The organism is Stutzerimonas frequens (assembly GCF_024448335.1).
Classification (GTDB): domain Bacteria; phylum Pseudomonadota; class Gammaproteobacteria; order Pseudomonadales; family Pseudomonadaceae; genus Stutzerimonas; species Stutzerimonas frequens.
In genome coordinates this window covers 56830-114500 of the sequence record NZ_JAMOHM010000008.1, presented here as the reverse complement: position 1 = coordinate 114500, position 57671 = coordinate 56830, and the positions used below count along the sequence as shown (strand labels likewise).

The following is a 57671-nucleotide window of genomic DNA, read 5'->3' as shown; positions in this document are numbered from 1 at the left end:
ACGTTATTGGCGCGACCTGACTGGTAGGAGGTCAACTCGTTATCTACGCCGGTTTGACTAATTCAATGTTCGCCCAGCCACCGATAGCCGCAACGTCGGCCATGTTGCCAGTGCCATCCTGGCTGAGGATCACGTTGCCGCCTGGATAACGGCCGCCAACTTCCTGATAGACCTTGGCGTCGTTGAATTCACCCGACTGGTCAATTGCTGTGTAAGCGCCGTTTATCAGAGCTGACTGATTCAGCTCGATTGTATTTGCGTAACCGGACTGGCTGGTGACGCCCGTTCCTCCGCCGGACTGGTTTACGAGCACGGTGTTTTCAGATCCAATTTGAGTGGCACGTAGGCTGTTAAACCGTGCGGTCTGCTCGACGTCGAGCTTGTTCAGATTTCCCGTCTGGAGGATATGGGCGCCGTTGTATTCACCGTCGACTTGAACAACGTACGCATCGTTGCCGTTACCAACCTGAGTGACTTCGGCCAACAGGCTTCCTTCAACAGACTGCTGCAGCACATTTTGGCGGTTACCTACGCCGTCCTGCGACATCGTTGCGGTAGATCTGAATCCCTCCTGAATGGCGAAGGACACGTTCGAGCTGCCTACCTGGGTGCTCTCAAGCGTATACTCCGAGCCTTCTTGGTAGGCCACAGCGAAGTTGTTATCACCGTCCTGCTCGATGGCTGCAGCCTTTAAATCACCGCCTGCCGCTTGAGTGACGGTAGCCTCGTTGTTGTTGCCAAGCTGTTCTACATCAGCCGTGCTGTTAGCCGCTTGCGCGCTGGAAAGCATGACAAGGGAGATAGCGGCGGCAAGAGGGACGCCCAAAGCGGCAGGCCTTACTGATTGTACTAGCGTCCACTGCGACCTGTGACCGTGCTGGCTAAGTCGCTGCCCGTAGGCCGCGAGCCGCTAGTCGAATTCATGTTCGGTGAGAAGGCGGCAGGACGAGCTAGGGGCTGGCTAGGTGTCAAAAGCGCTAGGCCCCATTTCGTTTTTTGTGCCCGAGATAACCACCCTTAGATACCGCTAAGAGCTATAAAATGCAGGCAGCGAGATAAGGCTAAAGCCTGTCAGGACGGCACTTAGAAGCATTTTCGAGCGTCTGCTGTCATTCAACATTCCTGTACCGCATTGCCCTCCGAAGGAGGGGTCGTGGGTTCGAATCCCGCCGGATGCGCCATACAGATAGTCGTTTCGAGTCCCACTCGAAGCACTCCGACAAAGCCCGCCCGCTGCGGGCTTTTGCGTTTCTGCAGGTCCGTCAGCGATCAGCAGATCGCCTGCCAGCATTGCTGGACCGATGCAAGCCAAACCCGCCGCGCGGCGACGCCGAACCGCCCCAATCTGACCTCACGCTCGTTTTAGACGCATCCGCCGGGTGTTCTGTGAACCTGTTCACCGAGCCTGCGGGACAACTGAACTTCAATGCCCCGCTCAGGTCGCGCCATGCGCACCTTGCCCCCACACACGACTTCAAGGAGGAAATCGCGTGCCCGTGCGCTATTACGCCCTCGTTTCGCTCATCGCCGCCGCGCTGCTCGCTGGTTGCACCGGCAACTACAAATTCGACGATGACCACTATCGCCCGCTGGGTGATCCGCAAGCCTTGAATCGCGGCCAGTAACCGCAAGGAGCGACACGACCATGGAACTGGTCTTCGATATGGTGGGCGCCCAGCAATTCGTGCCGGGTCTGTTGACCACCAAAACCTTCAAGCAGGCCGGCGGTGTGATCGGCCGCGCAGAGGGCTGCGATTGGGTGATCCCCGACCGCAAGCGCGTCCTCTCCGGCCGTCACGCAGTGATCAGCTACCGCGACGGCGCCTTCTTTCTCACCGATACCAGCAGCAACGGCATCCAGCTCAAGGACAGCGGGGCCAGCCTTGTCAAGGGCCAGCCGCAGCGCATCGAGCATGGCAGCGTCTACTGCCTGGGCGATTTCGAGATCCGCGCCCGGCTGATCCAGGACCCGGCGCTGTTCGAAGGTGACATCGGTCGTCCGCAGCCGGCTGGCAGCATCATCCCCGACGACGCCTTCCTCGACCTCGATCCGCTGGTCGCGATGGAACAGCAAGAGCGCGTCTATGCCGAGGTCGACGACCTCGACCTCGCTCTGGTAGCGCCACAGCGCCAGGCGCAGCAGCAGCGCGACTACGCGCGCATCGACATGGAAAGCCTGCCGTTGCCGGAACTGGTCATGCCGCAGGCAGCACCGCAAGCCAAGCGCGAAGCCGAGCCCGAACGACTGCCGCAGGGATTCTGGGCGCGTTTCGGCGAGGCGCTGGGCATCGATCTCGACGATCTCGACGAGGACCAGCGCCAGGCCTTGGCGCTGAATGCCGCCCGCCTGCTCAAGCAGAGCGTTGGCGGCCTGCAGCAGAGCCTGCGCACCCGCAGCGAACTGAAGAACGAGCTGCGCCTGGCGCTGACCACCGTGCAGAGCGCCGGCAACAACCCGCTCAAGCACAGCGCTGATACGGGTGAGGCCCTGAGCGCCCTGCTGCGCGGTGGCAAGCCAGGCCAACTCTCGGCCGAACAGGCCATCGGCCGCGCCTTCCGCGACCTCCAGGCGCATCAGGTGGCACTGCTGGCGGCCAGTCGCGCGGCCGTTCACGCGATGTTCGAGCAGCTGGCACCAGAGCAGCTGGCGCTGCGTTTCGAACGCGAAGGCCGCAAACCGCTGATCGCTACTGCCGGCAGCCGCTGGCGCGCCTATCGGCGGCTGCATCACAGCCTCGGCCAGGATGCCGACTGGAGCGAGCGACTGTTCGCCCGCGACTTCGCCAAGACCTATGAGGAGCAGGTGCGCCTGATCGCCACGCTCGATTCAACCCATCAAGGATGATCCCATGCCTCGTCGCATCACCCTGGCCATGCTGGCCTCGCTGCTCGTGCTGGGCGGCTGCTCAGCGCTGTCGCCGTACTCCAAGCTGACCAAACTCGACCTCGAACTGCACGGCAGCGACCGCCTCAACCCCGATCTCAACGGCCGGCCGTCGCCGATCGTGCTGCGCCTGCTGGAGCTCAAGCATCCGGTGGCGTTCGAGAATGGCGACTTCTTCGCCCTCTACCAGCGGCCCAAGGAAGCCCTGGCGCCAGACCTGGTGACCTCCGAGGAACTGGAACTGCGTCCCGGCGAAAGCCGCGAGCTGAAGCTCTCGGTGCAGGACGGCAGCCGCTACGTCGGCGTGCTGGCCGCCTACCGCGACCTGCCGGAAGCCAGCTGGCGCTACGTCATCGCCGTTCCGCCGCAAGAGCGCACCCGCATCGCCCTGAACCTGGATGAGCGTGGCATCGCGCTGTTCGACCCGCTCGCCGAAGAAGGAAAATAAGCATGAGCCTGCATAAGGTTGTCTGGCAGGAAGGCATGCTGCTGCGTCCGCAGCACTTCCAGCAGAGCGATCGATACTACGATCACCAACTCAAGGCCCGCACCCAGAAGCTGAGCAGCTATGCCTGGGGATTCTTCAATCTGGAGATCGACCGCCAGTTCCTCAACATGGGCAAGCTGGTGCTCAGCCAGGCCAGCGGCATCCTCCCCGACGGCACGCTGTTCGAGCTGGGCAGCGAGCGCGAGCCACTGGCGCTGGACATTCCGCCGAACACCGGCAGCACACCGGTCTACCTTGCGCTGCCGCTGGTCACCGGCAACCACATCGAAACCCGCCGGCCCGAGCAGAAGGACGTGCTGGCGCGCTATACCGCCCACGAACTGGACGTCGCCGACTCCAATGCCGGCGACAGCAGCACCAGCCAGGTCAGCACCGGCCTGCCGGATTTCCGCCTGCTGCTGGGCGAGCAGCAGAGCGACCAGGCCTACGTGAAGCTGCAGCTGTGCGAGGTGCTGGACACCACACCGGACGGGGTCATCAGCCTCGACGCGGAATTCATTCCCACCTACGTCAACTTCCAAGCTTCCGGCTATCTGCTGTCCTGCCTGAAGGAAGTGATCAGCATGCTCGCCCACCGCGGCGATACCCTTGCCGAGCGAATCAGCGCCACCGGCAAGGTGGGTGGCGCCGAGGTCGGCGACTTCATGATGCTGCAGCTGATCAACCGTCACGAACCGGTGCTACGCCACTACCTGGGCGTGGAGCAGGTGCATCCGGAGCAGATCTACCGCGATCTGCTTGGCCTGCTCGGCGAGCTGGCGACCTTCTCCAGCGAGAGCAAGCGCCCGCGCCTGGATGGCCGTTACCAGCACGGTGATCAGGGCGCGAGCTTCCGCAAGCTGATGGACGCGATCCGCCAGGTGCTGTCGATGGTGCTCGAGCAGCACGCCATCGAGCTGCTGCTGCAGCAGCGTCAGTACGGCATCCAGGTATCGCCGCTGCATGACCACAAGCTGCTCGGCACGGCGTCCTTCGTGCTCGCCGCCAGCGCCCAGTGCGATTCGGAAACCCTGCGCACGCGGCTGCCGGCGCACCTGAAGATCGGCCCGGTGGAGCGCATCCGCCAGCTGGTCAACCTGCATCTGCCGGGCATCCGCCTCAAGCCGCTGCCGGTGGCGCCGCGGCAGATCCCCTTCCACGCCGGCAAGACCTATTTCGCGCTGGAGCTCAACGCCGAGGACCAGGCGCAACTGGAGCGTTCCGGCGGCTTTGCCTTCCATGTGTCCGGTGACTTCGCCGGGCTCGAACTGAAATTCTGGGCGGTCAGGGACTGAGCGACATGATCAAGGAAATGGATTACGGACAGGACGACCGCACGGTCATCGTCAATCGAGCGGGAGAGGCCCCGGCGCAGAGCCCGCTGACCGACTTCGACACCCCGCCACGCTTCGAGCAGCTGGAGGAGCGAATGATCTACGCCGCGCGCCTGCGCCCGGCGGAAACCTTCAACATCAGCCTCAACCCGCTGGTGGCCGCCGCCTCGCCGCTGCTGTCGGAAGTGGTGCGCTTCAAGCACAGCCTGGAAAGCGAAGACCTGCAGGCCCTGCACGGCCAGTTGAGCAGCGCGATCAAGCTGTTCGAGCATCGCGCGCTGCATGACGGCGCCGAAAGCAGCCAGGTGATGGCGGCGCGCTACGTGCTCTGCACCGTGCTCGACGAGGCCGTGGTGACCACGCCCTGGGGCAACGAGAGCGAATGGTCGCAGATGAGCCTGCTGTCCTCCTTCCACAACGAGACCTTCGGCGGCGAGAAGTTCTTCCAGCTGCTCGAGCGGCTGTCGCGCAACCCGGTCAAGCACCTGCCGATGCTTGAACTGATGTACCTCTGCCTGTCCCTCGGCTTCGAGGGCAAGTACCGCGTGCTGCCGCGCGGCATGCTCGAGCTGGAAGCGGTACGCGACAGCCTTTACCGGCAGATCCGGCAGATGCGCGGCGACATCCCGCGCGAGCTGTCGCCGCATTGGGAGGGCCTCAAGGACACCCGCCGGCGCTTGGTGCGCATCGTGCCCTGGTGGATGGTCGCGCTGTTCACCCTGGTCTGCCTCGGGGTGATCTACGGCGGCTTCGCCTGGGTGCTCGGCGAACAGCGCGAGGCCGTGCTGCAACCCTATCGAGTGCTGGACATGGATGCCGGCGGTTCCACCTTTTCAGGGATGAAATGAGATGAAGACGTTCTTTGGCAAGCTCGGCGCCGTGCTGCGCCGGACCTGGGTCTGGAGCCTACTGCTGGTCTTGCTGCTGGCGGTTGTGGTGTGGTTCGTCGGGCCGCTGCTGGCGGTCGACGACTACCGCTTCTGGGAATCCTCGACCGCCCGCCTGTTGAGCATCAGCGTGCTGTTTCTCGGCTGGGGCCTGGCCATGGTCTTCGCCAGCTGGCGCGCTAGCGCGCGCAAGAAGCGCGACGCCGAGGATCAGGACGTTCAGGAACAACTGCGCCGCGACGGCCTGATCGGCGAAGAGCAACAGGAGTTGCGCCATCGCTTCAAGCAGGCGCTGCGTACCCTGAAGACCTCCAGCCTCTATCGCGGGCGCAGCGAGAAATGGCGCAGTGAGCTGCCCTGGTACCTGCTGATCGGCCCGCAGGGTAGCGGCAAGACCAGCCTGCTGGACTTCTCCGGGCTGGATTTCCCGCTCAACCGCAGCGAACAGCAGCGCCTGACCAAGGACGTCTCGGGCACCCGCTATGCCGACTGGTACTTCGCCGATCATGCCGTGCTGATCGACACCGCCGGCCGCTACCTGACCCAGCCCGATGCAGCGGTCGACGGCAGCGCCTGGGAAACCCTGCTCGGTCTGCTGCGCAGGCGCCGCGCCCGCCCGCTCAACGGCGTACTGGTCAACCTGCCGGTGGATCAGCTGCAAGGCGGCAGTGAACTGGAGCTGGAGAACCTTGCCCGCCAGACCCGTCAGCGCCTGCACGAGATCCATCAACGTCTGAGCGTGGACGTGCCGATCTACCTGGTGCTGAGCAAGGCCGATCGGATTCTCGGTTTCGACGAGTTCTTCGAGCAGCTGTCGCGGGAGGAAAGCGATCAGGTGCTCGGCGCGAGTTTCCGCAAGGAACAGAATGGCAGCGACGCGCAGGTCGTGCGCCAGGAGTTCGAGGAACTGCTGCGCCGGCTGAACAGCCAGGTGATCCTGCGCATGCATCAGGAGCGCGATACCCAGCGCCGTGGCCGCATCCTCGACTTCCCCCATCAGCTGGGGCAGATCGGCGAGCATCTGAGCCTCTTCATCGAACTGGCCTTCGCCGGCAACCGTTACCAGCGCGCCAGCCAGCTGCGCGGCTTCTACCTGACCAGCGCGCCGCAACTGCGCGAAGGTCTCGACCCGCTCACCGCCGGCATCGGTCGTCAGCTCGGCCTGGCCAGCAGTGCACTGCCAACCTTCCGCAGCGGCCGCGCGCGCTTCATCAATCAGCTACTCAGCCGGGTGATCTTTCCGGAAGCCGAACTGGCGGGCCTCGACCAACGCGAGGTGCGCCGCATCGACTGGGGCCAGCGTGCCCTCTATGCCGGCGCCTTCGGCTGCCTGCTGCTGATCGGCGGCGCCTGGGCGCTGAACTTCTCGGGCAACCACGAGCGCCTGGAACAACTGCGCGGCATCGCCCAGCAACTCGGCAGCGAGCGCAAGTCCATCGAGGCGGGAGACGAGGCTCTGCGCACGCTCAAGGCTCTGGACGCGAGCTATGCGGCGACCGAGGTGTTCCCGCCGAAAGATGAGGTGTCCTGGCTGCGCCGGGGCGGCCTGTATCAGGGCGAGGCGGTCGACCCGACGCTGCACGAGGCCTATCGCCGCGATCTGGAGAAGCTGCTGCTGCCACGTGTCGGCCGGCAGCTGGAAGCGCAGATTCGCGCCAACCTGAACGACCGCGAGCAACTGCTCGGCAGCCTGCGCGCCTATCTCATGCTCAACCTGGCCGAACGCCGTGATGCTGCGTTTCTCAAGGACTGGCTGGCGGCCGACTGGTCGCTGCGCCATCCGGGCAATGCCGTGGCGCAGCAGGGGCTCAACACGCACTTTGCGCGCCTGCTGGAGGAATCCTTCGCGCCGTATCAGCTGAACGAAAAACTGGTGGCCAAGGCCCGCGCCCAGTTGCGCAGCGAATCGCTGGCGGCAGTGGTGTACCGCATGCTGCGCGACCAGGCGCGCAACCTTCCCGACTATCGTCTGAACACACAGCTCGGTCCGCAGGCATCGCTGTTCGTCGGCGGTGACTATTCGATTCCCGGCTTCTATACCCAGCGCGGCTATCACAAGCTGTTCGTCGCTCAGGGCGCCGATCTGGTCAGTGAGATCCTGCGCGACAACTGGGTGCTGGGCGAAGGCGACAGCCTCAGCGCCAAGGACCTCGGCCGCCTGCTGACGGAAATGGAGCAGCTGTATTTCCGCGACTACGCCGTGCACTGGAGCGAAGCGATCGCCCAGCTGAACATCCTGCCGGCCGCCAGTGCGGCGCAGGGTGCCGCACAGCTCGCCGGGCTCACCGCCGCCAACTCGCCGCTGCTGCAACTGCTGCTGGAAATACGCGAGAACACCCGGTTCGCCGGCGTGACCGAAGCGACCGCCGAGGCCGGCGAGCTGGCCGAAGCGGCGCAAGGCGCCGGTGGCAAGCTCGGCAAGGCGGCCAAACTGGCCACTGCCGCGGCGGAGCAGGCCCAGGCTGCGCTCCTGAAGAACATACCCGACACTGCACGCAAGGCCCTGGAGCGCCGCTTCGCGCCGTTGCACCAACTGCTGGACGAAAACGGCGCAGCCGGCCCCGAGCTGAGCGCCAGTCTGCAGGCCCTCGACGCCCTGCAATCGCAGCTGGCCTCGCTGGCCCATGCCAGCGCACCGGAACAGGCCGCCTTCGAGATGGCCAAGGCACGCATGGGCGGTCAGCGCGACGCCATCAACCAGCTGCGCAACAGCGCTGCACGGCTGCCGCAGCCGCTGGGCAAATGGCTGGGCCTGCTGGCCGAGGACAGCTGGTCGCTGGTGCTCAGCGATGCCTACCACTACCTCAACCAGCGCTATCGCAACGAGCTCTATGCCAGCTATCGCGGTGCCCTGCGCGAGCGCTATCCGTTCAGCGCCCATAGCGCCAGCGACGTCGCCCTCGCCGACTTCCGCGAGTTCTTCAAGGCCCAGGGCCTGGCGGACAGCTTCTTCGAGCGCTACCTCAGGCCTTTCGTCAGCGGCAGCGCCAGCCACTACCAGCTGCGCCGAGTCGATGGCCGCGGCCTGCCGCTGTCCGAGCAGTTCCTTGCACAGATGAGCCGGGCGCAGACCATTCGCCGCAGCTTCTTCGCCGAGAACCCCAACGAGCCGCTGATCCTGTTCAAGCTCGAGCCGTACTCCCTGGATTCGAGCCTCGGCCGGGCCGACTTCCGCTTCGGCAATCAGCAGATGGAATATCGCCACGGGCCCATCGTGCAGACCGCGTTCCGCTGGCCGGCCGAAGCCGACGACGGACGCACCAGCCTGGTAGTGGAGGAACTCGGCGGCCGTCGCGTGGGTATCGAGAAGAACACCGGGCCCTGGTCGCTGTTCCGCCTGATCGACCTGATGCAGGTCGATTACCACAGCGGGCGCGACGTGCTGATGCTCAAGGCCGATCTCGGCGGTCTGCGCGCCAACTATCTGCTGCATGCGCAGCGCTCGCCGAATCCGTTCGACCTCGCGCTGCTGCGCGGCTTCAAGCTGCCGGCGACGCTGTGATGAACGCAACCGCGTGCAGCTGGCGCAGCGTCGCGCGCACCGACACCGGCAAGGTGCGGGCGCGCAACGAGGACGCCTTTCTCGACCTGCCACAGGCCGGGCTGTGGGCCGTGGCCGACGGCATGGGCGGGCACCAGAACGGCGCCCTGGCCAGCCGCCTGATCATCGAGCAGTTGGCCGAGCTTTCCGGCGGCGGCGATCTGCCGGAGCGGCTGCGGGCGTTGCGGCGCTGTCTGCATGAGCTGAATCGCCGGCTCAGCCAGGAACTGACGGTCACCGCCGAACGTCCCGATCCGGTGATCGGCAGTACCGTGGTCGCCCTGCTCATCGAAGGTGACCGCGCCGCCTGCATATGGGCCGGCGATAGCCGCTGCTACTTGTGGCGCGGCGGCCGGCTGTATCAGCTTTCCCGCGACCACTCGCTGTTGCAGCAACTGATCGACGAGCAGCAGCTCAGTCCCGAGCTCGCCGCCAAACACCCGGCCGCTAATGCGCTGACCCGCGCCATCGGCGCCAGCGAAAAGCTGGAACTGGATATCCTCGAGTTCGCCGTGTTCCCGGGCGACACGCTGCTGCTGTGCAGCGATGGGCTCTACCAGAGCATGTCGGCCGACGCGCTCGGTGCAGCCCTCAGCCTGCCGTCCACGCAGTTGGCGTTAGAGCGGCTGTTTCGCCAGGCGCTCAAGGGCCCGGCGCGGGACAACCTCAGCGCCGTGGTGATCCGCCGATGAACGCACCACAACTGCAGGCCAGCGACCTCACCTACTTTGCCCTGGCGTCCACCGCGTCCACGCCAATGCCAGTGGAACCGAGGACGCCTGTCGGCGAGCTGCCGGACGTGCTCGGCGGCCGCTACCGGATCGAGCGCCTGCTCGGCGTCGGCGGCATGGGTGCGGTCTATCGCGCGCGTGACCTGCTGCGCGAACAGTTCGGCGATCCGGATCCTTACGTGGCGCTGAAGACCCTCAGTGAAGACTTCGCCGAATACCCCGACGCCAGCGCGCTGCTCTACAGCGAATACGCATTGACCACGCGCCTCAGCCACCGCCATGTGGTGCGCCTGTACAACTTCGATATCGACCCGGCGAGCCAGCGCGCCTTCATCACCCTGGAGCTGCTGAAGGGACCGACCCTCGACCAGCTGCTGTGCGAGCGCCCGCAGGGCATGCCCTGGAGCGAACTGCAGGGCATCGCGTTGCCGCTGCTGGAGGCGCTGAGCTACTCCCACAGCCTGGGCGTGCTGCATGGCGACCTGAAACCAAGCAACGTGATGCTCGCCGATGACGGCCTGCGCCTGTTCGACTATGGCCTCGGCCAGCCGCTGGAAGGCCTGCTACCCGGTCTGCCGCGCCTGTGCCGCACGCGCTTCGCCGCCTGGACGCCGCGCTATGCGGCACTCGAGCTGCTCGACGGGGGCGAGCTGACCGCCAGCGCCGATATCTATGCGCTGGCCTGCGTGCTCTACGAACTGGCCAGCGGCAGCCATCCGTTTCGCCGGCTCAGCGCTCGCCAGGCCAAGGCGATGGAGCTGGATAGCACCCTGCAGCGCCCGCCGCAGCTTCCCGCGCATTGCTGGCCAGCCCTACGCACAGCACTGGCGTTCGACGCAGCGCAGCGCTCGATCAATGCAGCAGGCTTGCTGCAGGCCTTCAGCCGCCCCGCACCGAGCCGTCTGCGGCGCTGGTTCGGCCACTCCCATGGATGACATCAGGACAAGGAAAGCCCCATGTTCAACGCGGCCAATGAAACCCTCTTCAGCCTGACGCTCGAAGGCGTGGAGCACGATCTGCAGGTCCTCGCCTTCAGTGGTCGGGAAGCCATCAGCCAACCGTATCGCTTCGACCTCGAGCTGGTCAGCGAGCTGCCTGATCTGGATCTGCAGGCGCTGCTGCATAAACCCGCCTTTCTCGCTTTCGACCCCGCCGGCATGGGCATCCACGGCCTGGTCCACTGCATCGCCCAGGGTGAATCGGGCAAACGCTTGACCCGCTATCGCCTTACGCTCGTTCCGCAACTGGCCTACCTCGCGCACCAGACCAACCAGCGCATCTTCCAGCACCTCAGCGTGCCGCAGATCATCGCCCAGGTGCTCGAGGAGCATGGCATCCAGGCCAACGCCTACCGCTTCCAGCTCGGCCCGGTGATCTACCCGCCGCGCGAATATTGTGTGCAGTACGACGAAACCGACCTGCACTTCATCCAGCGCCTGTGTGAGGAAGAAGGTATCCATTACCACTTCGAGCACAGCACCAGAGGTCATGCGCTGGTTTTCGGCGATGACCAGACCAGCTTCGCCAGACTCGGCCAGCCGACCGCCTATCTGCAGGACAACGGCATGACGGCCGACGAGCCGGTGATCAAGCGCTTCGCCGTGCGTGTCGCGACACGCACCAGCCGCGTCAGCCGTCGTGACTATGATTTCGAGCAGCCCAGATTACTGATGGAAGCGGCCTATCGCGCCGAGCCAGCACAAGCTGCCAACTCGCAACCAGACCTCGAAGACTACGACTATCCGGGTCGCTTCACCGAGCGCGCCCGTGGCAAGCACTTGTCGCAACGCGCGCTGGAGCGCCATCGCAGAGATTGCCGCCTCGCCGAGGGCAGCAGCGATCAGCCCAGCCTGGTCAGCGGTCATCTGCTGGAGATATCCGACCATCCACGCCGGGAATGGAACGACCTCTGGCTGCTCACCGAGGTGCTGCATGAAGGCAAGCAGCCGCAGGTGTTGGAAGAGTCGATCACCAATAACGTCGATACCGGTGACGGCTTTGCCCATGGCTACCGCAACCGTTTCAGCGCCACGCCCTGGGACATTCCTTTCCGTCCGCCATTGAACCATCCGAAGCCGAAGGTGCTCGGCAGCCAGACCGCCGTGGTCACCGGGCCGGCGGGCGAAGAAATCCACTGCGATGAATACGGCCGCGTGCGCGTCCAGTTCCACTGGGACCGCCACGGCCAGGCCGACGACAAGACCAGCTGCTGGCTGCGCGTGTCGTCCAGCTGGGCCGGCGACCGCTACGGCGGCATCGCGATCCCGCGGGTCGGGATGGAAGTGCTGGTCACCTTCCTCGAAGGCGATCCCGATCAACCGCTGGTGACCGGCTGCCTGTACCACAAGGAGCATCAGGTCCCCTACGACCTGCCGGCGAACAAGACCCGCACGGTGTTCAAGACCCTGAGCTCGCCGGGTGGTGGCGGCTACAACGAACTGCGCATCGAAGACCGCAAGGGCGCCGAACAGATCTACATCCACGCCCAGCGCGACTGGGACGAGAACATCGAGCACGACCAGAAGATCCGCGTCGGCCACGAACGCCACGACACCGTCGAAGCCAACAGCTACAGCGAATTCCGCGCCGAAGAACACCTGACTGTTGCCGGCGACCGCAAGGTGGAAGTCAAACCCGACGACCACCTCACCGTCGGCCAGACCCAGCACATCAAGCTCGGCACCGCCCAGCTGACCAAGGCCGGCCGCGAGATCCACCTCAAGGCCGGGCAGAAGATGGTCATCGAAGCCGGTGTCGAACTGACCCTCAAGGCCGGCGGTAGCTTCATCAAGCTCGACCCGGGCGGCATCACCGTCTCCGGCCCGCTGGCGCGAATCAACGCCGGCGGCGCGCCGGGCAAGGGCTCTGGGATCAAGATCAAGCCACCGGTACTGCCAGGGGTCGCGGATAGCGACAAGGCCGGGAGCTTGTTGGAGCAGGCACTGCCGGGCGAAGCGGGCAGCCTGCTCCGCAAACGCAAGCGCTCGCTCAATTTCTCGGGCTAAGAACAATGCCGGCTGCGCAGCCGGATCGAACGCAAGGAAGCATCGAACATGGCCGAACACAAGCCGATCAATTGGACTTACCCGTTTCCCAGCAAGGACACCAGCCACAATCCGCTGCAACTGCTTACACATATGGCCCAGGCCAAAGGCGGGTTCTACCCCACCGGCGAAAACGGCTTATGGCATGGCGGCGTGCATTTCGATGAAGGCACGGCCGCTGCATTCGACCAGTCGAGCGTGCGCTGTATCGCCGACGGAGAGGTGATTGCCTACCGTATCGATGAATGCTACCCGGTCAGCGAATTCACCGACGAGATTCCCATGGTCAAACGAGCGCCCTTTTCCACGGGGTTCGTTCTGGTCAAGCACAGCCTGCAGCCGCCGCCTCTGAAGAACGCTGACGGCAGCATCGTCGAAGGGCAAACCCCTCCAAGCCTCACTCTCTACAGCCTGTACATGCACCTGCTGGATTGGGCGGGCTACCAGGCACAAGCGGACCTTCCGCGCCCCGCCTTCTGGGAAACCAAACGCTATACCGTGAATACGCAGCACGATGGCCTGAGCGTTCGCGCAGGCCCGAGCAAGCACACCACTAAGCTGTCGGAGCTGTCCAAGGGTGCCGAGATCACCATCGGCGAGACGGAAGGCGAGTTCAGCAAGCTGGTCAGCCTGATCAGCGGGACGGCACAACCCGCTCTATCAGCCGACGACGAGGGGCAACTGCCCGGCTATGTATCCACCAGCTTGCTCAAACCGCACAGCGAGCCAGCGAAATACGACAAGGTCGTCGTTCTCGACAGCGGGTTGCCGATCAAGGCGGGTGACCTTATTGGCCATCCCGGTCTGTACCAGAACCACGACAGCGCCGCTCAGCGCATGGTCCATGTCGAACTGTTCAGCTGCGACGATGTGCCCGCATTCATCGCCCGGAGCCGCGCCTGGGCCAGCCGCTTGCCGGACGACAAGAAAACCCTGCTCAAGGTCTACAAAGGTGCGAGCAAACTGATCACCCATCGGGACGATATCAATGCCGAGGACCCGCCCAAGCTGGATGACGATGGCACGCAGATCGGCGTCGACCTGATCATTCCGCAGTCCTTGCTGGATGGGCTCCCCACTTCGAGAAAAATCCAGGCCAAGGATGGCGCGGACAACACTATGCACTGGTGGCGGCTGGACGGCCTGTTCGCCGACGCTGACGGCAACCCCATCGACGGCTGGCTCGCCGAGCAGGAGCTGATCACTACTCGTCACAGTCCGTGGGAGTGGGAAGGCTTCCAGTGCATCGAGGAAACCGGAACGCCCGTCGAAAGGCTCGCCTACGCCTTCAATGCCAGAGGCCTGCTGAGCGCAGACGAACAGCACAACTACCGGGCGCAGATCAGCAAGACCGATGGTGGCCCAATCGTAACGCTCGCTCGTCTCTACGACATCGCCGATACCGATAAGGATGGCGTACTGACCAGCGCTGAAATCCGAGCAGCGCTGGCCAGGCCTTGGCACGCTCAAGTGCTTGGCCAACTCGTCGCCAAATATGAAAGCGAGTGGTTCTGGAACAAGGACAAGTGGGATGAGCTCGATCCATTGTTGGCGGAAGAGCCCGGAAAGCCGAACCTCGTTTGGGAAGTGGAAAAGCAGCGAATCGAGAAGTTAAGTTGGTGGGGTGACTTGGCAGGAAGGCATAAGGTCAGCGAGGATGGGATCGCCTGGCACATATCGCCGATGCTAATTGCCTGCAGCTTCATTGCAGACCGATCGTTCAGGTTCACGCTCGATATAATGAAACGAATTTATCCGTCCTTGTCACCCAACAGGGAAAGTGACCTAGCGGAAATAGCAAACGAGCTAAACAGCCACCTCTCCCTCTACAAATTAGACACCACATTGAGAAGGACCCATTTCTTTGCTCAAATCCTGCAAGAAACAGGACCCCAACTAAAAATCGAGGAAGGATTTAAATATAAGGCAGAGTCTCTAATAAAAATATTTAAGTATTTCAGAAATAATCCGAATCTGGCCAAGGCCCATGGCTATGATACTCATCGAGGGATAAAGGCTGACGGCAGCAGAATGTCTCAGGAAGATTTTGAGGCGATTGCTAACGGAGCTTATGGTGGCCGAGCTGATCTAGGCAACGGTGACTATTCGTCCGGGGACGGTTGGAAATACCGAGGACGGGGCTTGAAGCAGTTAACGGGGAGGCACAATTACGAAGCGCTCACCTCTTGGCACAATCGGCTCGCCGAACATTGGCCAACCGACAAGGATCTGGACTTTACAGAGCAGCCCGATCTCTTGTTAACCATGAAATATGCCACTCGATCTGCTGCAAATTTCTGGATATCGAATAGGCTGTACGAACTTGCGGATAAAGGTGACTGCCCGGAGACGGTGGACGCAATAACAAGGTTAGTGAATCTAAACACGGATAGCTATCAAGCAAGACGGGCGAATTTTGAGAAACTCTGGAGCGCCCAAATATTAAAGTAGCCAGAGACAAAATATTTCTTTAACAACCATGAAGCGATCCTTAGAATGAAAATCTCGCATCTTGCACTAGCCCTGACTTTAGCTTTCTCGTCTCTCCTATCGGCAAATACTATGGAAGAGGCAAAACCCCTCTTCAGCTGCAAAACAAAATCCAATAAAATCCTCGAATTACACAAGCAAGACAATACGATTATTTATAAATTTGGGAAAATCAACTCTCCACCAGAGCTAGAATTAAAAAAAACATCAGATGAGGTGCAGATTGTAATAGGCAGCGCGTCTGGCAGCGAGCTGACCAACTCCATCAGCTTCGTTAATGGCGAATATACGTACACAGTAATATCCAGCGTCAATAAGGTTGCGGACGTCCAAGAGCCCAAGCACGGCATATTAGTTAAGAAAAATTCTAACTACTTAACTTATATCTCATGCATTTCAGCCTCCGTGGAGGGAAGTTTGCTTGACATTGAATAACTGTCCGGGCACGCATTCACCCTTATCTGTCACCGCAAAAGCGGCGACATCTTATTGCCATCACCCCACAACCCTGCCATAAACGCGCATTCGCCATGACGCTACAAGGATGTACCGATGCGATTGCTGCGCCGAGCCCTGGGGGCTGTCTTGTTGTTGGCTGTGCTGGCCGTGGGGGTCGGGCTGTATTTCGTGGCCTACCCGAACCTTCCGGAGTACGAAGCGCCCGAAGCGCTGCATTATCTGGAGCAGTGGGACGCCACGCAGCGACAGACCTACTACTACACGCCGCAGGGCACTCAGGTTAAGGGGCTGGAGTACGACTGGTTCCGTGCGCTGGAACTTCCCTTCAGCCGGGAAAAGTTCGCCACGCCCGACTACCTCGCCCGCTTCGGCTTTCTGGTCGATCCCGCGCAACAAGCCACCGCGCTGAACCCCGGCAACCTGCCGGTCGGCTTTGCCCGCCACGAGGATGATGAGACCGGTCGCGCCTATCTGGATGTGACCTGCGCGGCCTGCCACACCGGTGAGTTGCGCTACGGGGGGCAGGCCATTCGTATCGACGGTGGCGCGGCGATGCATTCGCTGGCCTCCACCGTGCCGACCCTGCGCGGTGGCGCCTTTGGCCAGGCGCTGGGCATGAGCATGGCCTTCACCTATTACAACCCGCTCAAGTTCCGTCGCTTCGCCGAGCAGGTGCTGGGCGAGCGTTACGAGCAGGACCGCGCGCAGTTGCGCCACGACTTCAAGCGGGTGCTCGACCGTCTGCTCGGCACCGCCTACAACGACTGGCACCGCGGGCTCTACCCCACCGAAGAAGGCTTCGGCCGTACCGATGCGTTCGGTCGCATCGCCAACAGCGTGTTCGGCGATGCCATCGATCCGGCGAACTACCGCGTGGCCAACGCGCCGGTGAGCTACCCGCATCTGTGGGATATCTGGAAGTTCGACTGGGTGCAGTGGAACGGCTCGGCCATGCAGCCGATGGCGCGCAATATCGGTGAGGCGCTGGGTGTTGGCGCCACGCTGCAGCTGCTGCATGAGAACGGCCAGCCCGTCGCCGAGGCCGAGCGCTACGCATCGGGCGTTCGCGTACGCGACCTGCACAGGCTGGAAACCACCCTCATGCAGCTGGCCCCGCCCCGCTGGCCCGAAGACGTGCTGGGCGCGATCGATCTAGAGCAGGCCAGCCTCGGTCGCGCGCTGTACAAGGAAAACTGTGCGCATTGCCACGACGCCAGGCCCAAGCCGGTCGACAAGCGCTTCGCTGCCGAACGCGACCCCGAGTGGCGCATGAAGGTGATCCCCACCTCCTTCGTCGGTACCGATCCGACCACAGCCGACAATATTGCCGACCACCGCTTCGACCTGACCCGCCTGGGCTGGACCCAGGATGAGCTGGATCGCCTGGATGTGCAGCTGTATGGCGCGCCATCCGGCCCGCTCGATCTCGCCAGCCTGTCCAGCGCCAAAGGGCTGGCCTATATCACCGCCTACGTCGAGGAGCGCGCCTACCGTGACGCCGGCATCGGCGAGGCCGAGCGCGCGGCGTTCGACGGCTTCGGCCTGCCGATCGGCGTGCAGGAACTGCGCGGATACAAGGCACGCCCGCTGGACGGCATCTGGGCGACGCCGCCCTTCCTGCACAACGGCTCGGTGCCGACACTGTTCCAGCTGCTGTCACCGGTGGCCGAACGGCAGAAGCGATTCTGGGTCGGCAGCCGCGAATACGATCCGCAGCACCTGGGCATTCGCACCGAGCGCTTCGACGGCGGCTTTCTGCTGAATACCGCAATCACCGGCAACAGCAACCGCGGCCATGAATTCCGCGCAGGCTGTCGCGGCAATGGCGTGATCGGCCGGGCATTGGCGCCGCACGAGCGCTGGGCGCTGGTCGAGTACCTCAAGGTGCTCGGCGACCCCCGCTTCGAACCACGCCTCGAGGAACTGCCGGCGCGCGCCCATAACCCCGGCCCACGCTGCCCCTGACCCGTACAAGGATCTGCCACATGCTGACAAGACTCTGGCTCTGGATCGGTCGCCTGCTGGGCCGGCTGCTGCTTGCCGTCACTGCTATCGGCCTGGCTGGCTGGGCGATTGCCGCCGTGCACTTTCACTTCACCTATCGTGGCCCCGTCTCCAGCGAAGAGGTCATCGCGCCGAGCGAAGCGGCCGACACCCAGGCGATCATCGCCGACGCCATCGCCGTGGTGGAACAGCACAGCGAGAACACCCGCGTGCTGCGCGACGCCCATGCCAAGGCCCACGGCTGCGTGCGCGCCGAAGTCAGTGTGCGCGCCGACCTGGAGCCCGCACTGCGCCAGGGCGTTTTCAGCGAGCCGGGCAAGACCTGGCAGGCCTGGGTGCGGCTGTCCAACGGCAACGCCTACCCGCAGTTCGATCGCATTCGGGACGCCCGCGGCATGGCGATCAAGCTACTCGACGTGCCGGGGAAAAAGCTCACGCGTGGCCCGCGCCATGCCGGCGAGCAGGACTTCGTGATGTTCAACCACCCGGTGTTCTTCGTCCGCGACGTTGCCGAATATCGCAGCAACTTCGCCGCCCAGGCGCAGGGCAAGAAGGCGCTGGCGTTCTTCCCGAGCATCGATCCGCGCAGCTGGGAGCTGCGCCACCTGTTCATCGCACTGCAGACCCTGGCGCCGGCACCGGAAAGCCCGGTCGCAACAACCTACAGTTCGGTGGCGCCATACAAGCTCGGCCCGCACAACATCAAGTACCGGGTCGTCCCGACGCCGGAAAACTGCCCGACCTACCAGCTGCCCGAGCAGAACCGCGACCTGCCTAACTTCCTGCGCAGCGCGCTCTACCAGCAGCTGTCCCTCGACCGCGCACCCGCCTGCTTCGCCCTGCAGGTGCAGCGGCAGAACGCCGAGCACTACATGCCCATCGAGGACACCAGCATCGAGTGGGACGAGGCCATCGCGCCATTCGAGACGGTCGCCGACATCCGCCTGCCGCCGCAGGACTTCGACAGCCCCGAGCAGAACCTCGCCTGCGACAACCTCAGCTTCAACCCCTGGCATGCACTGCCGGAGCATCGCCCCATCGGCGGCATCAACCGGCTGCGCAAGGCGGTGTACGAGGCGATCAGCAGCTACCGGCTCGAGCGTAACGGCGCACTTTGACGTCACCGTGGTGGTCCATGGATCAGCAGCCGACGCGCGCCGCCTGTTGCCGACCACCGGCCACCCGGTCCTGTCTTGCCGGGCGGAGCCCTGCTAGCATCAATCAGGACTCCATCGCCCGACATAGGCACCCGTTTGCAGAAGATGAGCGCCACCCTGTCCTCGTCTCCCGGTTCGGTGACCCTCGATCAACGGGCTTCACCATTGCGGGCTCGCATCGTCGGTGACTGGACCCTCGCCCATTACGCAGCACTGCGCCGAGAGGTGCAGCGGCTCAGGGCGCGGATCGACGAGCACAGCCAGATCGAGCTGAGCGGGCTCGGTGCGCTGGATACGGCGGGCGCCGGCCTGCTGGTGGAGCTGCTCGGGGCCGAGCGAATCGCCGCTATCGAAGCCTGGGCGCCGCAGCTACCAGCCGAACGCCTGGCGCTGCTGCGCACCGTCGCGACCGCCCTGAATCAACCGGATGCCGCCGAGCCGCCGCGCGGCTATGCCTTCGGCGACGTGCTGGCACATATCGGCGGCGCCGTCACGGCGTTGTGGAAGCAGCAGCGCGCGCTGCTCGGCTTCATCGGCCTGACCCTGCAGACGCTGCTGCTCACCCTGCCAAGACCGCGGCGCTGGCGGCTGACCTCACTGGCCGTGCATATCGAGCAGACCGGGCTGGACGCGGTGCCGATCGTCGCACTGCTGACCTTTCTGGTCGGCGCGGTGGTGGCCTTTCTTGGCGCGACCGTGCTCGCCGATTTCGGCGCGACCATCTACACCGTCAACCTGGTGGGCTTTTCCTTCCTGCGCGAATTCGGCGTGCTGCTGGCGGCGATCCTGCTCGCCGGACGCAGCGCCAGCGCCTTCGCCGCGCAGATCGGCTCGATGAAATCCAACGAGGAGGTCGACGCCATCCGCACCCTCGGCCTGAGCCCGATCGAGCTGCTGGTGCTGCCACGGGTGCTGGCGATGCTGATCACCCTGCCGATCCTGACCTTCGTCGGCATGCTCAGTGGCATCGCCGGCGGCCTGGTGGTCTGCGTTCTGGCGCTGGACATCTCGCCGACCATGTTCTTCACCATCATGGCGCGCGACATCGCCGTCAGCCATTTCCTGGTCGGGCTGGGCAAGGCGCCGATATTCGCCTTTGTCATCGCGGTGATCGGCTGTCTGGAAGGCTTCAAGGTCAGCGGCAGCGCGCAGTCGGTGGGCGAGCACACCACCTCCAGCGTGGTCCAGGCGATCTTCATGGTGATCCTGCTGGACGCCATCGCCGCGCTGTTCTTCATGGAGATGGGCTGGTGACGAGCGACGACGCACTGATCCAGGTACGCGGACTGGTCAACCGCTTCGGCAGCCAGACCGTGCACGACGGCCTCGACCTGGACATCCGCCGCGGCGAGATTCTTGGGGTGGTCGGCGGTTCGGGCACCGGCAAGTCGGTGCTGCTGCGCAGCATCGTCGGCCTGCGCCGGCCCAATGAAGGCAGCGTCAGCGTGTTCGGCGAAAACCTGCTGGAACTGTCGGCCGAGCGCCGCTCGCAGGTGGAACGACGATTCGGCGTGCTGTTCCAGCGCGGCGCGCTGTTCACCTCGCTGAACCTGCAGGAGAACGTCGCGCTGCCGCTGATCGAGCACGCCGGGCTCGAGCGCCGCGACGCCGAACACCTGGCGCGGCTGAAGCTGGCACTGGCTGGGCTCCCGGCGGATGCTGCCTGCAAGTACCCCGACGAGCTCTCCGGGGGTATGGTCAAGCGCGCCGCCCTGGCCCGCGCGCTGGCGCTGGACCCGGAGGTGCTGTTCCTCGACGAGCCCACCGCCGGCCTCGACCCCATCGGCGCGGCAGCCTTCGACCAGCTGATCCTGACCCTGCGCGACGCGCTGGGCCTCAGCGTGTTTCTGGTGACCCACGATCTGGATACGCTCTACACCATCTGCGACCGGGTGGCCGTGCTGTCACGCAAGCGCGTGCTGGTGGCCGATCGCCTGGAGGTGGTGGAAGCCACCGACGACGCCTGGATTCGTGACTACTTCCACGGCCCGCGCGGCCGGGCGGCGCAACAGGCCGCCGACTTGTTGGAGAGCTGAAATGGAAACCCGCGCCCACCACGTAATGATCGGCCTGTTCACCGTCCTGGCAGTCGGCGGCGCGCTGCTGTTCGCCCTCTGGCTGGGCAAGTCGAGCATGGACCGCGAATACAACTATTACGAGATCAGCTTCAATCGCGCGGTCAGCGGGCTGTCAAACGGCAGTTCGGTGGAGTACAGCGGCATCAAGGTTGGTGATGTCGAGGCGCTGTGGCTGGAGCCGGACGATCCGCGCAAGGTGCGCGCGCGCATCCGCGTGTATGCCGGCACGCCGATCAAGCAGGACACCCGTGCGCGTCTGGCGCTGGCCAACATCACCGGCAGCATGATCATCCAGCTGCACAGCGGCACGCCGCAGAGCCCGCCGCTGGAAGGCAAGCGTGGCGAGCCGCCACTGATCATCGCCGACCCCTCGCCGCTGAGTGCGCTCTTGGAGAACGGCGAAGACCTGATGACCAACATCAACAATCTGCTGCGCAGCGCCAACCTGATGCTCTCCGAGGACAACGCCGAGCGCATCGGCCGCACCCTGGCCAATCTCGAACAGGCCACCAGCGTGCTGGCCGAACAGCGTGGCGACCTCAGCGAAGCGCTGACCCAGCTCAGCCAGCTGGGCCAACAGACCAACACCGCGCTGGCGGAGATCACCCGCCTGACGCAGAACGCCAATGGCCTGATCGATGACGAAGGGCGCCAGCTGCTGAGCAGCGCCGGCGAATCCATGGCCGCGCTGGAGCGCGCCACGTCGCGCCTGGACGAGCTGCTGTCGAGCAACCAAGGCGCATTGAACAACGGCCTGCAGGGCTTCAGCGACTTGGGCCCGGCGATCAACGAGCTGCGCGGCACCCTCGGCGCCCTGCGCCGCGTCACCCAGCGCCTCGAAGACAATCCCAGCGGCTTCCTGCTCGGCCGCGAGAAGATCCAGGAGTTCACCCCATGAGCCGCCTTGCGCTGTTCCGCCCCCTTGCCCTCGCAAGCCTGCTCGGCACGCTCGCGGCCTGCACCCTGCTGCCCGAGGCCGAACCGATCCGCGTGTACCTGCTGCCCACCGCCGAGTCGCCGGCCGTCCAGCAAGGCGAGCGACTGCAGCAGGCACTGCGCATCCACACCCCGCATGCCAGCCGCATCCTTGCCGGACCGCGCATCGCCGTGGTGCCGGATGGCAACCAGATCAGCAGCTACCAGGGCGCACGCTGGAGCGATGCCGCGCCGACCCTGCTGCGCGACCGGCTGATCGAACAGTTCCGCCAGAGCGGACCGGTGGCGGTGAGCAACGAGGACAGCAACCTGTTCGCCGAGCTGGAGCTGTTCAGCGAACTGCGCGCGTTCCAGAGCGAGTACATCGATGGCCAGCCGCAGGTGCTGGTCAGGCTGGATGCTCAGCTGGCGACGGCACCGGAGCAGCGCATCCTTGCCAGCCGCCGCTTCGAGGTCCGCCAGCCCAGCGCCAGCCCGCAGCTGGAAAGCGTGGTGGCGGCCTTCGGCGAGGCCAGCGACGAGCTGAGCCGCCAGCTGCAACGCTGGACAATTGAGGTGGCAAAAAGCCATTCCGCGCAGTGAAGTCCGGCGAAACGGTCATATAAACGCGTTAAACAGCAGTTTTATTGACTCAGGCTAAGCGCGGCCCGCCGGGGCATCGCTTAGCATGCAGACCAGTGCTTCACGATAAGGAACGCCCATGAAAGCGCCAGCCCAGAAAAAACTTCGCCGGGTGCTGTTCGCGCTCGCCGCGCTGGTCGTCGTCGGCCTGCTGGTATGGTCGGAACTGCGTCCCGACGGCCTGGGCGACGGCTTCGCCAGCGGCAATGGGCGCATCGAGGCCACCGAGATCGACGTTGCAACCAAGCTCGGTGGGCGCATCCGCGAGATCAGCGTCGACGAAGGCGACTTCGTCCAGCCCGGCCAAGTCATCGCACGGATGGACACCGAGGTACTGGAGGCCCAGCTCAACCAGGCCCGTGCCCAGGTGCGCCAAGCGGAAAATGCCATCCTCACCGCCCAGGCGCTGGTCACCCAGCGCGAGAGCGAGAAGGCCACCGCCGAGGCCGTGGTGCTGCAGCGCCGTGCCGAGCTGACCGCCGCGCAGAAGCGCCACCAACGCACCAAGACGCTGGTCGACCGCAACGCCATGCCGCGCCAGCAGCTGGACGACGACCTCGCCGCCATGCAGAGCGCTCAGGCCGCGCTGGCTGCCTCCCGCGCCCAGGTGTTGTCCGCCGACGCCGGTATCGCCGCCGCCAGGTCGCAGGTGATCGAGGCACAGTCGGCGCTGGAGGCTGCCCAGGCCAGCGTCGTGCGGCTGCAGGCGGACATCAGCGACAGCGAGCTGAAGACCGACCGCGTGGCCCGCGTGCAGTACCGCGTCGCGCAGCCGGGTGAGGTGCTCGGCGCCGGTGGCAAGCTGCTCAATCTGGTCGACCTGGCCGACGTCTACATGACCTTCTTCCTGCCCGAGCGCCAGGCCGGCCGTGTCGCCATGGGTTCGGAGGCACGGCTGGTGATCGATGCCGCACCGCAGTACGTGATTCCGGCCAAGATCACCTACGTCGCCAGCGTCGCGCAGTTCACGCCGAAGACCGTGGAAACCGAAAGCGAGCGCGAGAAGCTGATGTTCCGGGTCAAGGCGCGGATCGACCCCGAGCTGCTGAAGAAGCACATGGAACAGGTCAAGACCGGCCTGCCGGGCGTCGCTTACCTGAAGCTGGACGCCGACGCCGAATGGCCGGCGCACCTGCAGATCAATGTCGGCCAATGAACCAGTCCCCTGCCCCGGTCGCCGAGATCAGCGGCGTCAGCCTGCAGTACGGCAAGACCCGCGCGCTGGATGACCTCAGCCTGAGCCTGCCGGCACGCTGCATGGTCGGCCTGATCGGCCCGGATGGCGTCGGCAAGTCCAGCCTGCTGGCGCTGATCGCCGGTGCGCGCAAGCTGCAGCAGGGCCATGTGCAGGTGCTCGACGGCGACATGGGCGATGCCGGCCACCGCCGCGCGGTCTGCCCGCGCATTGCCTACATGCCCCAGGGGCTGGGCAAGAACCTCTACCCGACGCTGACGGTGTTCGAGAACCTCGAGTTCTTCGGCCGGCTGTTCGGTCAGGACGCCGCCGAGCGGCGCTGGCGCATCGCCGAGCTGACCCGCAGCACCGGCCTGGCGCCATTCGTCGAGCGCCCGGCGGGCAAGCTCTCCGGTGGCATGAAGCAGAAGCTCGGCCTCTGCTGCGCGCTGATCCACGACCCCGACCTGCTGATCCTCGACGAGCCCACCACCGGCGTCGACCCGCTGTCGCGCGCGCAGTTCTGGGAGCTGATCGAGCGCATCCGTGGCGAACGCCCGCAGATGAGTGTGCTGGTGGCCACCGCCTACATGGACGAGGCGCAGCGCTTCGACCATCTGGTGGCGATGGACGCCGGCCAGGTGCTGGCCACCGGCACGCCGGTCGAACTCCTGGCGCGCACCGGCAGCGACACCCTGGAGCAGGCCTTCATCCGCCTGCTGCCGGATGCCAAGCGCAGCCAGCACCGCGAGCTGATCATCCCGCCGCAGCCGGCGAGCGACAGCATCGCCATCGAGGCCCACGGGCTGACCATGCGCTTCGGCGATTTCGTCGCGGTGGACCGGGTCAATTTCCGCATCGCCCGCGGCGAGATCTTCGGTTTCCTCGGCTCCAACGGCTGCGGCAAGACCACCACCATGAAGATGCTCACCGGCCTGCTGCCCGCCAGCGAGGGCGAGGCGCTGCTGTTCGGCAAGCCGGTGGACCCGCACGACATGCAGACCCGCCAGCGCGTCGGCTACATGTCCCAGGCCTTCTCGCTGTACAGCGAGCTGAGCGTGCGACAGAACCTCGACCTGCACGCGCGGCTGTTCCACCTGCCGGCAGAGCGGCGCGACGCGCGGGTGCAGGAGATGCTCGATCGCTTCGACCTCAGCGGCGACGCCGAGAGCCTGCCGAGCAGCCTGCCGCTGGGCGTGCGCCAGCGTCTGTCGCTGGCGGTGGCGGTGATCCACAACCCGGAGATCCTGATCCTCGACGAACCCACCTCGGGGGTCGACCCGATCGCCCGAGACGGCTTCTGGGAACTCCTGGTGCAGCTGTCGCGCGAGGACGGCGTGACCATCTTCATCTCCACCCACTTCATGAACGAGGCGCTGCGCTGCGACCGCATCTCACTGATGCACGCCGGGCGAGTGCTCGACAGCGACACGCCGCAGGCGCTGATGGCCAAGCGCGGGCTGCCGACGCTGGAACAGACCTTTATCGCCTACCTGGAGGAAGCCGCCGCGGCCAATACCGCCGAGCAGCCGGCCGCCGCGACGCCGGCCAGCACGCGCGGCCCGCTCGAGGCATCCGGCGACAGCAGCCGTCAGGCCCGCTTCAGCCTGCGCCGTCTGCTCAGCTATACCCGCCGCGAGGCCATGGAGCTGCGCCGCGATCCGATCCGCGCGACGCTGGCAATGCTCGGCAGCGTGCTGCTGATGTTCATCATGGGTTACGGGGTCAGCTTCGACGTGGAGAACCTGACCTACGCCGTGCTCGACCGTGACCAGACCACCACCAGCCAGCACTACCTGCTGAACATGGCCGGCTCGCGCTACTTCATCGAGAAGGCGCCACTGGCCAGCCATGCCGAGCTCGATCAGCGTCTGCGCAGCGGCGACATCAGTCTGGCCGTGGAGATTCCGCCGAACTTCGGCCGCGACCTCAAGCGCGGCGCGGTGCCGCAAGTCGCGTTCTGGATCGATGGCGCCATGCCGATGCGCGCCGACACCATCAAGGGCTATGTGCAGGGCATCCACCTCAACTACCTGCAGCAGCTGGCCCGCGAGGCCGGTGTCGAAGGGCAGCTGGCACCGGCCGATGTCGCCATCCGCTACCGCTACAACCCTGACGTGCAGAGCCTGCCAGCCATGGCGCCGGCGATGATCCCGCTGCTGCTGATGATGATCCCGGCGATGCTCACCGCCCTCGGCGTGGTGCGCGAAAAGGAACTGGGCTCGATCACCAACTTCTACGTCACCCCGACCACCCGCCTGGAATTCCTGCTCGGCAAGCAGCTGCCCTATATCGCGCTGGGCATGTTCAACTTCGCCACCCTGGCGCTGCTGGCGGTGTTCGTCTTCGGCATTCCGATCAAGGGCAGCATCCTCACCCTCTGCCTCGGCGCGCTGCTCTACGTCACCTGCGCCACCGGCCTGGGACTGCTGATGTCGGCGATTTTCAACAGCCAGATCGCGGCGATCTTCGGCACGACCATCGTCACGCTGCTGCCGGCGATCCAATTCTCCGGGCTGATCCACCCGGTCTCGGCGATGGAGGGCGCCGGCGCCTTCGTCGGCAAGCTCTACCCAACCAGCCACTTCCTGATCATCAGCCGCGGGGTATTCTCCAAGGCGCTCGGGCTGGCCGAGCTGTATCCCTATTTCATTCCCATGCTGCTGGCCATTCCGCTGCTGACCCTGCTCAGCGTCGCCGGCCTGCGCAAGCAGGAGAAATGACATGGGTGGCCTGCGACGCAAGCTCGGCAACATCTTCCAGCTCGGCCTCAAGGAACTGCGCAGCCTCTACCGCGATCCGGCGATGCTGGTGCTGATCATCTATTCGTTCACCGTGGCGGTCTACGAAGGCGCCACGGCGATTCCCGAGGCGCCGCACCGCGCCAGTATCGCGGTGGTCGACGAGGACCGCTCGCAGGCGTCGCTGCGCATCATCAACGCCTTTCAGCTGCCCTACTTCATCGAGCCGAAGGCCATCAGCCATCAGGAGATGGACAGCGGCATGGACGACGGCCTCTACACCTTCACCCTGAACATCCCGCCGCGCTTCCAGCAGGACCTGCTCGCCGGCCGCCAGCCGACCATCCAGCTCAACGTCGATGCCACCCAGGTCAGCCAGGCGTTCACCGGCGCAGGGCACATCCAGCAGATCATCGCCAGCGAGACCGCCGAATTCGTCCGCCGCTACCGCAGCGAAGACGTGCTGCCGGTCGAAGCGGTGGTGCGCACCGCGTTCAACCCCAACCTCAGCCGCGCCTGGTTCGGCGCGGTGAACGAGGTGATCAACCAGATCACCATGCTGGCGATCATCCTCACCGGCGCGGCGCTTATCCGCGAGCGCGAGCACGGCACCATCGAGCACCTTCTGGTGATGCCGGTGACGCCGTTCGAGATCATGGTCGGCAAGGTCTGGGCGATGGGTCTGGTGGTGCTGGCGGCAGCGGCGTTCGCCCTGCGCTTCGTCGTCGAGGGCTGGCTCGATATCCCGATCCAGGGCTCGCTGTGGCTGTTCGCCGGCGGTGCGGCGCTGCACCTGTTCGCCGCCACCTCGATGGGCATCTTCTTCGGCACGGTGGCGCGCTCCATGCCGCAGCTGGGCCTGCTGGTGATCCTCACGCTGATCCCGCTGCAGATCCTCTCCGGCGGGGTGACGCCGCGCGAGAGCATGCCGGAGTTGGTGCAGAGCATCATGCTGGTGGCGCCGACCACGCATTTCGTCGAGCTGGCTCAGGCGATCCTGTTCCGCAATGCCGGCACGGCCATCGTCTGGCCGCAGCTGCTGGCGCTGATGGTGATCGGCACAGTGTTCTTCATCGGTGCGCTGTCGCGGCTGCGGGTGTCGTTGCGCTAGCGGCTACGCTTTCTTCACTACGCCCGCGTCGTCAGACCGACCGCTCTAGCCCGAAGCTTTATGGCATCACGCCAGCATCCTAGGTTTATGTTGGTAACCAAACGGTCACCCGGCGCCCCACCACACCCGGGAATTTTTGCATCGACGGCCGGTCTATCGTGCCGACATGCTAAGAGCCTGACGCTCGACAGCGCGCCAAGGAAGCCCCATCACTATGCGCATTCTCGTTACTGGCGGTGCCGGATTCATCGGTTCCGCACTGATCCGTCACCTCATTCTCGATACCGAGCACAGCGTGCTCAACCTGGACAAACTGACCTATGCCGGCAACCTCGAGTCGCTGGCCAGCGTGGAAGACAACCCGCGCTATCAGTTCCTCCAGGCCGACATCGCCGATCGTGAGCGGGTCAGCGAGGCGCTGCTGGAGTTCCAGCCGGACGCCATCATGCATCTGGCCGCCGAGTCCCATGTCGACCGCTCCATCGACGGCCCGGCCGAGTTCATCCAGACCAACATCGTTGGCACCTACCAGCTGCTCGAAGCGGCCCGCGCCTACTGGCAGACACTGCCGGCCGAACGTCGCGAGGCTTTCCGCTTTCACCATATTTCCACCGACGAGGTGTACGGCGACCTGCATGGTGTCGACGATCTGTTCACCGAGACCACGCCCTACGCGCCCAGCTCGCCTTATTCGGCCAGCAAGGCCTCGTCGGACCACCTGGTCCGGGCCTGGCAGCGTACCTACGGCCTACCGGTGCTGATCACCAACTGCTCGAACAACTACGGGCCGTTCCACTTCCCCGAGAAGCTGATCCCGCTGGTGATTCTCAACGCGCTGGATGGCAAACCGCTGCCGGTATACGGCGACGGCTCGCAGATCCGCGACTGGCTGTTCGTCGAGGACCACGCCCGCGCGCTGTTCAAGGTGGTCAGCGAGGGCAAGGTCGGCGAGACCTACAACATCGGCGGCCACAACGAGCAGAAGAACATCGAGGTGGTGCGCGGTATCTGCGCGCTGCTGGAAGAGCTGGCACCGAACAAGCCCGCCGGCCTCGCCCGTTATGAAGACCTGATCACCTTCGTCAAGGATCGCCCGGGCCACGACCTGCGCTACGCCATCGACGCCAGCAAGATCGAGCGCGAACTCGGCTGGGTGCCGCAGGAAACCTTCCAGAGCGGCCTGCGCAAGACCGTGCAGTGGTACCTGAACAACCTCGAATGGTGCCGTCGCGTCCAGGACGGCAGCTATCAACGCGAGCGCCTCGGCGCCCTGGAGAACGCATGAAAGGAATCATCCTCGCCGGAGGCTCCGGCACTCGTCTGCATCCCATCACCCTTGGCGTATCCAAGCAGCTGCTGCCGATCTACGACAAGCCGATGGCCTACTACCCGATCTCGGTGCTGATGCTTGCCGGCATCCGCGACATCCTGGTCATTTCCACGCCGCAGGATCTGCCGCAGTACCAGAACCTGCTGGGCGACGGCAGCCAGTTCGGCGTCAATTTCAGCTATGCCGAGCAGCCTTCGCCGGACGGCCTGGCGCAGGCCTTCCTGATCGGTGAAGAATTCATCGGCGATGATTCGGTGTGCCTGATCCTCGGCGACAACATCTTCCACGGCCAGCACTTCACCGAGAAGCTGCAACGCGCCGCGCGTCAGGAGAAGGGCGCCACGGTGTTCGGCTACTGGGTCAAGGACCCGGAGCGCTTCGGCGTGATCGACTTCGACGCGGACGGCAAGGCGCTGTCCATCGAGGAGAAGCCGAAAAAGCCCAAGTCCAGCTACGCAGTGACCGGCCTGTACTTCTACGACAACGACGTGATCGAGATCGCCAAGTCGATCAAGCCCTCGCCGCGCGGCGAGCTGGAGATCACCGACGTCAACATGGCCTACCTCGAGCGCGGCGACCTCAATGTCGAGCGCTTCGGCCGCGGCTTCGCCTGGCTCGACACCGGTACCCACGACAGCCTGCTGGAAGCCTCGCAGTACGTGCAGACCATCGAGCACCGCCAGGGCCTGAAGGTGGCCTGCCTGGAGGAAATCGCCTATCAGAACAAGTGGATCGACCGCGAGCAGCTGCTGCGTCGCGCCGATGCGCTGGGCAAGACCGGCTACGGCCAGTACCTGTTCAAGCTGGCGGGTGAAGACGCATGAAGGTCGTCGAAACCAGCATTCCCGACGTACTGATCATCGAGCCCAAGGTCTTCGGCGACGAACGCGGTTTCTTCTACGAAAGCTTCAACGCGGCCGCTTTCGAGGCGGCCACGGGGCTCAAGCGCCAGTTCGTCCAGGACAACCACTCCAAGTCCCAGCGCGGCGTGCTGCGCGGGCTGCACTACCAGATCCAGCAGCCGCAGGGAAAACTGGTGCGGGTGGTGGCCGGCGAGGTGTTTGATGTCGCCGTCGACCTGCGCAAGAGTTCGCCGAGCTTCGGCCGCTGGTTCGGCACCCACCTGAGCGCGCAGAACCAGCGGCAACTGTGGATTCCCGAAGGCTTCGCACACGGCTTCGTGGTGCTCAGCGAGAGCGCTGAATTCCTCTACAAGACCACCGACTACTATGCGCCGGAGCACGAGCGCAGCCTGCTGTGGAACGACCCGGCGCTCGGCATTCAATGGCCGATCGACGAGGCGCCACAATTGTCCGCCAAGGACCAGGCCGGCAAGCTGCTACGCGATGCGGAGCTGTTTCCATGAAAATCCTGATCACCGGCAGCACGGGGCAGCTCGCCCGCGAATTGCAAGTGGAACTGGCAGGCACCGGCAAGCTGCTCGCCCTCGGGCACAAAGCACTGGATCTCGCCGTACCCGAACAGATTCGTGAGCAGGTGCGCCTGTTGCGGCCGGACCTGATCATCAACGCGGCGGCCTATACCGCCGTTGACCCCGCGGAAAGCCACCGCGAGCAGGCCTTCGCGGTCAACGCCCGCGGCCCGCAGGTGCTCGCTGAAGAAGCCGCGCGGCTCGGTGTGCCGCTGATCCATTACTCCACCGACTACGTGTTCGACGGGCGCAAGGCCGAACCCTACGATGAAACCGACCTGCCACAGCCGCTCAATGTCTATGGCGCCAGCAAGCTGGCCGGCGAACAGGCGATCCAGGCCGTCGGCGGCGAACACCTGATCCTGCGCACCAGCTGGGTCTACTCCCAGCATGGCAAGAATTTCCTGCTGACCATGCAGCGCCTGCTGCAGGAGCGCGATGCGCTGTCGGTGGTCAGCGACGAGATCGGCGCGCCGACCTGGGCCGCAACCATCGCCCGCGTCACCGCCGAGCTGGTGCGCAAGCGCAACGCCGGGCAGGCCGGGCCGAGCGGGTTGTATCACCTCAGCGCCAGCGGCGAGGCCTCCTGGTACGGCTTCGCCTGCAGCATCGCCGAGCGGTTGCGCCAGGAAGGACGCCTGCGCGCCGAGATCACCCCGATCCTGTCCAGGAACTACCCGACCGCGGCGCAGCGCCCACTTAACTCGCGGCTCAACTGCGCGCGGCTGCGGCAGGATTGGGGAGTCACCCTCCCCGACTGGGAAACCGCCCTGCACGAGTGCCTCAACCGGGCCCGCGGCTTCGACAGCGAAGAGGCCCCGCAGCCCGTCGCCGCGGGACGCTGATCCAGCTGGTCACCGCGCCGCTTGGCCACGCCGCAGTCAGGCGTTTTTCCGCCGCCTCGACCACCGACGCTGAACGCCGGCACGCTCTGCGTGCATAATGCGCCGGACCCTCAGGCGCCCACGCATGACCGTACCGCTCCCTCCCCGCCGCCCACGCTGGCGCAATCTCGCCCTGCTGGCCTTGCTGCTGGCGCCCTTGCTGTGGCCGTTGCAACAGCTCGCCGAGCGCTATTACCGCAACGAACTGACCGAACAGAACCGCCAGACCCTGGACCTGTACGTCGCCAACCTGCTCGGCACGCTGAATCGCTACGAGGTGCTGCCGCGCATCCTCGGCGATCTGCCCGCTCTGCGCGCCGTGCTGCAGGAGGATTCGCCACAGGTGCGCGACAACGCCAATCGCCTGCTCAAGCGGCTGCGCAAGCAGACCGGTGCCGACGTCATCTACCTGATGGCGACCGACGGCAACACCCTGGCCGCCTCCAACTGGGACGAGGAAGACAGCTTCGTCGACCGCAACTTCGCCTTCCGCCCCTATTTCCGTCAGGCCATGGAAGGTCGCCTGGGGCGCTTCTTCGGCCTCGGCACGACTTCCGGCAAGCGTGGCTACTACTTTGGCGCGGCGGTGCGCGACGGTGATCAGGTGCTCGGCGTGCTGGTGGTCAAGGTCGACCTCGATCACACCGAGACACTCTGGGGTAGCACGCCGGAGCAACTGCTGGTGACCGACAACTTTGGCGTAGTGATCCTCACCTCGCGACCGGAGTGGCGGTTCCGCGCCACCCGCGGGCTGGGCGTCGACGAGCGCGAGCAGATTGCCTTCGACCAGCCCTATCCGACCCTGTATCCGCAAGACCTGACACTGGACATCGACGCCTGGCTGATCCAGAGCCGCGAGTTGAAGGAGACCGGTTGGACGGTGCGTATTCTCGCGCCGGTGAACCTGGTCGAACGCCCGGTGCGCACCGTCGTCGCCATCGGCGCCGCCACATTGCTGGCACTGCTGCTCTGGCTCGGCCTGCTGATGCAGCGCCGCCGGCACTTCCTCGAACGGCTGGCGCTGGACAGCCAGGCACGTCAGCAGCTGGAGCAACGGGTGCAGGAGCGCACCCGCGATCTGGAGGCACTGAACAGCCGGCTCAAGGTCGAGGTGCTCGAGCGCGAGCAGGCCCAGCAGGAACTGGTGCGCGCCCAGGACGAGCTGTTGCAGGCCGGCAAGCTGTCGGCGCTGGGCACCATGTCGGCGAGCATCAGCCACGAACTCAACCAGCCGTTGGCGGCCATTCGCAGCTACGCCGACAACGCCGGTGTGCTGCTCGAGCACGGCCGCACCAGCGAGGCACGCGACAATCTCCGGCTGATCAGCGAACTGACCGCGCGCATGGCCTCGATCATCGCCCACCTGCGCGCCTTTGCCCGCCGCGACCAGCACGCGCCGGAACGGGTGGCGCTGCAGCCGGCGCTGGACGATGCCCTCGCCCTGCTCGCCAAACGCCGCCAGGCCATGGGTGTCGAGCTGATCCGCGATCTGCCGGAGGCCACCCTCTGGGTGCAGGCCGGCGAAACGCGGCTGCGGCAGATTCTCGCCAACCTGCTGGCCAACGCCCTCGATGCCCTGGCCGAACGCCCGCAACCACGGCGTATCTGGCTGCGTGCCGAACGCGAAGGCGACGGCGTGCTGCTGAGCCTGCGCGACAATGGCCCAGGCTTCTCTGCCGAGGCATTGCAGCGCGCCCGCGAACCCTTTTTCACCACCAAGACCAGCGCTCAGGGCCTGGGCCTCGGCCTGGCGATCTGCGATACCCTGATCCGCGCCCTGGGCGGTGAGCTGCGCATGAGCAACCATCCCGAGGGTGGCGCGCAGCTCGGCCTGTTCCTGCGTAGCGCCGAACCCGGCGTGGCCTTTCCCAGCGAGGACCATCTCCAATGAGCAGCGACACCCCGATCAGTGCCCAGGCCCAGGTGGTGCTGATCGACGACGATCCGCATCTGCGCCAGGCGCTGAGCCAGACCCTCGACCTGGCCGGGCTCGAGGTCGTCAGCCTGGGCGATGCTCGCGGCCTGGCTGCACGCCTGCCGGCGGACTGGCAGGGGGTGGTGGTCAGTGACATCCGCATGCCTGGGATCGACGGGCTGGAGTTGCTGCAACAGCTGCGCGCACGCGACAACGAGCTGCCGGTGATCCTCATCACCGGGCACGGTGACATCCAGCTGGCAGTGCAGGCCATGCGCGCCGGTGCCTACGACTTCCTGGAAAAGCCTTTCCCCAGCGAAGCGCTGCTGGACAGCGTGCGCCGCGCCCTGGCGTTGCGCCAGCTGGTGCTGGACAACCGCTCCCTGCGCCTGGCGCTGGCCGACCGCCAACAGCTGTCGGCGCGCCTGCTCGGCCAGTCCCGGGCGATGCTGCGCCTGCGCGAGCAGATCGGCGCACTGGCCGGCACCCAGGCTGATGTCCTGATTCTTGGCGAGACCGGCGCCGGCAAGGAGGTGGTAGCCCGCGCGCTGCACGACCTGTCGAACCGACGCAACGGCCCCTTCGTCGCGATCAACGCCGGCGCCCTGGCCGAGTCGGTGGTGGAGAGCGAGCTGTTCGGCCACGAGCCCGGCGCCTTCACCGGCGCGCAGAAGCGCCGGATCGGCAAGTTCGAGTTCGCCAATGGCGGCACCCTGTTCCTCGACGAAATCGAGAGCATGAGCCTCGATGTGCAGGTCAAGCTGCTGCGCCTGCTGCAGGAGCGGGTGGTCGAGCGGCTCGGCGGCAACCAGTCGATCGCCCTGGACATCCGCGTCATCGCCGCGACCAAGGAAGACCTGCGCGTGGCCGCCGACCAGGGCCGCTTTCGCGCCGACCTGTACTACCGGCTCAATGTCGCGCCGTTGCGTATCCCTTCGCTGCGCGAACGCAGCGAAGACATCCTTTTGCTGTTCCAGCATTTCGCCGAAGCCGCCGCCCAGCGCCATGGCCTGCCGATCCGCGAACTGCAGCCGGAGCAGCGTGCCGTGCTGCTGCAACACGCCTGGCCGGGCAACGTACGCGAACTGCAGAACACCGCCGAGCGCTTCGCCCTCGGGCTGGGGCTGGGCCTGGATGTGCCGGGCAGTGAGCCAGCGACCAGCCTCGCCAGCGGCGGCAGCCTCGGCGAGCAGGTCGATGCCTTCGAGCGCGCATTGATCGCCGCCGAGTTGAATCGCCCGCACGGCTCGCTGCGCAGCGTCGCCGAAGCCCTCGGTCTGCCGCGCAAGACGCTGCACGACAAACTGCGCAAGCATGGCCTGAGCTTCGCCGACGCTGGCGGAAGCTCGCCCGATGACAACGACTAGATGGCGGAAAACCGCCATCCAACCTGCCTTTCAACGGTTCCGCTTTGCTCCCCTGCATCGCCTTCGACGCTTCACGGCCGCCGCTGGAATCGTGAAAAGGTGCGACCTAGACGCGCTTGTCGATAATCCGACATACAAAGTTCAACCATCGGCTGGGTAAACTTCCGGCGCACAGGAGGTACTGCTGCTTCTGGCACAGGCATTGCTCCTGCAACCCAACGAACTGAATGGAACGAGTCGCAACCGGCCATCGCCCTGCGCATTTGCCGCCTAGACTTGCCCTGCCGGTTCCTGCCGGAGACGCCCCGTGGCGCTCCATCCACAACAAGAGGAAACATCCAATGTTCAAACTGACTGCCAAGGCGCTGGCATGCGCCCTGTCGCTGAGCATCGCTGGTCTGGCCCACGCGGCTGACCCGATCACCATCAAGTTCTCGCATGTGGTCGCCGAAAATACGCCGAAAGGCCAGGGCGCCCTGATGTTCAAGAAACTGGTGGAAGAGCGTCTGCCGGGCAAGGTCGAGGTGCAGGTTTACCCGAACTCCTCGCTGTTCGGTGATGGCAAGGAAATGGAAGCCCTGCTGCTGGGCGACGTTCAGCTGATCGCCCCGTCGCTGGCCAAGTTCGAACACTACTCCAAGGGCGTTCAGGTCTATGACCTGCCGTTCCTGTTCGATGACATCGCGGCAGTCGACCGCTTCCAGAAGAGCGAGGCCGGCCAGAGCCTGCTGCGTTCCATGGAAGACAAGAACATCACCGGCCTGGGCTACTGGCACAACGGCATGAAGCAGCTGTCGGCCAACAAGGAACTGCGTGAGCCGAAAGACGCACGCGGCCTGAAGTTCCGCGTACAAGCGTCGGCCGTGCTGGACGAGCAGTTCAAGGCGCTGCGTGCCAACCCGCGCAAGATGAGCTTCGCCGAGGTGTACCAGGGCCTGCAGACCGGCGTGGTCAACGGTGCCGAGAACCCCTACTCGAACATCTACTCGCAGAAGATGCACGAAGTTCAGAAGCACATCACCGAGTCCGACCATGGCCTGCTGGACTACATGCTGATCACCAACACCAAGTTCTGGAACGGCCTGCCTGCCGATGTGCGTGGCGAGCTGGAAAAGATCGTGGAAGAAGTCACTGTTGAGGTGAACAAGCAGGCCGACGACCTGAACCAGAAAGCCAAGGCTGACATTCTGGCCGCTGGCACCACCGAGATTCTTGTGCTGACTCCGGAAGAGCGTGCCAAGTGGCGCGAAGCCATGAAGCCGGTGTGGAAGAAGTTCGAAGGCGAAATCGGTGCTGACCTGATCAAGGCCGCCGAAGCTGCCAACCAGGCTAAGTAAGCCTTTGCCGAGGGGCGGGCTCCCCGCCCCTTTGCTGTACTACCCAGCGATACCGACAGCTCAGTGAAAAAACACAGCAGCTGAAGAAGATGAGGCCCGCACCAAGGGCTGACAGGCATGGCCGAGGCGATCCCGGGCCGCGCCGCTTCGACAGTCACAACAAGAGTTTTTCATTGCTCTGTCCCCCAGCCTGCCCTGGCTGGTTCACGGCGCACCTCCGTGCTGCCTTCGATACAACAAGCAGTCCATCGGGAGATGTCATCCATGAACGCCCTCTGGCGCGTCTGGGACCACTTCGAGGAAGGTTTCATCGCCTTTCTGTTGGCCGCCATGACACTGGTGACCTTCGTTTACGTGATCCTCAACAACCTCTACACCCTTTTCTACGACCTGGGCGACCGCTTCGAGGGAAGCGCCGACTTCTGGTTCGCCATCGGTGATTTCATCATCGGGCTGGCCCAGTCCATGACCTGGAGCACCGCGCTGACCAAGGCGCTGTTCGCCTGGCTGATCTTCTCCGGCCTCGCCTATGGCGTGCGCACCGCCGGCCACATCGGCGTCGATGCGCTGGTCAAGCTGGCACCGCGGCATATCCAGCGTGTCATCGGCATCATCGCCTGCCTGTTCTGCCTGGGTTACGCCGGCCTGCTGACCGTGGCCAGCTTCGAGTGGATCCAGACCCTGTTCATCGCCAACATCGGCGCCGAAGACCTGGGCCATATCGGCATCAAGCAGTGGCACATCGGCATGATCGTGCCGTTCGGCTTCGCCATGGTGTTCATCCGTTTCGCCGAAATCTTCGTACGTATCCTGCGCAACGAGCAGACCGGCCTCGGCCTCGCCGATGAAGCGGCCGATGCGTTGAAGCATGGCGAAGAGGAGCCCAAGTAATGACCATCCTGTTCCTGTTCGTCGCCCTCTTCGTGCTGATGTTCATCGGCGTGCCGGTGGCCGTGTCCCTCGGCCTGGCTGGCTCGCTGACCATCATGATCTTCAGCCAGGACTCGGTGCGCTCGCTGGCGATCAAGCTGTTCGAGACCTCCGAGCACTACACCCTGCTGGCAATCCCGTTCTTCCTGCTGGCCGGCGCCTTCATGACCACCGGCGGGGTGGCCCGTCGCCTGATCGACTTCGCCAATGCCTGCGTCGGCCACATCCGTGGCGGTCTGGCGATCGGTGCGGTGCTGGCGTGCATGCTGTTCGCCGCGCTGTCCGGCTCGTCGCCGGCCACCGTGGCCGCGGTCGGCTCCATTGCCATCGCCGGCATGGTGCGCTCCGGTTACCCGCAGGCCTTCGGCGCCGGCATCGTCTGTAACGCCGGTACCCTGGGCATCCTGATTCCGCCGTCGGTGGTCATGGTGGTCTACGCCGCTGCCACCGAAACCTCGGTGGGCAAGCTGTTCATGGCCGGTGTCGTCCCGGGCATCCTGCTCGGCGGCGCGCTGATGCTGGCGATCTACATCATCGCGGTGAAAAAGAACCTGCCGGCACTGCCGCGCGCCAGCTTCCGCGAGTGGCTGTCCGCCGCACGCAAGGCGGTCTGGGGCCTGCTGCTGATGGTGATCATCCTCGGCGGCATCTACTCGGGCATGTTCACGCCCACCGAAGCGGCAGCCGTCGCGGCGGTGTATTCGGCCTTCGTCGCGCTGTTCGTCTACAAGGACCTGAGCTGGCGCGAGTGCCCGAAGGTGCTGCTGGAGTCCGGCAAGCTGAGCATCATGCTGATGTTCATCATCGCCAACGCCATGCTCTTCGCCCACGTACTGACCACCGAGCAGATTCCGCAGGCGATCACCGCCTGGGTGATCGAAGCCGGGCTGCAGCCGTGGATGTTCCTGCTGGTGGTGAACATCGTGCTGCTGGTCGCCGGGGCCTTCATGGAGCCGTCGGCGATCATCCTGATCCTGGCGCCGATCCTGTTCCCGATCGCCGTTCAGCTGGGCATCGACCCGATCCACCTCGGCATCATCATGGTGGTGAACATGGAGATCGGATTGATCACGCCACCGGTGGGCTTGAATCTGTTCGTCGCCTCAGCGGTGACCGGCATGCCAGTGACCCAGGTGATCCGCGCGGTGCTGCCATGGCTGGCACTGATGCTGAGCTTCCTGGTGATCATCACCTACGTGCCGTCGATTTCCCTGGGTCTACCGAACATGCTCGGCATGTAGCACGAAGCACTGACTTCCCTTTAGCCCGGCCTGTGCCGGGCTTTTTTTGTCCGCGCGAATGCCGGTACGGGCTCGTCAGAGCGCCAGCACATCTGCCGGTCGCCGGCGGAACCAGCCAGTCAGCGACAGACGGTCGGCCTGGGTCACCAGCACTTCATGGGGAAAATCGCCGGAAAGGAACACCACCAGATTGCCGGCCAGCGGGGGCACGTCCAGCTGCGAGCCGTCGGCCAGGTGCATCCGCAGTTCGCCAGCGTGGGCGGGCTGCCAATCCGGATTCAAATACAGCACGGCGGTGACCGACCGGCTGTCGTCATCGCGAAAGCGGTCCAGGTGGGTCTGGTAGAAGGCGCCCGGCGGGTAGAAGGCGAAATGGCACTCGAACTCCTCGAGCCCGAGGAAGAGCTCGCGGTTGAGCTGCTGGCGCAGGCCGTCCATCAGCCCGAGGTAGTCGTCGCAGACCGCCGACTGGCCTGGCTCCAGCCACTGGATATGGTCGCTGCGAATGCCTTCGCGCACCGCCTGCGCCTCGCCGCGGCCGACCGCGGCGGGCGCCAGCGCGCCCTCGGCCTCGCGTCTGCGGCACTCGTCGGCCAGCTTGTGGGTCACATCACTGGGAAGGAAAGAACTCTGCAGCGACCAGCCGCGCTCGGCGAGGTCGTCGATGATCGAAGAGAACTGCAAGGAAGTGACTCCGAAGGGATACCGCAGGAGTCTAGGGTCTGTTGAGACTCCACCACAAGCTGCCTCGCTGTGCCAATCACAGCCACATTCGCGCGCCTCGACAAGCGGCTGTCGGGGCACGGAAAATGAACCGCCCGCCAGACAGGAGTTTCCATGCGCGCCCTCTTGACCTGTGTCTTGCTGACTTTCAGCCTCGCCAGCTTCGCCGACACCTATGAAGAACTTTACGAGACCGCCGGCTGGACCGAACAGCGGGCCAATTTCTCCGATGCGCTGACCGCCGCGCAGCAGCGCTACAAGGACACATTGCCGCCCGCGGTATTCCAGACCCTGGTGACCAACAGCAACCGCCGCTTCGCCTCGCACGCCATCGACCAGCGCGCGCAGCAGGCGCTGCGCGAGCACTTGGCCGAGCCGCAACCGGCGCTGGAGTTCTTCCAGTCGACCTTGGGCCGCAAGATCGTTTCGGCAGAGGTGCTTGCCGCTCGCCGCGAACAGCTGGCTCAGCACGCTTCAGGCCTGCCGCGGATGGAAGCGGGCAGCAACCGGCAGCTGCTGATCCGCCATCTGGCGCAGGCGCTGCCGGCCAGCGAAGCGGGTGCCGAAGTCAGCTTGGCGCTGGCCGGTGTCGCCGCCGACAGCCTCAGCCAGATGATTCCCGGGCTGCTCGGCGGCAACCAGGCGCAGAGTCTACTGAGCAGTCAGCGCCAGCGGATGATCGAGCAGATCGAGGGCGACCTGGATAACACGCTGCTGTATGTCTACCGCGATCTGTCCGATGCTGAGCTCGAGCAATACCTTGAGTTCGCCCGCTCCGATGACGGCAAGGCGTACTACCAGGCCGCACTGCAGGCCCTGCGTGCCGGCCTCGCCGTGGGCATGAGCGGCACCGAGCTGGAGCCGCAACAGGGCATCTGACCGGCCGGCGTTAGCCGAGACGCTCGCGGAGAAAATCGAAATAGGCGCGACGTATCTCCTCGCGCTCGTTCACCAGATGATGCCGCGCATCGGGCAGGCGCAGGATTTGCGCAGCGGCGAACTTGCTTTCGAGAATCGGCAAGTTGTGCCGCCAGTCCACCGTCATGTCGGCCTCGCCCTGCACGATCAGCGGCGCATGCGCGCTGTCGGCGGCGCCTTCGATGCGCGGAATCCAGCGCGACAGCGCACCAACCCAGGCGGTGGGCAGAATATCGGCCTGCAGCGGATCGCGCGTCTGGACGAACTCGAGGAAGGCCGGGTCGCCGGAATTGTCGCTGAACGAGCGACGAATCTGCCGCACGAACGGCCGCAGCAGCTCATAGCTCAAGCGCGAGCGCAACCAGGCCCTTGGCCGTACCAGCGGCGCGAGGAGGATGGTCCGCCCGAGGTCCGGGTTCTCCGCTTGGTGTAACAGGTGGTCCAGAGCAATGGCGCCGCCGGTGCTCTGGCCAAGCAGATGCCAGGGCCGCGGCAGATCGAGTTGGCGAGCCTGCTCGAACAGTCCGGCCAGCACCGCCTGGTATTCGTCGAACTCGTTGATGCTGGCGACGGGCCCGCTGGACAGGCCGTGGCCTGGCAGGTCGCAGGCCAGCACGGCGAAGCCCATCTCCAGCCCCCAATCGACCACATGCCGATACAGGCCCATGTGGTCGTAGTAGCCATGCAGGATAAGCAGGCTGGCGTGCGGCTGTTCCGGCCACCAGGCCTGCGCGACGACATCGTAGTCGTGCACGCGAAAGCGCCCCAGGCGGCGCTGAATGGACCGACGATGGGGTAGATCGAGGCCGTAGTAGGCCTGATAGTGAAGGGTCTCGACGCTCGCCTCGACGGCTTCGGACAGAGCCGGCAGGCTGTTGCGCAGACGCTCGGGCTGGATACGCGCGGACATGGACATTCTTCGATTGCGTTGAGCTGGGATATTCAGCTCTGCATCGCCGCATGGCAAGCTTGCGCACCTTTTCCCGGGTTCCGTCATGACTAGTCGCCGCAAGTATCTGATCGCCGCGTTGATCGCCCTGCTGTGGGCCGGTGCCATGCTGGCTGCGTTCTGGTGGTTCGAGGCGCGCTATCTACGCACTTTCGAGGGCGAGCGCGCCGAGCTGTTCTCGGGTGATGCGCTGCAGCTGCCCGCCGCCCTGCAAGGACCCGGCCCGGTCCGCTTCGTGCACTTCTGGGATCCCGGCTGCCCGTGCAATGTCGGCAACCAGCAGCATCTGCAGGAGCTGCTCGAACGCTTCGCCGATCAGCCGGTCGCCTTCTACGAGATGCGCAAGCCCGGCAGCCAGGGCCGCCTGCCGCAACCACTGGCCTCGCTGAAAGCGCTGGAGGGGCTCATCGGTGCCGAACAGCTGCCGGCCAGCCCCGCGGTAGGCATCTGGGACCAGCATGGTGAGCTCGTCTATATCGGGCCCTACAGCGAGGGGGCGGTGTGCAGTTCGGACAACAGCTTCGTCGAGCCGATCCTCGAAGCGGTGCTTGCGGGGCGCAAGGTGCGCGCGACCCACTCCCTGGCGGTGGCCTGTTTCTGTGACTGGCAGGGTTGAGGCTTAGCGGCAGCGTAGGTACGCCGGTGATGGCTTCCTAGGCGCCACGAAAAAGGGCGCACCGCTGCGCCCTTTTTCGCTTCCCGGTAACGCTCAGCTATGCGCCGAGGGTGGCACCAGCACCTTGCGGCTGTCGATCACCTGGCGCCAGGTGGGACTGCCAGCGGTTTCATCCATCGCCTGCTGCATCGCGCGGATGCGGCGCTTCTCGGCACGCCGGGTGAGATACCAGGCAAGGAAGGTGGCCAGCGACACGCTGAGCAGGATCAGACTGGCCACCGCGTTGATCTCCGGCTTCACCCCCAGGCGCACGGCGGAGAAGATCTCCATCGGCAGGGTGGTCGAGCCGGGGCCGGAGACGAAGCTGGCCAGCACCAGATCGTCCAGCGACAGGGCGAAGGACAGCATGCCGCCCGCCGCCAGCGACGGTGCGATCATCGGCATGGTGATCAGGAAGAACACCTTCCACGGCCGCGCACCGAGGTCCATCGCCGCTTCCTCGATGGACAGGTCGAGCTCGCGCAGGCGCGCCATCACCACCACCGCAACGTAGGCCGAGCAGAACGTGGTGTGAGCGATCCAGATGGTCACCAGCCCGCGCTGCGCGGGCCAGCCGACCAGTTGCGCCATCGCCACGAACAGCAGCAGCAGCGACAGACCGGTGATCACCTCAGGCATCACCAGCGGCGCGGTGACCAGGCCACCGAACAGCGTGCGACCGCGGAATACCGGGATACGCGTGAGCACGAAGGCGGCCATGGTGCCGAGCGCCACCGCGGCAATCGCGGTGTAGGCTGCGACCTCCAGCGAGCGCATCACCGCGCCCATCAGCTGGGAGTTGTCAAGCAGGCCGGCGTACCACTTCAGCGACCAGCCACCCCACACCGTCACCAGCCGCGAGGCGTTGAACGAGTAGATGACCAGGATGACCATCGGCAGGTAGATGAACAGCAGCCCGAGCACCAGGATCAGGTTGGAAAAGCTCCAGCGCCTCATAGCTTGCCCTCCAGTTCCTTGGCTTGGTTCCGGTTGAACAGGATGATCGGTACCAGCAGGATCGCCAGCATCACTACCGCCAGTGCCGAGGCCACCGGCCAGTCGCGGTTATTGAAGAACTCCTGCCACAGCACCTTGCCGATCATCAGCGTCTCCGGACCGCCGAGCAGCTCGGGGATGACGAACTCACCCACCACCGGAATGAACACCAGCATGCAGCCGGCGATGATGCCGTTCTTCGACAGCGGCACGGTGATCTTCCAGAAGCTGGTGAGGTTGCGCGCGCCGAGGTCGGAAGCTGCCTCGAGCAGGCTCGGGTCGTGCTTCACCAGGTTGGCGTAGAGCGGCAGGATCATGAACGGCAGGTAGGAATAGACCACGCCGATGTACACGGCCATATCGGTGTTGAGAATCTGCAGCGGCGCATCAATCAGGCCGAGCCCCTGCAACAGTCCGTTGAGTATGCCGTTGCTGCTGAGGATGCCCATCCAGGCATAGACGCGAATCAGGATGGCGGTCCAGGTCGGCATCATGATCAGCAGCAGCAGGACCGTCTGCAGGTCCTTTCGCGCACGGGCAATGGCATAGGCCATCGGATAGCCGATCAGCAGGCAGAGCAGCGTGCTGAAGAAGGCGATCCGCAGCGAGCCCAGGTAGGCCGCCAGATACAGCTCGTCTTCGCTGAGGAAGATGTAGTTGCCCAGGTTGATCAGCACCTGCAGCTGCTGGTCGGCATAGGCGAAGATGTCGGTGTACGGCGGAATGGCCACATCCGCTTCGGCAAAGCTGATCTTCAGCACGATGGCAAAGGGCAGCAGGAAGAACAGCATCAGCCACAGGAAGGGCACGCCGATGACCAGTCGGCGCCCGGTGTTCAGGGGCGAGCGCTTCATGCCTGCAACACCACGCCGCTGTCATCCCACCAGTAGACGTACACCTCTTCCTCCCAGGTCGGCAGCTTCACGTGGCGCTCGGCGTTGGCCATGAAGGCCTGCAGCACTCCGCCGGACGGCAGCTTGATGTAGTACACCGAGTGGCCGCCGAGGTAGGCGATGTCGTGCACGACGCCCTTGGCCCAGTTGTAGCCCGGGCGCTCCAGTTCCGGCAGTTCGGTGCCGATCAGCAGCTTTTCCGGGCGGATCGCGTAGGTGATCTGCTTGTCCTGGGCGCGGGTACTGATCCCGTGGCCGACGTAGATCGGGTTCTCCAGACCGGGCGAGGCGATGATGGCGTGGTCACCCATGTCCTCGACCAGCTCGCCGTCGAACAGGTTGACGTTGCCGATGAACTCGCAGACCAGACGGCTCGCCGGCGTCTCGTAGATATCCATCGGGCTGCCGACCTGGGCGATCCAGCCCAGATGCATGATGGCGATGCGCTCGGCCATGGTCATGGCCTCTTCCTGGTCGTGGGTGACCATCACGCAGGTAACGCCGACACGCTCGATGATCTGCACCAACTCGAGCTGCATCTGCGAGCGCAGCTTCTTGTCCAGCGCGCCCATCGGCTCGTCGAGCAGCAGCAGCTTGGGCCGCTTGGCCAGCGAGCGCGCCAGGGCGACGCGCTGGCGCTGCCCGCCCGACAGCTGATGCGGCTTGCGCTTGGCGTACTGGGCCATCTGCACCAGGCCGAGCATTTCCTTCACCCGCTCCTCGATCTCCGCCTTGGGCAGGCCATCCTGCTTCAGGCCGAAGGCGATGTTCTGCTCCACCGTCATGTGCGGGAACAGCGCGTAGGACTGGAACATCATGTTGATCGGCCGCTCGTAGGGCGGCATGTCGGTGATGTCCTGTCCGTCGAGGAAGATGCGCCCCTCGGTGGGCCGCTCGAAGCCGGCGAGCATGCGCAGCAGCGTCGACTTGCCCGAACCCGAGCCGCCGAGGAGGGCGAAGATCTCGCCCTGGTGGATGCTCAGCGAGACATCATCGACCGCCACCGTTTCGTCGAACTTCTTGGTGACGCGGTCGATCTTCAGCAGCACCTGCTTGTTCTTGCTCTCGCCACTGAGGGCTTTCTTGTAGGCGCTGGAGGCAACGGCCATGCGCGAACTCCCGAAATGAAAAAGGTTGGCCCGGCCATTGCCGGAAATCTAATGATCGTTGCAGCGGGCACGCCTGCTGGCACACCCCGGCAGAGCGGGCTGCGCTTGGCCAAGGCAGGCCGGGCCAAGCGCAACCGCTCCGGAGTTCACTTGCCGGATTTCACCTTGGTCCAGGTGCGCGTCATCAGCCGCTGAACCTTTGGCGGCAGCTCGGCCGAAACGTAAAGCCGGTCGAGCGTTTCCTGCGGCGGATACACCGACGCGTCCTGCCGCACCTCCTGATCCATCAGCTCGCCGGCCTTGAGGTTGGGATTGGCGTAACCGACATAGTCGCTCACCGCGGCAATCACCTCGGGACGCAGCAGGTAGTTGATGAAGGCGTGGGCTTCGTCGACGTTGCTGGCATCGGCAGGGATGGCCAGCATGTCGAACCAGAGGTTGCCGCCTTCCTTGGGAATGGCGTAGGCGATCTCGATGCCCTTGCCGGCTTCCTCGGCGCGGGCGGCGGCCTGGAACACATCACCGGAGAACCCGGCGGCGACGCAGATATTGCCATTGGCGAGGTCGGAAATGTACTTCGACGAGTGGAAATAACGCACATGCGGCCGCACGGCCAGGAGCTTCTCCTCGGCCTTCCGATAATCCGCAGCGTTCTCGCTGTTGGGGTCCAGGCCCAGGTAGTTGAGCATGGCCGGGATCATCTCATCGGCCGAATCGAGGAAGGCGATGCCGCAGCTGGCCAGTTTCGCAGCGTTCTCCGGCTCGAAGATCACCGCCCAGGAGTCGATTTTGTCGACGCCGAGCGCCGCCTTGACCTTCTCGACGTTGTAACCGATGCCGTTGGTGCCCCACAGATAAGGCGCCGCGTAGGCGTTGCCGGGGTCGTTCTTCTGCAGCTGCTTGAGCAGGGCCGGATCGAGGTTTTCCCAGTTCGGCAGCTTGGACTTGTCCAGCTTCTGGAAGGCGCCGGCGCGGATCTGCTTGCCGAGGAAATGGTTGGAGGGCACCACCACGTCGTAACCGCTGCGGCCGGCGAGCAGCTTGCCTTCCAGGGTTTCGTTGGAGTCGAAGACATCGTAGACGGGCTTGATCCCCGTCTCCCTCTCGAACTCTTCCAGCGTCGTTTCGCCGATGTAATCCGACCAGTTGTAGACATGTACGGTGGCAGCCTGGGCGGCTGTCGCTCCGGCTACCGCGGCGGCGACGATCAGCGACTTGAGGGTCGAGCGCATGGGATGAGTCCTCTTGTTACAGGCCGCGCATGTCCCGGCGGGAAAGGCCGGCCTATTTATTGGAAAAACCTCTGGAAATCAACAGATTTGGTGCAACTGCCACTGCAGTTTCAGGGCAGGTGGAGACGAGGGCAGATGACGTGGCTGCAAAGGCTTCAAGCATTCCGTGTCCTCGTGCTGGTGTTCCAAGCGCGGATTGCCCCGGCGCCCGGATCGGGTGCATGCACCGGCCGGCATCGCCCGGCCGGTGTACGCAGTCGCCTCAGCGACCCGACTTGATCTTGGTCCAGCTGCGCGTCATGGCACGCTGGGTCTTCGGATCCAGATCGGGGAAGGTGTACAGCTTCTTCAGCACGTCCTGGCTCGGGTAGATGCCCGGGTCGGTGCGGATCGCCTCATCCAGCAGCGGGGTAGCAGCGGCGTTGCCGTTGGGGAACTGCACGTAGTTGGTGATGGAGGCCATCACTTCGGGCTTCATCAGGTAGTTGAGGAAGACGTGGGCACTCTCGACGTTCTTCGCGTCGGCCGGCACCGCCAGCATGTCGAAGAAGCTGCCGGCACCTTCCTTCGGAATCTTGTAGCTGACGTTGACCCCGTTGGCCGCTTCCTCGGCGCGCGACTTGCCCTGGTAGATGTCGCCGGAGTAGCCGATCGCCACGCAGATGTTGCCGTTGGCGAGGTCGGAGATGTACTTGGAGGAGTGGAAATAGGCCACATGCGGACGGATCTGCATGAACAGCTCCTCGGCCTTCTTCAGTTCGTCGGCCTTGCCGCTGTCCGGGGCATAGCCCAGATAGTGCAGCGCAGCCGGCAGCATTTCGGTCGGCGAGTCGAGGAAGGCGACGCCGCAGGACTTCAGCTTCTCGATGTTCTCCGGCTTGAACACCAGGTCCCAGGAATCCACCGGGGCATTGTCGCCCAGCGCGGCCTTGACCTTGTCGACGTTGTAGCCGATGCCGATGGTGCCCCACATGTAGGGGATCGAGTACTGATTGCCCGGGTCACTCGGTTCCAGCGCCTTGAGCAGGTCCTTGTCGAGGTTTTCCCAGTTCGGCAGCTTGGACTTGTCCAGCTTCTGGAACACACCGGCCTTGATCTGCTTGGCCAGGAAGGGGTTCGAGGGCACTACCACGTCGTAACCGGAGCTGCCGGCCAGCAGCTTGGCTTCCAGCACCTCATTGCTGTCGAAGACGTCGTAGACCACCTTGATGCCGGTTTCCTTGGTGAAGTTCTCCAGGGTGTCTTCGGCGATGTAGTCGGACCAGTTGTAGACGTGCAGCACCTTTTCCTGGGCCTGCGCAGCTCCGGCTAGGGTGCCGGCCAGCGTCATGGCAAGTAGGGTCTTGGCGAAGGGATTCATCCGTGCAGCTCCTGTTGTCATCGTTAGTAGGGGCAGTGGAACAGGCCATGAACAGCGTGGCGGCCTGGGTGTGCCGGCATCGACACACCCCGTGGTAGGTCTGGCTTCCAGCACGCGCGCAGTCTGGCAAGGTCAGGCCCTTTTTTTCAACAAGCCGAGCGCAATCGGCGGTGCGAAGGGCAACCCTGGCCCAGCCTCCACCGGCTGCCGCGAATCAACCGCGCACGTCCTTGGCCGTCGCATCCAGACACAGCCGTACCTTGCCGATCAGCTCGTCGATCTGCTCCTCGCTGATCACCAGCGGCGGCGAGATGATCATGGTGTCGCCGACCGCACGCATCACCAGGCCGTTGCGGAAGCAGTGCTCGCGACAGCGCATGCCCACATCGGCATCGACGAAACGTTCGCGGGTCTTCTTGTTTTTCACCAGTTCCAGCGCGCCGAGCAGACCGACACCACGGGCTTCGCCCACCAGCGGATGCTCGACCAGTTCCTGCCAGCGAGACTGCAAATAGGGTGCCGTCTTCGTCTTGACCCGCTCGACGATCTTCTCCTTGCGCAGGATGCGGATGTTCTCCAGCGCCACCGCGGCGGCCACCGGATGCCCCGAATAGGTGAAGCCGTGATAGAACTCGCCGCCCTCGTTGAGCGTCTGCACCACTCCGTCACGCACGATGACGCCGCCCATGGGGATGTAGCCGGAGGTCAGGCCCTTGGCGATCGGCATCAGGTCGGGGGTGAGGCCGTAGTAGTCGCTGCCGAACCATTCGCCAGTCCGGCCGAAACCGCAGATGACCTCGTCGGCCACCAGCAGGATGTCGTGGCGCGCAAGGATTTCCTTGATTCGGGGCCAGTAGCTGTCCGGCGGGATGATCACGCCGCCGGCGCCCTGAATCGGCTCGGCGATGAAGGCGGCGACCTTGTCCTCGCCAACTTCGAGAATCTTCTGCTCCAGCTGGTCGGCGATGCGCAGGCCGAACTCCTCCGGACTCATGTCGCCGCCCTCGCCGTACCAGTAGGGCTGGTCGATGTGCTCGATGCCGGGGATAGGAAAATCGCCCTGCTCGTGCATCGCCTTCATCCCGCCCAGGCTGGTACCGGCAACCGTGGAACCGTGATAGCCGTTCCAGCGGCCGATAATCACCTTCTTCTCCGGCCGGCCCTTGATTGCCCAGTAATGGCGCACCATGCGCAGCACGGTGTCGTTGGCCTCGGACCCCGAGCCGGTAAAGAACACATGATTCATCCCGGCCGGGGCGATGTCGGCAATCGCCTTGGCCAGCGCCACGGCGGGCGGGTGGGCAGTCTGGAAGAACAGGTTGTAGTACGGCAGCTCGCGCATCTGGCGGGTCGCTGCCTCGACCAGTTCCTCGCGGCCGTAGCCGAGATTGACGCACCACAGCCCGGCCATGGCGTCGAGGATCTTGTGTCCTTCGCTGTCCCACAGGTACACACCCTCGCCGCGGGTGATGATGCGCGTGCCCTTGGCGTTCAGCGCCTTGTAGTCGGTGAACGGCGGCAGGTGATGGTCGCGGCTCAGCGCTTGCCAGTGCAGGGTTTGCGAATCGCTCATCAGTCACCTCTCGTTAAAGTTCGTGCATGGTCGGTGGACGCCAAAATCGCATCCACCCTGCGGCCGGCTCCGGCGGAAGCGGCCTTACACCGACAGCATCAGGAATTCCCGCTCCCAGGAGCTGATCACGCGGTGATAGTTCTCCTGCTCGGCGCGTTTGACCGCGACGTAGCCGGTGATGAATTTCGGGCTCAGGTATTTCTCCAGTTCGCGGCAGGTTTCCATCCGCTCCAGCGCCGCTTCCAGCGTCAGCGGCAGACGCAGGTTGCGTCGCTCGTAGCCGCGGCCCTTGACCGGCTGGCTCGGCGGCAGCTGCTCGACCATGCCGATGTAGCCGCACAGCAGGCTGGCGGCGATGGCCAGGTAGGGGTTGGCGTCGGCGCCTGCGAGGCGGTTCTCCACCCGGCGGTTCTGCGGGTCGGAATCCGGCACGCGCAGGCCCACGGTGCGGTTTTCCTCGCCCCATTCGACGTTCACCGGCGCCGAGGTATCGGGCAGGAAGCGGCGGAACGAATTGACGTTCGGCGCGAACATCGGCAGCAGCTCGGGGATGTACTTCTGCAGGCCGCCGACGTGGTGCAGGAACAGCTGGCTCATGGAGCCGTCTTCATTGGAGAAGATGTTGCGCCCGGTGTTGAGGTCGATGACGCTCTGGTGCAGGTGCATCGCGCTGCCCGGCTCGCCGGTCATCGGCTTGGCCATGAAGGTGGCAGCGACGTTGTGCTTGAGCGCGGCCTCGCGCATGGTGCGTTTGAACACCAGGATCTGGTCGGCCAGGTGCAGCGCCTCGCCATGACGGAAGTTGATCTCCATCTGCGCGGTGCCTTCCTCGTGGATCAGGGTGTCCAGATCCAGGCCCTGCGCCTCGCACCAGTCGTACATGTCCTCGAACAGCGGGTCGAACTCGTTCGCGGCATCGATGGAGAACGACTGGCGGCCGGTCTCCTGGCGACCGGAACGACCGATCGGCGGCTGGAACGGCAGGTCCGGGTCCTCGCAGCGCTTGGTCAGGTAGAACTCCATCTCCGGCGCGACGATGGGCTGCCAGCCGCGATCGGCATACATCTTCAGCACACGCTTGAGGATGTTGCGCGGCGACAGCTCGATGGGGTTGCCCATCTTGTCGTAGGTGTCGTGGATCACCTGGGCGGTGGGCTCGATCGCCCAGGGCACGAGGAACACCGCGTTCGGATCGGGCCGGCAGAACATGTCGATGTCGGCCGGGTCGAGCAGTTCGTAGTAGATGTCGTCCTCGACGTAATCGCCGGTCACGGTCTGCAGCAGCACGCTTTCCGGCAGGCGCATGCCCTTCTCGTCGAGAAACTTGTTGGTCGGTGAAATCTTGCCGCGAGCGATCCCGGTCAGGTCGCTGATCAGGCACTCCACTTCGGTGATCTTGCGTTCTTTCAGCCAGCCGGTGAGCTGGTCGAGCTTGATACTCATGTTGACCTCGGGTTGCTGGGAAGTGGCCGTACGGGGTCGGCCTCAGCGTTGTCGTGCACGTGCCTGGCAGGCTTCGGCGAAGCCCTGGAACAGCGCCAGATAGTGCGGGTGCGAGTGGACCTGCCATTCCGGATGCCATTGCACGCCGAGGGCGAAGTTCGGCGCGGCTTCCACGGAAAATGCCTCAATCAGCCCGTCGGGGGCCAGCGCCTCGATGCGCAGGCCGGCGCCGAGGCGCTCGACACCCTGTCCGTGTACCGAATTGACCTGTATCTGCGGCGGTAGGCCGAGGCGCTCGAGCAGCCCGCCCGGCTGCACATGCAAGGCATGGCTGAGACCATACTGCACATCCAGCGGATCCTCGGGACGCTCGCGATGATCCTGATAGGGGCCGGCTTCGTGCACTTTCTGGTGCAGGGTGCCGCCAAAGGCCACGTTCATTTCCTGAAAGCCCCGGCAGATGCCGAACACCGGAATGCCGGCCTCGACCGCCGCGCGGATCAGCGGCAGGGTGAGGCGGTCGCGAAACGGATCATGATGAGTGCCCGGCTCGCTCGCTGGCCCACCATAGTGATGTGGCTCGACGTTGGACGGCGAGCCGGTGAACAGTAGGCCGTCGAAGTTTTCCAGCAGGGTCGCGGGATCGATCAGCTCGTCCAGCGCCGGGATCACCAGCGGCACGCCGGCGATCGCCGCGGCACGTAGGTACTTGTCACCGGCTATATGAAAGCTGTGGTGGCCGAGCTGCTTGGTGCAGGCCGATACGCCGATCAGAGGCTTGCGCGACATGGGATACTCGTCGTTCGAATGGGGCATATCGGAGAGTAGTCTTGTTCATTTTTATAGACAATAGCCCGAACTTCAGCCGCGTGCGCGACGCTCGACACACACGGCAGATGCCCCAAAAAAGGCCCAGCATGGGCACTCATGGGGCGCTGGCCGGCTACTATTGACAGTGAACAGGCTTTTCGATTGACTCCCAGACAAGCATCTGATGATTGAAATTTTTAACAATTAAGGTAATTCATCATGGCCCCGCCGCGTGCCGTTCAGCTCAACGAAGCTAACGCATTTCTCAAGGAACATCCGGAGGTGCAGTACGTCGATCTGCTGATCACCGACATGAATGGAGTCGTGCGCGGCAAGCGCATCGAGCGCGCCAGCCTGCACAAGGTCTACGAGAAGGGCATCAACCTCCCCGCCTCGCTGTTCGCCCTGGATATCAACGGCATCACCGTGGAAAGCACGGGCCTTGGCATGGACATCGGCGACTCCGACCGTATCTGCTTCCCGATTCCCAACACCCTGTCCAAGGAACCCTGGCAGAAGCGCCCCACCGCGCAACTGCTGATGACCATGCACGAGCGCGACGGCGCACCGTTCTTCGCCGACCCGCGCGAGGTGCTGCGCCAGGTGGTGAGCAAGTTCGACGAGCTGGGCCTGACCATCTGCGCCGCATTCGAGCTGGAGTTCTATCTGATCGACCAGGAGAACATCAACGGCCGGCCACAGCCGCCGCGCTCGCCGATCTCCGGCAAGCGCCCGCACTCGACCCAGGTCTATCTGATCGACGACCTGGACGAGTACGTCGACTGCCTGCAGGACATTCTCGAAGGCGCCAAGGAACAGGGCATCCCGGCCGATGCCATCGTCAAGGAAAGCGCCCCGGCGCAGTTCGAGGTCAACCTCCACCACGTCGCCGATCCGATCAAGGCATGCGACTACGCGGTGCTGCTCAAGCGGCTGATCAAGAACATCGCGTACGACCACGAGATGGACACCACCTTCATGGCCAAGCCCTACCCGGGCCAGGCCGGCAACGGTCTGCATGTGCACATCTCGCTGCTCGACAAGAACGGCAACAATATATTCGCCACCGAGAACCCGCTGGACAGTCAACCGCTACGCCACGCCATCGGCGGCCTGCAGCAGACCATGGCCGCCTCGATGGCCTTCCTCTGCCCGAACGTGAATTCCTATCGCCGTTTCGGCGCGCAGTTCTACGTGCCGAATGCGCCGTGCTGGGGCATGGACAACCGCACCGTGGCGCTACGCGTGCCGACCGACAGCCCGGACGCGGTACGCATCGAACATCGGGTCGCCGGTGCCGACGCCAACCCCTACCTGCTGCTTGCCGGCATCCTCGCCGGGGTGCACCACGGCCTGACCAACAAGATCGAGCCGGATGACCCCATCGAGGGCAACTCCTATGAGCAGGTCGAGCAGAGCCTGCCGACCAACCTGCGCGACGCCCTGCGCGAGCTGGACGACAGCGAGATCATGGCGCGCTACATCAGCCCCGATTACATCGACATCTTCGTCGCGTGCAAGGAGAGCGAGCTGGCCGAGTTCGAGCATTCGATCTCGGACCTCGAGTACAACTGGTATTTGCATACCGTCTAGCCGCGGGCCCGTGTGCTGCGGGGCGACCGCCACGGCGGTTTGCATCCGCCGCCGGGCTGGCATCAAATAGGCCGATGACCAAGCCCAGCCCCGCGACCACCAGTCGCCGCCCACGCGCCAGCAGCCAGGCGCGCATTCGCCAGATCCTCGCCAGCGCCCGTGAACTGCTCGCCGGGCAGGGTGCCGCGACGTTGTCGGTGTATGCGGTCGCCGAGCATGCGGGCATTCCACCTTCCTCCGTCTATCACTTCTTCTCCGGCGTGCCGGCACTGCTCGCGGCGCTTACGGCGGATGTGCACGCGACGTTCAGAGCGAGTCTCGAACAGCCCATCGATCACCGCAGCCTGACCAGCTGGCGCGACCTGTCGCGGCTGATCGAACAGCGCATGCTCAGGGTCTACGAGCAGGACAGCGCCGCTCGCCAGCTGATCCTGGCGCAACACGGTCTCGGTGAAGTCACCCAGACCGACCAGCGCCTGGATCTGGAACTCGGCCAGGCCATGCAGGCGGTGTTCGAGCGGCATTTCGCCCTGCCTCCGCTGCCGCAGGACATCGATGTATTCGCCCTGGCCGTGGAACTCGGCGACCGCGTCTATGCTCGATCCATACAGCTGTACGGCAGCCTGACGCCACGCATGGCCGAGGAAGGCATGCGAGTGTTCGATGCCTATCTGGGCCTGTATCTGCCGCCGTGCCTGCCGAAGCGAGAATCGCCGAGCGTTAATCGATAGATATCGATAAACGGCGTTCCTAAACGGTCATAAACGCATTCACTGCACTATCAATCCGGATAACTATCGAATAAATTTGCGCCTTCGATAGCCGCCGCCCTTTCAACCGCAGCCGCGAGGTGCTCCATGTCCCGAGTCGTTACCGTAGCCGCCACCCAGATGGCCTGTTCCTGGGATCGCCAGGCCAACATCGCCAATGCCGACAGGCTGGTGCGCGAGGCTGCCGCCAAGGGCGCGCAGATCATCCTGATCCAGGAGCTGTTCGAGACGCCGTACTTCTGCCAGAAGCCCAATCCGCAATACCTGCAGCTGGCCACACCGGTCGAGCATAATCCGGCGATCCAGCATTTCCAGAAGCTCGCCGCCGAACTGCAGGTGGTGCTGCCGATCAGCTTCTTCGAGCTGGCCGGGCGGGCACGCTTCAACTCCATAGCCATCATCGATGCCGACGGCAAGCTGCTCGGCGTCTACCGCAAGAGCCACATCCCGGACGGCCCCGGCTACCACGAGAAGTACTATTTCAACCCGGGCGACACCGGCTTCAAGGTCTGGAACACCCGCTACGCCAGGATCGGCGTGGCCATCTGCTGGGACCAGTGGTTCCCCGAGACCGCACGCAGCATGGCGCTGATGGGTGCCGAACTGCTGTTCTACCCGACCGCCATCGGCAGCGAGCCGCACGATGCGAGCATCACTTCCCGCGACCATTGGCAGCGCGTGCAGCAGGGCCATGCCGGCGCCAACCTGATGCCGCTGATCGCCAGCAACCGCATCGGCCGTGAAGAGCAGGACGGCTACGACATCACCTTCTACGGCTCCTCGTTCATCGCCGACCAGTTCGGCGCCAAGGTCGAGGAATTGGACGAAACCAGCGAGGGCGTGCTGGTGCACCAGTTCGATCTCGACCAGCTCGAACATATCCGCAGCGCCTGGGGCGTGTTCCGTGATCGCCGGCCGAACCTGTACGGCTCGATCAAGACCCTGGACGGTGAAACGCCGTCGGAATGAACGTAGGGTGGAAAACCGCGCAGCGTTTTCCACCAGGGACGCACATGGTGGAAAAGGCCTGCGGCCGTTTTCCACCCTACCAGGATCTCAGCCATGACCACCCTCAGTTCCACGCCCCGCCGAGACGGCTACTTCATGCCCGCCGAATGGGCGCCGCACAGCCAGACCTGGATGGTCTGGCCGCAGCGCCCGGACAACTGGCGGGACAACGCGGCACCGGCGCAGGCAGCCTTCACTGCCGTCGCCAAGGCGATCGCCCGTTTCGAGCCGGTGACCGTTTGCGCCAGCGCCGAGCAGTACCTGGCGGCGCGTGCCGCGCTGGATGACCCGCGCATCCGCGTGGTGGAACTGAGCACCGACGACGCCTGGGTACGCGATACCGGGCCGACCTTCGTCATCGACGACCAAGGCGGCCTGCGCGGCGTCGACTGGACGTTCAATGCCTGGGGCGGTGAAGACGGCGGCCTCTATGCCGACTGGCAGCGCGACGACGAAGTGGCGCGCAAGATCCTCGAACTCGAATACTGCGACCGCTACCGCACCGAGGGCTTCGTGCTCGAGGGCGGCTCGATCCACGTCGACGGCGAGGGCACGCTGATCACCACCGAGGAATGCCTGCTCAATCGCAACCGCAACCCGCACCTGTCCCGCGAGCAGATCGAGAGCGTGCTGCGGGAACAGCTGGCGGTCGACAGCATCATCTGGCTGCCGCACGGCCTGTTCAACGATGAAACCGACGGCCACGTCGACAACTTCTGCTGCTTCGTGCGCCCGGGTGAAGTGCTGCTGGCCTGGACCGACGATGCAAGCGACCCCAACTTCGAGCGCTGTCAGGCGGCCATGGCCGTGCTGCAGAGCGTTCGCGACGCCAAGGGCCGCACGCTGACGGTGCACAAGATGCCAATCCCCGGCCCGCTGCATGCGACTGCCGAAGAATGCGCCGGGGTGCTCGCGCTGGACGGCAGCCAGCCGCGCGACCCGTCGATACGCCTGGCCGGCAGCTACGTGAACTTCCTCATCGTCAACGGCGGCATCATCGCCCCGGCCTTCGGCCACCCGCTGGACGCCGAAGCCGAGCGCATCCTGGCGCAGGTCTTTCCGGAGCATCAGGTCGTCATGGTGCCAGGGCGCGAGATCCTCCTCGGCGGCGGCAACATCCACTGCATCACCCAGCAGCAGCCGGCACCGCTGAACCGATCAGCCATGTAGTTGATCCCCTGGGCGGGTCAACATGGCTGTAATGAGGAGACTGCGCACCGTGCGAATCAGAGCCTTCCTGCTATGCATGCTACTGGCGCCATCAGCGCAGGCCATCGAGCCGTATTCCTGCCGCAATGGCTTCTTTCCGGCCTTCGCCGGCGCGGTAAGGCATGCGGAGGTTGTCGCCAATGCAGATCAACCCGTGCATTTTCGCGATGACGCGGTTGGCTGCCCGGAGCAGGAATCCTGCATCCGACGCGCCTATCTGGTGAATGGTGACAAGCTGCTGGTCGGCAAGGAGACGGATGGCTGGGCCTGCGCCTGGTATTTCTCCAGCAAGCGCGAGTTCGTCGGCTGGCTGCCCGCGCACCACGTCCGTACCGACCACGCTACGCCGGTACCCACGGCCGGCGACTGGATCGGCCGCTGGCACCCCATCGCGGGTAGCAACAGCATCCTCATTACCCAGCCCTCCCCCGACGGGCCCTTCGCCGTTGAAGGCGAGGCCATGTGGCAAGGAGGCCTCAACAGCTACGGAGAGCCAATCGTTCATGTCGGGGCATTCTCCGGCCATGCTCGTCCCTCCGACGACCTGCTGAAGATCAGCGAAGGCGATGACGAGTACGACTGCCAGGTGACCCTGCAGCATGTCGCCGGCAATCTGGTGGTGACCGATAACAGCCACTGCGGCGGGCTCAACGTGCGTTTCGACGACGTATACCGCAAGTCGCGCTGATGCCAGAGCCCGGCAGGCTCCCGCTGACTTGAAGCCCTGTCGATCTGGTCTACATTTGGGGTTCGCTTGACCGTTGGTGCGGTCACACATCCCAGCGCCCGTCAGGAAACACCTCTTGTCGATCCCCCTTTCAGTCCAGTTCGTGCTGCTGTCGCTCGCTCTCGCAGCCAGTGGCTGCAGCGAAGAAGAGGGCTCAGCATCCATTCCCAAGGCCGCTAATGCCGCTCCGACGCTGGAGCAGCTGCCCAAGTGTGAACGGATCGCGGCACGACTCACGCCGCTTCTGGATGGTCTGGCCCTCGTGGATCAGGACGATGGTGGCCGTTACGACAATGTGACCGTCTATGGCATCAGCTGCTCCTGGCTTTCCCGGGAAATGCAGAACGCGGATATCTCCCAGCAAGTCAAAGGTGGCGGTCTTTCCATCGGCATCTCTGTCGACGAAACACCCTCGGACGAACAGATGCTTCGCAAAATGGGCATGGTCCATGACGACGCCCGCGCCGAGGATATCGGCGGCTTCGTGGTAGATGTCAGCAAGCGTATGGACCCCAGCGCTCAGCTGGGGATCATCGGCCCTCAGGTGGTCGTCGGCCGGGTCACCGTCACCGCGACGGCTGCCGGTATCGCCCTGCAGAAAGTGGAGAGCATGGAGTACATCACCAACGACCAGGCGATCGAGGCAGCCATTGCCATTCACCGAATGCTTCGCTGAGTCGAATCACAACCATCAGGCCGAAACCACTGAGGCCTCGCCACGCACCGAATAAACAAGTACTGATCATAGGAGCAATCATGTCTTCAGCCATCCACCTGCCATCCCTGGCGCTCGCCGCAGCGCTCACGCTGATCAGCTCGATCACTCAGGCGCAGCAGCCGAATCAACAGATGATGACCAACATGCACGCGCAGCTGGCCAAGTTTGGTGGCGCCATGCATGTGACAGCTAAAGTCTGCGACGACTACACCGACGAGAAACTTGCCGAGCATAGAGAGCAGCAAAAAACCCAGGCGACCCGCGCCGGGATGGACCCGGCAACTTTCGATACGGCCTTTGCCGACGGCGTCAAGGAGAGCGAGGCAAAGTGGAAGGATGTCCCCGCGTCCGAGCGTCAGGCCAAATGCACCGAGTTCAAGCAGCAGATGGAGAGCTTCGGGCAGCAACTTGGCCAGTGACGGCAGAGCGCGCCGGGCAAGCCAGCCCGGCCAGCCCGCCGAAATTAGCCGACGATGACCTGGTTCTTGCCCAGGCGCTTGGCGGTGTACATCGCCGCATCGGCGCGGGCGAATACCGCGCTTAGCTCGGGGTCGCTGGCCTTCAGGTAAGTCAGACCGAGGCTGGCGGTGACGCGGAAACGCTCGCCATTCTCGGCAGTGAACACCACCCGCTCGATCTCGCGTTGCAGGCGCTCGGCGATCTGCTCGGCCAGGTCCGGCTGGCAGCCGGGCAGCAAGGCGGCGAACTCCTCACCGCCGATACGGCCGAAAAGGTCGCTCTGGCGCAGGACCGAAGCGCCACAGCGAGCGACCTTCTGCAGCACCTGATCGCCCATCTGGTGGCCGTGGGTATCGTTGATGCGCTTGAAGTCGTCGATGTCCAGCAGCAGGAACGCCAGCGGCGAGGCGA

Annotated in this window: 50 protein-coding genes (1 of these 50 running past the window's edge); 38 read left to right on the top strand and 12 right to left on the bottom strand. The window is 64.5% G+C overall.

The genetic code is table 11. The annotated features are described in order from the left end of the window. Window positions 1–43 precede the first annotated feature (43 nt). Window positions 44–826 carry a hypothetical protein gene (locus NAO55_RS12960; RefSeq protein ID WP_102839192.1) on the bottom strand — a complete coding sequence of 261 codons (783 nt, stop codon included), beginning with the start codon at window positions 824–826 and terminating at the stop codon, window positions 44–46. 697 nt (window positions 827–1523) lie between these two features. Here NAO55_RS12960 and NAO55_RS12955 point away from each other — a divergent pair. The 29 genes from NAO55_RS12955 (at window position 1524) to dctM (ending at window position 38115) form a co-directional block, all read left to right on the top strand. Then, entirely contained in the window at window positions 1524–1625 is a 102-nt protein-coding gene (locus NAO55_RS12955) for a type VI secretion protein (RefSeq protein ID WP_369806274.1), read from the top strand. A 20-nt stretch (window positions 1626–1645) separates the two neighbouring features. Beyond that, entirely contained in the window at window positions 1646–2845 is a 1200-nt protein-coding gene (tagH, locus tag NAO55_RS12950; RefSeq protein WP_102839191.1) for a type VI secretion system-associated FHA domain protein TagH, read from the top strand. Between the two features lie 4 nt (window positions 2846–2849). After that, window positions 2850–3332 carry a type VI secretion system lipoprotein TssJ gene (gene tssJ, locus NAO55_RS12945; protein WP_102839190.1) on the top strand — a complete coding sequence of 161 codons (483 nt, stop codon included), beginning with the start codon at window positions 2850–2852 and terminating at the stop codon, window positions 3330–3332. A 2-nt stretch (window positions 3333–3334) separates the two neighbouring features. Further along, window positions 3335–4666 (top strand): type VI secretion system baseplate subunit TssK, encoded by a 1332-nt coding sequence (tssK, locus tag NAO55_RS12940; protein WP_102839189.1) that lies wholly within the window; start codon window positions 3335–3337, stop codon window positions 4664–4666. Between the two features lie 5 nt (window positions 4667–4671). Further along, complete coding sequence (gene icmH, locus NAO55_RS12935; RefSeq protein ID WP_020309034.1) at window positions 4672–5553, top strand: type IVB secretion system protein IcmH/DotU; 882 nt, start codon at window positions 4672–4674, stop codon at window positions 5551–5553. A 1-nt stretch (window position 5554) separates the two neighbouring features. Next, window positions 5555–9094: a type VI secretion system membrane subunit TssM gene (gene tssM, locus NAO55_RS12930; protein ID WP_102839188.1), complete on the top strand. Its 3540-nt coding sequence runs from the start codon at window positions 5555–5557 to the stop codon at window positions 9092–9094. Further along, window positions 9094–9825 (top strand): PP2C family protein-serine/threonine phosphatase, encoded by a 732-nt coding sequence (locus tag NAO55_RS12925; RefSeq protein WP_102839187.1) that lies wholly within the window; start codon window positions 9094–9096, stop codon window positions 9823–9825. The genes tssM and NAO55_RS12925 overlap by 1 nt, the downstream gene beginning before the upstream one ends. Next, entirely contained in the window at window positions 9822–10799 is a 978-nt protein-coding gene (locus NAO55_RS12920; protein ID WP_102839186.1) for a serine/threonine-protein kinase, read from the top strand. Before NAO55_RS12925 ends, NAO55_RS12920 begins: the two co-directional genes overlap by 4 nt. A 21-nt stretch (window positions 10800–10820) precedes the next feature. Next, a complete protein-coding gene (locus NAO55_RS12915; RefSeq protein ID WP_102839185.1) occupies window positions 10821–12869 on the top strand; it encodes a type VI secretion system Vgr family protein in 2049 nt (682 codons plus the stop codon). Window positions 12870–12917: 48 nt separating this feature from the next. Continuing rightward, entirely contained in the window at window positions 12918–15359 is a 2442-nt protein-coding gene (locus NAO55_RS12910; RefSeq protein WP_102839184.1) for a hypothetical protein, read from the top strand. A 45-nt stretch (window positions 15360–15404) separates the two neighbouring features. Then, window positions 15405–15833 (top strand): hypothetical protein, encoded by a 429-nt coding sequence (locus tag NAO55_RS12905; protein ID WP_146030718.1) that lies wholly within the window; start codon window positions 15405–15407, stop codon window positions 15831–15833. A gap of 117 nt (window positions 15834–15950) precedes the next feature. Further along, window positions 15951–17822: a di-heme-cytochrome C peroxidase gene (locus tag NAO55_RS12900; protein WP_102839183.1), complete on the top strand. Its 1872-nt coding sequence runs from the start codon at window positions 15951–15953 to the stop codon at window positions 17820–17822. A gap of 20 nt (window positions 17823–17842) precedes the next feature. Further along, on the top strand, window positions 17843–18979 hold the full coding sequence (locus tag NAO55_RS12895) for a catalase family protein (protein WP_102839182.1): 1137 nt from the start codon (window positions 17843–17845) through the stop codon (window positions 18977–18979). Between the two features lie 144 nt (window positions 18980–19123). Further along, window positions 19124–20272, top strand: a complete 1149-nt coding sequence (locus tag NAO55_RS12890) for an ABC transporter permease (protein ID WP_102839181.1) — start codon at window positions 19124–19126, stop codon at window positions 20270–20272. Further along, on the top strand, window positions 20269–21054 hold the full coding sequence (locus NAO55_RS12885; RefSeq protein WP_063540338.1) for an ABC transporter ATP-binding protein: 786 nt from the start codon (window positions 20269–20271) through the stop codon (window positions 21052–21054). Before NAO55_RS12890 ends, NAO55_RS12885 begins: the two co-directional genes overlap by 4 nt. Before the next feature lies 1 nt (window position 21055). After that, complete coding sequence (locus tag NAO55_RS12880) at window positions 21056–21994, top strand: MlaD family protein (RefSeq protein WP_063540337.1); 939 nt, start codon at window positions 21056–21058, stop codon at window positions 21992–21994. Further along, window positions 21991–22614: an ABC-type transport auxiliary lipoprotein family protein gene (locus NAO55_RS12875; protein ID WP_102839180.1), complete on the top strand. Its 624-nt coding sequence runs from the start codon at window positions 21991–21993 to the stop codon at window positions 22612–22614. The genes NAO55_RS12880 and NAO55_RS12875 overlap by 4 nt, the downstream gene beginning before the upstream one ends. 118 nt (window positions 22615–22732) lie before the next feature. Continuing rightward, complete coding sequence (locus NAO55_RS12870) at window positions 22733–23809, top strand: HlyD family secretion protein (protein ID WP_102839179.1); 1077 nt, start codon at window positions 22733–22735, stop codon at window positions 23807–23809. Continuing rightward, the gene (rbbA, locus tag NAO55_RS12865; protein WP_102839178.1) at window positions 23806–26550 is read left to right on the top strand and encodes a ribosome-associated ATPase/putative transporter RbbA; all 2745 of its coding nucleotides are present in this window, start codon (window positions 23806–23808) and stop codon (window positions 26548–26550) included. Before NAO55_RS12870 ends, rbbA begins: the two co-directional genes overlap by 4 nt. 1 nt (window position 26551) lies before the next feature. Then, window positions 26552–27679, top strand: coding sequence for an ABC transporter permease (locus NAO55_RS12860; protein ID WP_102839177.1), 1128 nt, complete (start codon window positions 26552–26554; stop codon window positions 27677–27679). A gap of 214 nt (window positions 27680–27893) precedes the next feature. Then, window positions 27894–28964, top strand: coding sequence for a dTDP-glucose 4,6-dehydratase (rfbB, locus tag NAO55_RS12855; protein ID WP_102839176.1), 1071 nt, complete (start codon window positions 27894–27896; stop codon window positions 28962–28964). Then, on the top strand, window positions 28961–29833 hold the full coding sequence (gene rfbA / locus NAO55_RS12850; protein ID WP_063540331.1) for a glucose-1-phosphate thymidylyltransferase RfbA: 873 nt from the start codon (window positions 28961–28963) through the stop codon (window positions 29831–29833). Before rfbB ends, rfbA begins: the two co-directional genes overlap by 4 nt. Continuing rightward, window positions 29830–30375, top strand: a complete 546-nt coding sequence (rfbC, locus tag NAO55_RS12845) for a dTDP-4-dehydrorhamnose 3,5-epimerase (protein WP_063540330.1) — start codon at window positions 29830–29832, stop codon at window positions 30373–30375. Before rfbA ends, rfbC begins: the two co-directional genes overlap by 4 nt. After that, a complete protein-coding gene (gene rfbD / locus NAO55_RS12840) occupies window positions 30372–31286 on the top strand; it encodes a dTDP-4-dehydrorhamnose reductase (RefSeq protein WP_102839175.1) in 915 nt (304 codons plus the stop codon). The genes rfbC and rfbD overlap by 4 nt, the downstream gene beginning before the upstream one ends. Window positions 31287–31410: 124 nt before the next feature. Then, the gene (locus tag NAO55_RS12835) at window positions 31411–33216 is read left to right on the top strand and encodes a sensor histidine kinase (RefSeq protein ID WP_102839174.1); all 1806 of its coding nucleotides are present in this window, start codon (window positions 31411–31413) and stop codon (window positions 33214–33216) included. Continuing rightward, on the top strand, window positions 33213–34607 hold the full coding sequence (locus NAO55_RS12830; protein WP_102839173.1) for a sigma-54-dependent transcriptional regulator: 1395 nt from the start codon (window positions 33213–33215) through the stop codon (window positions 34605–34607). Before NAO55_RS12835 ends, NAO55_RS12830 begins: the two co-directional genes overlap by 4 nt. A 341-nt stretch (window positions 34608–34948) precedes the next feature. Then, window positions 34949–35944, top strand: coding sequence for a C4-dicarboxylate TRAP substrate-binding protein DctP (gene dctP / locus NAO55_RS12825; protein ID WP_063540326.1), 996 nt, complete (start codon window positions 34949–34951; stop codon window positions 35942–35944). A 264-nt stretch (window positions 35945–36208) separates the two neighbouring features. After that, window positions 36209–36835, top strand: a complete 627-nt coding sequence (locus NAO55_RS12820) for a TRAP transporter small permease (protein WP_063540325.1) — start codon at window positions 36209–36211, stop codon at window positions 36833–36835. Further along, complete coding sequence (gene dctM, locus NAO55_RS12815; RefSeq protein ID WP_063540324.1) at window positions 36835–38115, top strand: C4-dicarboxylate TRAP transporter large permease protein DctM; 1281 nt, start codon at window positions 36835–36837, stop codon at window positions 38113–38115. Before NAO55_RS12820 ends, dctM begins: the two co-directional genes overlap by 1 nt. Before the next feature lie 75 nt (window positions 38116–38190). On the opposite strand, the gene NAO55_RS12810 is transcribed toward dctM, so the two are convergent. Then, complete coding sequence (locus tag NAO55_RS12810) at window positions 38191–38799, bottom strand: 2OG-Fe(II) oxygenase (RefSeq protein ID WP_102839172.1); 609 nt, start codon at window positions 38797–38799, stop codon at window positions 38191–38193. A 153-nt stretch (window positions 38800–38952) separates the two neighbouring features. On the opposite strand from NAO55_RS12810, the gene NAO55_RS12805 reads away from it, so the two are divergent. Then, the gene (locus NAO55_RS12805; protein ID WP_102839171.1) at window positions 38953–39717 is read left to right on the top strand and encodes a DUF2059 domain-containing protein; all 765 of its coding nucleotides are present in this window, start codon (window positions 38953–38955) and stop codon (window positions 39715–39717) included. Window positions 39718–39727: 10 nt separating this feature from the next. On the opposite strand, the gene bipL is transcribed toward NAO55_RS12805, so the two are convergent. Further along, window positions 39728–40666 (bottom strand): phospholipase BipL, encoded by a 939-nt coding sequence (bipL, locus tag NAO55_RS12800; RefSeq protein ID WP_102839170.1) that lies wholly within the window; start codon window positions 40664–40666, stop codon window positions 39728–39730. 85 nt (window positions 40667–40751) lie between these two features. Here bipL and NAO55_RS12795 point away from each other — a divergent pair, with 85 nt between their 5' ends. After that, a complete protein-coding gene (locus NAO55_RS12795) occupies window positions 40752–41321 on the top strand; it encodes a DUF6436 domain-containing protein (RefSeq protein WP_102839169.1) in 570 nt (189 codons plus the stop codon). Between the two features lie 93 nt (window positions 41322–41414). Here the strand turns inward: NAO55_RS12795 and NAO55_RS12790 are convergent, their stop codons facing one another. From NAO55_RS12790 to NAO55_RS12755, 8 genes are all read right to left on the bottom strand, one after another. Then, window positions 41415–42317: an ABC transporter permease subunit gene (locus NAO55_RS12790; RefSeq protein ID WP_102839168.1), complete on the bottom strand. Its 903-nt coding sequence runs from the start codon at window positions 42315–42317 to the stop codon at window positions 41415–41417. Continuing rightward, window positions 42314–43210, bottom strand: coding sequence for an ABC transporter permease subunit (locus tag NAO55_RS12785; protein ID WP_102839167.1), 897 nt, complete (start codon window positions 43208–43210; stop codon window positions 42314–42316). Before NAO55_RS12785 ends, NAO55_RS12790 begins: the two co-directional genes overlap by 4 nt. After that, a complete protein-coding gene (gene potA, locus NAO55_RS12780; protein ID WP_102839166.1) occupies window positions 43207–44358 on the bottom strand; it encodes a polyamine ABC transporter ATP-binding protein in 1152 nt (383 codons plus the stop codon). The genes NAO55_RS12785 and potA overlap by 4 nt, the downstream gene beginning before the upstream one ends. Before the next feature lie 146 nt (window positions 44359–44504). Further along, the gene (locus tag NAO55_RS12775) at window positions 44505–45590 is read right to left on the bottom strand and encodes a polyamine ABC transporter substrate-binding protein (RefSeq protein ID WP_063540316.1); all 1086 of its coding nucleotides are present in this window, start codon (window positions 45588–45590) and stop codon (window positions 44505–44507) included. A 262-nt stretch (window positions 45591–45852) separates the two neighbouring features. After that, on the bottom strand, window positions 45853–46950 hold the full coding sequence (locus tag NAO55_RS12770) for a polyamine ABC transporter substrate-binding protein (protein ID WP_063540315.1): 1098 nt from the start codon (window positions 46948–46950) through the stop codon (window positions 45853–45855). A gap of 214 nt (window positions 46951–47164) precedes the next feature. Further along, window positions 47165–48523 carry an aspartate aminotransferase family protein gene (locus NAO55_RS12765; RefSeq protein ID WP_102839165.1) on the bottom strand — a complete coding sequence of 453 codons (1359 nt, stop codon included), beginning with the start codon at window positions 48521–48523 and terminating at the stop codon, window positions 47165–47167. An 84-nt stretch (window positions 48524–48607) separates the two neighbouring features. After that, window positions 48608–49966, bottom strand: a complete 1359-nt coding sequence (locus NAO55_RS12760) for a glutamine synthetase family protein (protein WP_063540313.1) — start codon at window positions 49964–49966, stop codon at window positions 48608–48610. Between the two features lie 42 nt (window positions 49967–50008). Further along, window positions 50009–50755, bottom strand: coding sequence for a gamma-glutamyl-gamma-aminobutyrate hydrolase family protein (locus NAO55_RS12755; RefSeq protein WP_102839164.1), 747 nt, complete (start codon window positions 50753–50755; stop codon window positions 50009–50011). Between the two features lie 240 nt (window positions 50756–50995). Between NAO55_RS12755 and NAO55_RS12750 the strand changes: the two genes are divergently transcribed. The 7 genes from NAO55_RS12750 to NAO55_RS12720 all read left to right on the top strand — a co-directional run bounded on the left by NAO55_RS12750 (window position 50996) and on the right by NAO55_RS12720 (window position 57220). After that, window positions 50996–52369, top strand: a complete 1374-nt coding sequence (locus NAO55_RS12750) for a glutamine synthetase family protein (protein WP_256431901.1) — start codon at window positions 50996–50998, stop codon at window positions 52367–52369. A gap of 74 nt (window positions 52370–52443) precedes the next feature. Continuing rightward, window positions 52444–53100, top strand: coding sequence for a TetR/AcrR family transcriptional regulator (locus NAO55_RS12745; RefSeq protein ID WP_102839162.1), 657 nt, complete (start codon window positions 52444–52446; stop codon window positions 53098–53100). A gap of 126 nt (window positions 53101–53226) precedes the next feature. Continuing rightward, the gene (aguB, locus tag NAO55_RS12740; protein ID WP_102839161.1) at window positions 53227–54108 is read left to right on the top strand and encodes an N-carbamoylputrescine amidase; all 882 of its coding nucleotides are present in this window, start codon (window positions 53227–53229) and stop codon (window positions 54106–54108) included. Between the two features lie 93 nt (window positions 54109–54201). Then, window positions 54202–55317, top strand: coding sequence for an agmatine deiminase (gene aguA, locus NAO55_RS12735; protein WP_102839160.1), 1116 nt, complete (start codon window positions 54202–54204; stop codon window positions 55315–55317). Window positions 55318–55366: 49 nt separating this feature from the next. Next, window positions 55367–56044, top strand: a complete 678-nt coding sequence (locus tag NAO55_RS12730) for a hypothetical protein (RefSeq protein WP_102839159.1) — start codon at window positions 55367–55369, stop codon at window positions 56042–56044. 115 nt (window positions 56045–56159) lie between these two features. Beyond that, window positions 56160–56759, top strand: coding sequence for a hypothetical protein (locus NAO55_RS12725; RefSeq protein WP_046618201.1), 600 nt, complete (start codon window positions 56160–56162; stop codon window positions 56757–56759). Window positions 56760–56839: 80 nt separating this feature from the next. Beyond that, window positions 56840–57220 (top strand): hypothetical protein, encoded by a 381-nt coding sequence (locus tag NAO55_RS12720; protein WP_102839158.1) that lies wholly within the window; start codon window positions 56840–56842, stop codon window positions 57218–57220. A gap of 44 nt (window positions 57221–57264) precedes the next feature. Here NAO55_RS12720 and NAO55_RS12715 read toward each other — a convergent pair whose 3' ends face one another. Further along, window positions 57265–57671 carry the final stretch of a GGDEF domain-containing protein gene (locus tag NAO55_RS12715; protein ID WP_102839157.1) on the bottom strand. It continues 592 nt past the right edge of the window, so only the last 407 of its 999 coding nucleotides appear in the window; its start codon lies off the right edge, out of view; the stop codon is at window positions 57265–57267.

Excerpts from the sequence above, each read along its gene's own strand:
- tagH (WP_102839191.1), top strand. The coding sequence starts at position 1,646 with ATGGAACTGGTCTTCGATATGGTGGGCGCCCAGCAATTCGTGCCGGGT.
- tssJ (WP_102839190.1), top strand. The coding sequence starts at position 2,850 with ATGCCTCGTCGCATCACCCTGGCCATGCTGGCCTCGCTGCTCGTGCTG.
- tssK (WP_102839189.1), top strand. The coding sequence starts at position 3,335 with ATGAGCCTGCATAAGGTTGTCTGGCAGGAAGGCATGCTGCTGCGTCCG.
- icmH (WP_020309034.1), top strand. The coding sequence starts at position 4,672 with ATGATCAAGGAAATGGATTACGGACAGGACGACCGCACGGTCATCGTC.
- tssM (WP_102839188.1), top strand. The coding sequence starts at position 5,555 with ATGAAGACGTTCTTTGGCAAGCTCGGCGCCGTGCTGCGCCGGACCTGG.
- NAO55_RS12925 (WP_102839187.1), top strand. The coding sequence starts at position 9,094 with ATGAACGCAACCGCGTGCAGCTGGCGCAGCGTCGCGCGCACCGACACC.
- NAO55_RS12920 (WP_102839186.1), top strand. The coding sequence starts at position 9,822 with ATGAACGCACCACAACTGCAGGCCAGCGACCTCACCTACTTTGCCCTG.
- NAO55_RS12915 (WP_102839185.1), top strand. The coding sequence starts at position 10,821 with ATGTTCAACGCGGCCAATGAAACCCTCTTCAGCCTGACGCTCGAAGGC.
- NAO55_RS12910 (WP_102839184.1), top strand. The coding sequence starts at position 12,918 with ATGGCCGAACACAAGCCGATCAATTGGACTTACCCGTTTCCCAGCAAG.
- NAO55_RS12905 (WP_146030718.1), top strand. The coding sequence starts at position 15,405 with ATGAAAATCTCGCATCTTGCACTAGCCCTGACTTTAGCTTTCTCGTCT.
- NAO55_RS12900 (WP_102839183.1), top strand. The coding sequence starts at position 15,951 with ATGCGATTGCTGCGCCGAGCCCTGGGGGCTGTCTTGTTGTTGGCTGTG.
- NAO55_RS12895 (WP_102839182.1), top strand. The coding sequence starts at position 17,843 with ATGCTGACAAGACTCTGGCTCTGGATCGGTCGCCTGCTGGGCCGGCTG.
- NAO55_RS12890 (WP_102839181.1), top strand. The coding sequence starts at position 19,124 with ATGAGCGCCACCCTGTCCTCGTCTCCCGGTTCGGTGACCCTCGATCAA.
- NAO55_RS12880 (WP_063540337.1), top strand. The coding sequence starts at position 21,056 with ATGGAAACCCGCGCCCACCACGTAATGATCGGCCTGTTCACCGTCCTG.
- NAO55_RS12875 (WP_102839180.1), top strand. The coding sequence starts at position 21,991 with ATGAGCCGCCTTGCGCTGTTCCGCCCCCTTGCCCTCGCAAGCCTGCTC.
- NAO55_RS12870 (WP_102839179.1), top strand. The coding sequence starts at position 22,733 with ATGAAAGCGCCAGCCCAGAAAAAACTTCGCCGGGTGCTGTTCGCGCTC.
- rbbA (WP_102839178.1), top strand. The coding sequence starts at position 23,806 with ATGAACCAGTCCCCTGCCCCGGTCGCCGAGATCAGCGGCGTCAGCCTG.
- NAO55_RS12860 (WP_102839177.1), top strand. The coding sequence starts at position 26,552 with ATGGGTGGCCTGCGACGCAAGCTCGGCAACATCTTCCAGCTCGGCCTC.
- rfbB (WP_102839176.1), top strand. The coding sequence starts at position 27,894 with ATGCGCATTCTCGTTACTGGCGGTGCCGGATTCATCGGTTCCGCACTG.
- rfbA (WP_063540331.1), top strand. The coding sequence starts at position 28,961 with ATGAAAGGAATCATCCTCGCCGGAGGCTCCGGCACTCGTCTGCATCCC.
- rfbC (WP_063540330.1), top strand. The coding sequence starts at position 29,830 with ATGAAGGTCGTCGAAACCAGCATTCCCGACGTACTGATCATCGAGCCC.
- rfbD (WP_102839175.1), top strand. The coding sequence starts at position 30,372 with ATGAAAATCCTGATCACCGGCAGCACGGGGCAGCTCGCCCGCGAATTG.
- NAO55_RS12835 (WP_102839174.1), top strand. The coding sequence starts at position 31,411 with ATGACCGTACCGCTCCCTCCCCGCCGCCCACGCTGGCGCAATCTCGCC.
- NAO55_RS12830 (WP_102839173.1), top strand. The coding sequence starts at position 33,213 with ATGAGCAGCGACACCCCGATCAGTGCCCAGGCCCAGGTGGTGCTGATC.
- dctP (WP_063540326.1), top strand. The coding sequence starts at position 34,949 with ATGTTCAAACTGACTGCCAAGGCGCTGGCATGCGCCCTGTCGCTGAGC.
- NAO55_RS12820 (WP_063540325.1), top strand. The coding sequence starts at position 36,209 with ATGAACGCCCTCTGGCGCGTCTGGGACCACTTCGAGGAAGGTTTCATC.
- dctM (WP_063540324.1), top strand. The coding sequence starts at position 36,835 with ATGACCATCCTGTTCCTGTTCGTCGCCCTCTTCGTGCTGATGTTCATC.
- NAO55_RS12805 (WP_102839171.1), top strand. The coding sequence starts at position 38,953 with ATGCGCGCCCTCTTGACCTGTGTCTTGCTGACTTTCAGCCTCGCCAGC.
- bipL (WP_102839170.1), bottom strand. The coding sequence starts at position 40,666 with ATGTCCGCGCGTATCCAGCCCGAGCGTCTGCGCAACAGCCTGCCGGCT.
- NAO55_RS12795 (WP_102839169.1), top strand. The coding sequence starts at position 40,752 with ATGACTAGTCGCCGCAAGTATCTGATCGCCGCGTTGATCGCCCTGCTG.
- NAO55_RS12790 (WP_102839168.1), bottom strand. The coding sequence starts at position 42,317 with ATGAGGCGCTGGAGCTTTTCCAACCTGATCCTGGTGCTCGGGCTGCTG.
- NAO55_RS12785 (WP_102839167.1), bottom strand. The coding sequence starts at position 43,210 with ATGAAGCGCTCGCCCCTGAACACCGGGCGCCGACTGGTCATCGGCGTG.
- potA (WP_102839166.1), bottom strand. The coding sequence starts at position 44,358 with ATGGCCGTTGCCTCCAGCGCCTACAAGAAAGCCCTCAGTGGCGAGAGC.
- NAO55_RS12775 (WP_063540316.1), bottom strand. The coding sequence starts at position 45,590 with ATGCGCTCGACCCTCAAGTCGCTGATCGTCGCCGCCGCGGTAGCCGGA.
- NAO55_RS12770 (WP_063540315.1), bottom strand. The coding sequence starts at position 46,950 with ATGAATCCCTTCGCCAAGACCCTACTTGCCATGACGCTGGCCGGCACC.
- NAO55_RS12765 (WP_102839165.1), bottom strand. The coding sequence starts at position 48,523 with ATGAGCGATTCGCAAACCCTGCACTGGCAAGCGCTGAGCCGCGACCAT.
- NAO55_RS12760 (WP_063540313.1), bottom strand. The coding sequence starts at position 49,966 with ATGAGTATCAAGCTCGACCAGCTCACCGGCTGGCTGAAAGAACGCAAG.
- NAO55_RS12755 (WP_102839164.1), bottom strand. The coding sequence starts at position 50,755 with ATGTCGCGCAAGCCTCTGATCGGCGTATCGGCCTGCACCAAGCAGCTC.
- NAO55_RS12750 (WP_256431901.1), top strand. The coding sequence starts at position 50,996 with ATGGCCCCGCCGCGTGCCGTTCAGCTCAACGAAGCTAACGCATTTCTC.
- NAO55_RS12745 (WP_102839162.1), top strand. The coding sequence starts at position 52,444 with ATGACCAAGCCCAGCCCCGCGACCACCAGTCGCCGCCCACGCGCCAGC.
- aguB (WP_102839161.1), top strand. The coding sequence starts at position 53,227 with ATGTCCCGAGTCGTTACCGTAGCCGCCACCCAGATGGCCTGTTCCTGG.
- aguA (WP_102839160.1), top strand. The coding sequence starts at position 54,202 with ATGACCACCCTCAGTTCCACGCCCCGCCGAGACGGCTACTTCATGCCC.
- NAO55_RS12720 (WP_102839158.1), top strand. The coding sequence starts at position 56,840 with ATGTCTTCAGCCATCCACCTGCCATCCCTGGCGCTCGCCGCAGCGCTC.